The sequence below is a fragment of the Haloferax sp. ATB1 genome (assembly GCF_000730175.1).
This window is the reverse complement of record NZ_JPES01000079.1, coordinates 1-57,671: the sequence shown is the minus strand read 5'-3', so window position 1 is coordinate 57,671 and position 57,671 is coordinate 1. Positions and strand designations below refer to the sequence as shown.

Annotated in this window: 34 protein-coding genes and 10 pseudogenes (1 of these 44 running past the window's edge); 14 read left to right on the top strand and 30 right to left on the bottom strand. The window is 55.3% G+C overall.

Translation table 11 applies throughout. From position 1 onward, the window contains the following. The 4 genes and pseudogenes from proC to ATB1_RS12645 form a co-directional block, all read right to left on the bottom strand. Nucleotides 1–495, bottom strand: the 5' portion of a protein-coding gene (gene proC, locus ATB1_RS12655) for a pyrroline-5-carboxylate reductase (RefSeq protein ID WP_082256402.1). 276 nt of this gene lie to the left of the window's left edge; 495 of the gene's 771 nt are visible here — the first part of the coding sequence; it begins with the start codon at nucleotides 493–495; its stop codon lies beyond the left edge, outside the window. Between the two features lie 100 nt (nucleotides 496–595). Beyond that, a pseudogene (locus ATB1_RS24600) lies at nucleotides 596–1,170 on the bottom strand (transcription initiation factor IIB family protein). Nucleotides 1,171–1,535: 365 nt separating this feature from the next. Then, nucleotides 1,536–2,270, bottom strand: a complete 735-nt coding sequence (gene dapA / locus ATB1_RS12650) for a 4-hydroxy-tetrahydrodipicolinate synthase (protein WP_206742056.1) — start codon at nucleotides 2,268–2,270, stop codon at nucleotides 1,536–1,538. Nucleotides 2,271–2,444: 174 nt separating this feature from the next. Continuing rightward, entirely contained in the window at nucleotides 2,445–3,959 is a 1,515-nt protein-coding gene (locus ATB1_RS12645) for an aldehyde dehydrogenase (protein WP_042664293.1), read from the bottom strand. Nucleotides 3,960–5,078: 1,119 nt separating this feature from the next. On the opposite strand from ATB1_RS12645, the gene ATB1_RS12640 reads away from it, so the two are divergent. The 3 genes and pseudogenes from ATB1_RS12640 to ilvA all read left to right on the top strand — a co-directional run bounded on the left by ATB1_RS12640 (nucleotide 5,079) and on the right by ilvA (nucleotide 9,945). Then, nucleotides 5,079–6,542 (top strand): sodium/proline symporter, encoded by a 1,464-nt coding sequence (locus ATB1_RS12640; RefSeq protein ID WP_042664291.1) that lies wholly within the window; start codon nucleotides 5,079–5,081, stop codon nucleotides 6,540–6,542. Nucleotides 6,543–7,148: 606 nt separating this feature from the next. Next, the gene (locus ATB1_RS12635; RefSeq protein WP_042664289.1) at nucleotides 7,149–8,357 is read left to right on the top strand and encodes an FAD-dependent oxidoreductase; all 1,209 of its coding nucleotides are present in this window, start codon (nucleotides 7,149–7,151) and stop codon (nucleotides 8,355–8,357) included. Between the two features lie 371 nt (nucleotides 8,358–8,728). Then, nucleotides 8,729–9,945, top strand: a pseudogene (ilvA, locus tag ATB1_RS12630) (threonine ammonia-lyase). 33 nt (nucleotides 9,946–9,978) lie between these two features. On the opposite strand, the gene ATB1_RS12625 reads toward ilvA, so the two are convergent. Beyond that, nucleotides 9,979–10,359, bottom strand: coding sequence for a Rid family detoxifying hydrolase (locus tag ATB1_RS12625; protein ID WP_042664287.1), 381 nt, complete (start codon nucleotides 10,357–10,359; stop codon nucleotides 9,979–9,981). A 119-nt stretch (nucleotides 10,360–10,478) separates the two neighbouring features. Here ATB1_RS12625 and glyA point away from each other — a divergent pair, with 119 nt between their 5' ends. The 3 genes and pseudogenes from glyA (at nucleotide 10,479) to ATB1_RS20780 (ending at nucleotide 15,897) form a co-directional block, all read left to right on the top strand. Further along, nucleotides 10,479–11,726, top strand: coding sequence for a serine hydroxymethyltransferase (gene glyA, locus ATB1_RS12620; RefSeq protein WP_042664142.1), 1,248 nt, complete (start codon nucleotides 10,479–10,481; stop codon nucleotides 11,724–11,726). Nucleotides 11,727–11,945: 219 nt separating this feature from the next. Next, nucleotides 11,946–14,521, top strand: a pseudogene (locus ATB1_RS12615) (FAD-dependent oxidoreductase). 614 nt (nucleotides 14,522–15,135) lie between these two features. After that, entirely contained in the window at nucleotides 15,136–15,897 is a 762-nt protein-coding gene (locus tag ATB1_RS20780) for an IclR family transcriptional regulator (RefSeq protein WP_082256399.1), read from the top strand. Between the two features lie 379 nt (nucleotides 15,898–16,276). Here the strand turns inward: ATB1_RS20780 and ATB1_RS12610 are convergent, their stop codons facing one another. Both ATB1_RS12610 and ATB1_RS12605 read right to left on the bottom strand, forming a co-directional pair. Then, nucleotides 16,277–16,717: a heme-binding protein gene (locus ATB1_RS12610; protein WP_042664140.1), complete on the bottom strand. Its 441-nt coding sequence runs from the start codon at nucleotides 16,715–16,717 to the stop codon at nucleotides 16,277–16,279. A 36-nt stretch (nucleotides 16,718–16,753) separates the two neighbouring features. After that, entirely contained in the window at nucleotides 16,754–17,578 is an 825-nt protein-coding gene (locus ATB1_RS12605) for an IS5 family transposase (RefSeq protein WP_042664138.1), read from the bottom strand. A 219-nt stretch (nucleotides 17,579–17,797) separates the two neighbouring features. Here ATB1_RS12605 and ATB1_RS12600 point away from each other — a divergent pair. Continuing rightward, nucleotides 17,798–18,684 (top strand): annotated as a pseudogene (locus ATB1_RS12600) (IS1595 family transposase). A gap of 1,396 nt (nucleotides 18,685–20,080) precedes the next feature. Here ATB1_RS12600 and ATB1_RS12595 read toward each other — a convergent pair. The 7 genes and pseudogenes from ATB1_RS12595 to ATB1_RS12565 all read right to left on the bottom strand — a co-directional run bounded on the left by ATB1_RS12595 (nucleotide 20,081) and on the right by ATB1_RS12565 (nucleotide 30,978). Continuing rightward, nucleotides 20,081–23,140, bottom strand: a complete 3,060-nt coding sequence (locus ATB1_RS12595; protein ID WP_042664136.1) for an FAD-binding and (Fe-S)-binding domain-containing protein — start codon at nucleotides 23,138–23,140, stop codon at nucleotides 20,081–20,083. Nucleotides 23,141–23,292: 152 nt separating this feature from the next. Then, a pseudogene (locus ATB1_RS12590) lies at nucleotides 23,293–24,655 on the bottom strand (NAD-dependent succinate-semialdehyde dehydrogenase). A gap of 150 nt (nucleotides 24,656–24,805) precedes the next feature. After that, the gene (locus ATB1_RS12585) at nucleotides 24,806–25,975 is read right to left on the bottom strand and encodes an enolase C-terminal domain-like protein (protein WP_042664134.1); all 1,170 of its coding nucleotides are present in this window, start codon (nucleotides 25,973–25,975) and stop codon (nucleotides 24,806–24,808) included. Nucleotides 25,976–26,067: 92 nt separating this feature from the next. Further along, nucleotides 26,068–27,279, bottom strand: coding sequence for an ABC transporter ATP-binding protein (locus ATB1_RS12580; protein ID WP_082256398.1), 1,212 nt, complete (start codon nucleotides 27,277–27,279; stop codon nucleotides 26,068–26,070). Nucleotides 27,280–27,377: 98 nt separating this feature from the next. Then, nucleotides 27,378–28,253, bottom strand: a complete 876-nt coding sequence (locus tag ATB1_RS12575) for a carbohydrate ABC transporter permease (protein WP_052367966.1) — start codon at nucleotides 28,251–28,253, stop codon at nucleotides 27,378–27,380. Between the two features lie 184 nt (nucleotides 28,254–28,437). Then, nucleotides 28,438–29,376: a carbohydrate ABC transporter permease gene (locus ATB1_RS12570; protein WP_052367962.1), complete on the bottom strand. Its 939-nt coding sequence runs from the start codon at nucleotides 29,374–29,376 to the stop codon at nucleotides 28,438–28,440. Nucleotides 29,377–29,400: 24 nt separating this feature from the next. Further along, nucleotides 29,401–30,978, bottom strand: a complete 1,578-nt coding sequence (locus ATB1_RS12565; protein ID WP_157837742.1) for an ABC transporter substrate-binding protein — start codon at nucleotides 30,976–30,978, stop codon at nucleotides 29,401–29,403. Nucleotides 30,979–31,201: 223 nt separating this feature from the next. Here ATB1_RS12565 and ATB1_RS12560 point away from each other — a divergent pair, with 223 nt between their 5' ends. Then, a complete protein-coding gene (locus tag ATB1_RS12560; protein WP_042664129.1) occupies nucleotides 31,202–32,104 on the top strand; it encodes a dihydrodipicolinate synthase family protein in 903 nt (300 codons plus the stop codon). 23 nt (nucleotides 32,105–32,127) lie between these two features. Here the strand turns inward: ATB1_RS12560 and ATB1_RS12555 are convergent, their stop codons facing one another. The 3 genes from ATB1_RS12555 to ATB1_RS12540 form a co-directional block, all read right to left on the bottom strand. Then, nucleotides 32,128–32,892, bottom strand: a complete 765-nt coding sequence (locus ATB1_RS12555) for an IclR family transcriptional regulator (protein WP_042664127.1) — start codon at nucleotides 32,890–32,892, stop codon at nucleotides 32,128–32,130. Between the two features lie 1,717 nt (nucleotides 32,893–34,609). Further along, nucleotides 34,610–35,806 (bottom strand): inorganic phosphate transporter, encoded by a 1,197-nt coding sequence (locus tag ATB1_RS12545; RefSeq protein ID WP_042664125.1) that lies wholly within the window; start codon nucleotides 35,804–35,806, stop codon nucleotides 34,610–34,612. 121 nt (nucleotides 35,807–35,927) lie between these two features. Continuing rightward, nucleotides 35,928–36,293 (bottom strand): hypothetical protein, encoded by a 366-nt coding sequence (locus ATB1_RS12540; RefSeq protein WP_042664124.1) that lies wholly within the window; start codon nucleotides 36,291–36,293, stop codon nucleotides 35,928–35,930. 173 nt (nucleotides 36,294–36,466) lie between these two features. Here ATB1_RS12540 and ATB1_RS12535 point away from each other — a divergent pair, with 173 nt between their 5' ends. Beyond that, complete coding sequence (locus tag ATB1_RS12535; protein ID WP_042664122.1) at nucleotides 36,467–38,683, top strand: glycoside hydrolase family 3 N-terminal domain-containing protein; 2,217 nt, start codon at nucleotides 36,467–36,469, stop codon at nucleotides 38,681–38,683. Nucleotides 38,684–39,093: 410 nt separating this feature from the next. Then, a pseudogene (locus tag ATB1_RS12530) lies at nucleotides 39,094–41,197 on the top strand (glycoside hydrolase family 3 C-terminal domain-containing protein). A gap of 78 nt (nucleotides 41,198–41,275) precedes the next feature. Here the strand turns inward: ATB1_RS12530 and ATB1_RS12525 are convergent. Continuing rightward, nucleotides 41,276–42,928 carry a sulfatase-like hydrolase/transferase gene (locus ATB1_RS12525; protein WP_082256396.1) on the bottom strand — a complete coding sequence of 551 codons (1,653 nt, stop codon included), beginning with the start codon at nucleotides 42,926–42,928 and terminating at the stop codon, nucleotides 41,276–41,278. Nucleotides 42,929–43,179: 251 nt separating this feature from the next. Between ATB1_RS12525 and ATB1_RS12520 the strand changes: the two genes are divergently transcribed. Continuing rightward, the gene (locus ATB1_RS12520; RefSeq protein WP_082256395.1) at nucleotides 43,180–44,547 is read left to right on the top strand and encodes an APC family permease; all 1,368 of its coding nucleotides are present in this window, start codon (nucleotides 43,180–43,182) and stop codon (nucleotides 44,545–44,547) included. Nucleotides 44,548–44,879: 332 nt separating this feature from the next. Here the strand turns inward: ATB1_RS12520 and ATB1_RS12515 are convergent, their stop codons facing one another. Continuing rightward, nucleotides 44,880–46,337 carry a sulfatase gene (locus ATB1_RS12515; RefSeq protein WP_198526098.1) on the bottom strand — a complete coding sequence of 486 codons (1,458 nt, stop codon included), beginning with the start codon at nucleotides 46,335–46,337 and terminating at the stop codon, nucleotides 44,880–44,882. 132 nt (nucleotides 46,338–46,469) lie between these two features. After that, entirely contained in the window at nucleotides 46,470–47,375 is a 906-nt protein-coding gene (locus ATB1_RS12510; RefSeq protein WP_241768212.1) for a formylglycine-generating enzyme family protein, read from the bottom strand. Nucleotides 47,376–47,669: 294 nt separating this feature from the next. Between ATB1_RS12510 and ATB1_RS20775 the strand changes: the two are divergent. Further along, nucleotides 47,670–48,351, top strand: a pseudogene (locus tag ATB1_RS20775) (IS6 family transposase). A 74-nt stretch (nucleotides 48,352–48,425) separates the two neighbouring features. Here ATB1_RS20775 and ATB1_RS20770 read toward each other — a convergent pair. Next, on the bottom strand, nucleotides 48,426–49,352 hold the full coding sequence (locus tag ATB1_RS20770) for a transcription initiation factor IIB family protein (RefSeq protein ID WP_082256410.1): 927 nt from the start codon (nucleotides 49,350–49,352) through the stop codon (nucleotides 48,426–48,428). Between the two features lie 381 nt (nucleotides 49,353–49,733). Between ATB1_RS20770 and ATB1_RS12500 the strand changes: the two genes are divergently transcribed. After that, entirely contained in the window at nucleotides 49,734–49,919 is a 186-nt protein-coding gene (locus tag ATB1_RS12500; RefSeq protein WP_042664113.1) for a hypothetical protein, read from the top strand. 29 nt (nucleotides 49,920–49,948) lie between these two features. On the opposite strand, the pseudogene ATB1_RS20765 reads toward ATB1_RS12500, so the two are convergent. The 7 genes and pseudogenes from ATB1_RS20765 to ATB1_RS12470 form a co-directional block, all read right to left on the bottom strand. Further along, nucleotides 49,949–50,357, bottom strand: a pseudogene (locus ATB1_RS20765) (SWIM zinc finger family protein). A gap of 65 nt (nucleotides 50,358–50,422) precedes the next feature. Continuing rightward, a pseudogene (locus ATB1_RS12495) lies at nucleotides 50,423–51,353 on the bottom strand (ImmA/IrrE family metallo-endopeptidase). A gap of 73 nt (nucleotides 51,354–51,426) precedes the next feature. Beyond that, complete coding sequence (locus tag ATB1_RS12490; protein WP_042664111.1) at nucleotides 51,427–51,765, bottom strand: hypothetical protein; 339 nt, start codon at nucleotides 51,763–51,765, stop codon at nucleotides 51,427–51,429. A gap of 98 nt (nucleotides 51,766–51,863) precedes the next feature. Further along, the gene (locus ATB1_RS12485; RefSeq protein ID WP_042664109.1) at nucleotides 51,864–52,259 is read right to left on the bottom strand and encodes a hypothetical protein; all 396 of its coding nucleotides are present in this window, start codon (nucleotides 52,257–52,259) and stop codon (nucleotides 51,864–51,866) included. A gap of 143 nt (nucleotides 52,260–52,402) precedes the next feature. Then, a complete protein-coding gene (locus tag ATB1_RS12480) occupies nucleotides 52,403–52,675 on the bottom strand; it encodes a hypothetical protein (protein ID WP_042664106.1) in 273 nt (90 codons plus the stop codon). An 18-nt stretch (nucleotides 52,676–52,693) separates the two neighbouring features. After that, nucleotides 52,694–53,184, bottom strand: a pseudogene (locus ATB1_RS20760) (hypothetical protein). Nucleotides 53,185–53,815: 631 nt separating this feature from the next. Continuing rightward, nucleotides 53,816–54,295: a hypothetical protein gene (locus tag ATB1_RS12470; RefSeq protein ID WP_128081419.1), complete on the bottom strand. Its 480-nt coding sequence runs from the start codon at nucleotides 54,293–54,295 to the stop codon at nucleotides 53,816–53,818. A 1,271-nt stretch (nucleotides 54,296–55,566) separates the two neighbouring features. On the opposite strand from ATB1_RS12470, the gene ATB1_RS12465 reads away from it, so the two are divergent. Beyond that, nucleotides 55,567–55,851 (top strand): PadR family transcriptional regulator, encoded by a 285-nt coding sequence (locus ATB1_RS12465; protein ID WP_042662788.1) that lies wholly within the window; start codon nucleotides 55,567–55,569, stop codon nucleotides 55,849–55,851. 35 nt (nucleotides 55,852–55,886) lie between these two features. Here the strand turns inward: ATB1_RS12465 and ATB1_RS20755 are convergent, their stop codons facing one another. Together ATB1_RS20755 and ATB1_RS12460 are read right to left on the bottom strand one after the other, a co-directional pair. Then, entirely contained in the window at nucleotides 55,887–56,387 is a 501-nt protein-coding gene (locus ATB1_RS20755) for a hypothetical protein (protein WP_082256300.1), read from the bottom strand. 236 nt (nucleotides 56,388–56,623) lie between these two features. Next, nucleotides 56,624–57,523, bottom strand: coding sequence for an SOSS complex subunit B family protein (locus tag ATB1_RS12460; protein WP_042662356.1), 900 nt, complete (start codon nucleotides 57,521–57,523; stop codon nucleotides 56,624–56,626). Between the last annotated feature and the right edge of the window lie 148 nt (nucleotides 57,524–57,671).

Genomic DNA, 57,671 nt, shown 5'->3' with positions numbered 1-57,671 from the left:
GAAAACGAACGCTGGGCCGCTTCCATTGACGGCAGTTGCAATATCCATTCGCGACTCATCAATCTCGATGTACTTGCCGACGTCATTGAGAAGAGCTCTCACATCGTCAGTAACTGTCTCTTCAGTTACGGCTGCCGCCATGTTACAGTTCTCTGCAGCCAAGTTCGGCATCACTCGAACGACCGTTGAATCCGTGTGTTTTCTGATAGCGTCTGTTGACACACCTGCTGCGATAGTTACCAGCGTTTGGTCTGACGACAAGTCAAGATCTCTAAGGAGGCCATCAATAATATCGGGCATGACTGCGACGATAACAACCTCTGAGTCTGACGCAACGTCGAGATTTGACGTCGTTTCCGTACTGTACGCCGAAACAGCTTCACGTGCGTCCGGATCTAGGTCACATACTGTTAGTGTGTATCGCCCTGTTGCAGACAGGCCTCGAAGTAAGGTGCCTCCCATGTTTCCGCATCCGACAACACTTACACGAGTCATCCTATAGTATGTGGGAGCAAGCAACTATAGATCGGTGTCTGTTGACGCAATTACAGCCCCTTGTTCTTCGCTCAGACTCGTATCCTCTCTCGTGAATGAATTAGCAATCAAACTCGCGTAACCGAGTTCTTCGGATCGGACCTACACCATGCGCTTTCAGCATCTCAACGTGCTCTCGATATCTGTTCCAAATTAATCTTTTTGTGACCTGTGTCACCTGTGCGATTTCATCCTGTGTTCGTTTCTCGTTACAGAGAACCCCTGCCACATACAGCGCCCCAGCACGATTCCAGTTGGCGATTTCCCCGAGTGATGGCCTTCCTCGCCAGCAATTTCGATGATTTCACACGCTTGTTCTCGTACATCTTCACCCGCGTTTAGTTCCGAAACGAACCGAGGAATGTACTGCATTGGATCGATGGGAATCATCTTGAGATTGAGTTCTCTAGAGAGGTGAAGATAGGCACGAGCAATCCGCTCATAGGGAACACGTGAAACATCAGCTATTTCATTAAGACTCCGTGGAATCTTATCTCGACGACAGGCGATATAGAGACAGCTTGGTGCGATCGCTTCCGTTGCCCAGCCCCGAACTAAATCCGCGGAATGCGCTTGTCGATAGACTACACAGGCAGCTTCGCGTAGCACAGTTGGAACACCCAAGGCAGAAGCCATGCGTCGATTCTATGGCTGTAGAACGTGGTGCAAACACCGTTCGAGTTCATGATGTACAGAAAACGCAGCAACCCTCCGAACGGTCGAAACAGCACGACGCCGTCAGTAATCTACAAACCCCGACGGTTCTGGGGTGTCGTTCAGACTCGCTGGTTCCAGCAAACTGCAAACGATTGAAGAAAACTAGCCACCACAGTCAAAACTACGGAGCCAACAAGTCTATTTTGATTGATATGCTTGTAGAGCTTCTTGAATTACTGTCTTTTGCTCATCATTTAGTGGATATTGGGGTTTGCGGACATGAGGTTCGAGGAATCCAAGCAAACTCATCATGTATTTCACAGTTATCGATGGGTGTTCGGTCATTAATTCCCGTTCGAGGCTACTATCTTATGATGCTTTTCGAATGCTTCAGAATAATTCTCTTCTTTCGCGTTTTCTAGGATTGATTTGACATCTTCAGGGAAAATGTTCGATCCCAGCCCGATAATTCCAGTGCACCCAACGCTGACAGCGGGGAGTAACAGCGAGTCCCATCCAGTCATAACATCAAACTCAGTATCGATAGTCCGATTGCAGAGCTCATTGACCAACTGCATATCTCCTGCAGATTCTTTTATTCCGACAATATTCGGGTGTTCCGAGAGTTCGACAATGACCTCGGGTGACAGACTGAATCCCATCCCATCCGGATGATTATACAGGAGTAACGGGAGGTCTGTTGCATTCGCGACCTCTCGATGATGTTTAATCAGGCCTTGGTCGCTGGGTGAGCTGTAGTACGGTCCGATGACAAGCGCCCCATCAGCACCGACATCTTCAGCGTGTTGAGTAAGTTCGATAGTTTCCTTAGTAGATGGGGAGCCAGCACCTGCAATGACTGGTGTAGATGCCTCTTCAGAGACAAATTCGATAATGCGTTTGTGCTCTTCCAGGCCAATAGTCGGACGTTCACCGGTAGAACCGCAAGGAACGATTCCATCCACCCCTGCTTTTTCGAGGCGAGCAATATTCTCAGCAAATGCTTCGTAGTCCACGTTGTCATTCTCGTCGAATGGCGTCACTATCGCTGGGTATACCCCATGGGTCAGATTCTCCATAGTCGTTACAAAAATGATCTCCATATCATAAATAAGTACGTGTTATCCTATTATTTGCATCACCCCTTCGATAGGCGACGACAGATATGAGCCACGTGCTGACGATTGGTTCACAAAAAGAAGCCTGTAGACTGTACTATCAGCATTCGATCTCGACGTCAACGATGATTTGATCTATATCTGAGGCTCATCAAAGTTGATGCCGACCGTTTTTGTTCGGGAATAGTGTTCAAGCGCCTCCTCACCGAGGTCGTTCCCAAACCCGGAGTCTTTGAAGCCACCAAAAGGCGTTTCAGGAAGTATTGGACCGTAACCGTTGATCCAGACACTACCTGCATCAAGGTCTTTAATTGCGTTCTGCGCGATAGAACTATTCTCGGTACCGACGCCAGCCGCAAGGCCGTACCGACTATCATTAGCAATTTCAATTGCTTCGTCATAGATACTGAATGTGTTTATCGTCTGAACGGGACCGAAGATTTCTTCCTGAGCGATTCGCATGTCATTATCTACATCTGTGAACACAGTTGGTTTCCAAAACCAGCCATCGAGGTCGGTCTCGTAGGGTTCACCACCAGTGAGCAGCGTTGCACCTTCCTTCTGACCGATTTCACAATATTTTTTCATCGACTCGAATTGTTCTTTGTTTGTCAGTGGACCCATCGTAGTGTCAGAGTCAAGAGGGTCACCAACTACGTACGACTCTGCCTCTTCGACGAAGCGTTCAGTGAATTCCTCAACAATATCCTCGTGGACAATCGCCCGAGAGGCCGCTTCGCATACCTCACCGGTGCTGTAGAAGATGCCGGTACTGAGTGAAGAGATGACTGTGTCGAGATCGGCATCAGGAAATACAATAAATGGAGACTTTCCACCAAGCTCTAGCGACACGGGAGCAATATGATCTGCCGCAGCTTTCATCGCAATCTTGCCTATTTTTACACTCCCTGTGAACGCGACTTTTCGAACTTTATCGTGTTCGGAAAGCGCTGCACCGGCTTCACTTCCCTTTCCAGGGAGGACATTAAGAACACCATCGGGAAGAATGTCTTTCGAGAGCTGTGCTGCGCGGATTGAGGTGAGTGGGGCGTATCGTGATGGCTTTAGGACAGATACGTTGCCGGCAGCGAGTGATGGCCCAATCTTCCAGCCGAATGCCCACATAGGGAAGTTCCATGGAGTGATTTGTCCAACAACGCCATATGGCTCTTTTCGAGTGTAGATATTCGCATCAGTGCTCGCCTGAATTTGGCGCCCTCCGTGGGTCCGAATGATCGATGCGTAATATTCTAACGTATCAATGCCACCCTGTACTTCCCAGCGCGCATCACTGAGTGGCTTACCGGTATCGAGTGCTTCTAGAAGAGTTAACTCATCCTCATGCTCACGTAGAACATCGACCCATTCTAAGATACGTTTTGCTCGCTCAGTTTGCGTCGTCTCCTTCCACTGAGACTCAAACACCGACCATCCTGCGTTAACTGCAGCATCAACTTCAGCGGACCCACATTGAGTGACCTTGGTAATTGGCTTGTTCACAGCTGGGTCGAGGGTTCTGAATGTGTTTCTACTGTTCGCCTCTACCGACTTTCCATCGATCCAAGCCTCAAAATCGAGTTCTTCAACGATGTCATTAATTGCGTCTTCGTGCGATCCTAGCTCTTCGAGTGACGTATTTGTAGCCGCCATGTTACAGGAGAACATGCATACCAACTTTATACTTTCGGAGCATGGAGTTTGTTACCATCCAACAAATAATATCATCTAATGAATCAGCTGAAAGGTGGGTGGTTGCTGTCGGTGGTTACTTCATAGAGCATCTTGACATCAAGACTTCCCTGTGGCGCATTTCACAGTAGTGTTACCGATGAACCGAGTCGATCAGAGCCTCTGTTTACCTAAAAGCAGTTGCAGAAATTGACAAATCAAACGCAACAAAGAGATATGAATACTTTGAATATAGAAATTATAGAACGATGTTAGGAGAATGTCAGAGGTTGCTGCCAGATCAGTGTTAGATACGTCTTTACAAAACTAATAGTGTAACACTACTTCCGGCGGGCATTACAAGAGTAATTCTGTAAGTCCCGTGTGAAGGGACGTTATCATTCATAAAAGACGATTTACTTCACAACCCGCACCTGTGCAAAATTAACACACCTCACATCAATCTACAAGAAGACACGAATCCAAACCACTTATAAAAACTTCTGAAATGGAAAACACCGCGATATTATCGGTTACTCTCTTGTCTTCGCACATGCGTCTGCATGATACGAAATTTCGGATCTTGCTCCCAACTTCATACAGCTATAAATCCTGAATCGTTGAGGTTGCGGTCGAGATGCTATAACGATGCACCATAGGGACGCCGGTAGATGCCACGTCAAAACTGTGAATCATTGCAACTACACGTGAAAGACACTGGCACGCCAAACTTTACGCGCTAACAGATCAGTGAGGCTCTAGTTAGAGGTGTGGAATCAATTCAGGTAGAACAGATAGTAGAGTAATCATTAGATATATATACCAAAACATCATGCGTAGATATGCCGTGACACATGATAGCCACTCGGTTGACCTCGAGAACGAATTTCCATGGAGAGTATTGGGAGTAAACATACTGGCGTGGTTGTTACCAGTGGGGGTATACGGCGTGTTCATGCAACTCCCAATCAGCTCCTCAGGAGTAGTTCCTATGCTACTCCTACTGGCACTAACTTGTATGGTGCCGGTTGCAGCACTCGCCCTGTACTTAATCGATAAACGCCGCGAAAACGGTTACATCGCTGTGTGGGGGTACAGATAATGGTCTCGATCTCGCTTCTCGTAGTTTCAGTGTACATAGTTGGACTCCTCGGCATCGGGGTATACTTCTATGTCACTAGTGAAACGGAACGAATCTCCGACTTCATGCTAGGTGGTCGGAATGTAGGAGTGGCACAGATTGCAATTTCAGATGCGTCCTCACTCCAAAGTGGGTTCGTTCTGTTGGCGTGGGTTGGAGTCGGGTATACGACTGGGCTGTCTGGATTATGGTACGCAGTTCCAATTACGTTTGTGCACCTCTTCGTGTACCGATTTATCGGGTCTAAATTCCGACGGCAGTCGGAAGAATTGGATAGCCAAACGGTTCTAGACCACCTGTCACTGTACTTCCAGCATGACCGATTAAGCAGCTGGATTCGAACTATGGGTGTCCTCGCAATTGCAATATTCATGACCGTATACATCGGTGCCCAAATTATTGCAGTTGGAGAGACAGTGAATACATTATACGGAGTCAACTACAATATTGGTATCGTGATCGGTGGAGCACTGGTGTTAGCGTACGTCTTGTTAGGAGGATTTGATGCGTCAGTTTGGACTGACTTCGTTCAAGGTTTGCTTGCCATCGTGGCAGTCGTGGTTTTACCAATTATCATGATTATGCATATCGGTGGCTTCTCTGCGTTTATCACTAAGGCCCAAGCGATCGACCCGACGTTAGTTTCCGCTAATCCTGGTCTTGGTCTGTCCGAGTTCCTCCTATTTGCACTCACGTGGTATGGATTTGCACTCGGGCTTCTCGGTCAGCCCCACGGATTGATGCGTTTGCAAGCAATCAATTCTGAGCGGAATATTAGCGCTGCATCAGTGACTGCAGTAACGTGGATGACCATTTCATTCATTGGACCTCTCTTCATCGGAGTTGCTGGTCGGATTATCTTTGGAGATGTGAGTAACCCAGAAACGGTCGGATTAGTAGCTATGCAAGGCATGTTCCCCGATGTGATTGGAGGGATCCTTGTTGCTGGGATTCTGGGAGTGATTCTGTCAACGACAGATTCAATGATGCTCGTTGTTTCAGCTGACTTCACAAGCTACTACAGGAACGTTCTCAACCCAGGAGTCAGTGAGAAGACGCTAATTTACCTAGGCCGAGTTGTAGTCACTGTCGTTGCCGCTGTCGGTGTAACCCTTGCATATGTGAATTCATCGACCATCTTCGCGGTCATTCAGTTCGCATACATGGGCCTCGCTGCAGCCTTCGGAATCCCACTTGTGGCTACTCTCTGGTGGGATAAAACCACAAGTGAGGCTGTATTCGCGACGATTCTCATCGGAATCATGAGTACGGTGGCAAACAAACTACTCTTCCCTGATTACTTCCCGATTTTCTCGCTGATGACAACTGTGGCCACCATGATCGTCGTTGGCTACCTATCTCATGAAAACGGTGTGCTAAGTATTAGTTCCACTTCAAATAGAGAAGTGAACGCAAATGACTAACCAACGCCTGTACCCAACAAATCACGCTTGAAGCGGCAATATCGGCGCTGACCCAAGGCACGAATGGGTGCACTAGTTAGCTACCTTGTGAACTATCCATCTTATTCCACGACTGATGTCGCTTCGGGACATCCTGCTCGTAAAACACGCACTGCGTGAGAATTGATGTAGTTCCTACAGAGGACGCAACCTCCATGTCATCAATGAGAGCAAGGTTCTAGCTCGTATGCGAGATGTATCTGAGGCTGTGGGCTCGACCAGCCTTCGCCTACTTGTGTCGTGCCGTGAGAGTGAAAGGCTGTTGGACGCTGCGTTCTACTCCGGTCGGTAGTGAAGCCACAGGGCTGGCGTTCGTACTTGTCTGTCTAACTTCACACACCGTGTACTCCAAGGTCTTATATATCGACTCATGACATTCCGTCGGAGATCGGCACGATGTTCTCTTACTTCCCGCCGTTGCTTTTTGTAGATGTTCGGCCTGTGCTATTTTCCCGGAAGCTTGCGTCGCTCGCTGGGAAAAGAAATCAGTGTCTGCGTTAAATTATAACCCCAAGAATTCACGCTAAAAATCAAAACAAATATATGCACTTGTTCATAACATTGTGTATGGCTCGCTATGACATAGCCATCGTTGGTGGAGGCATCTACGGCTGTTCGGTTGCCAAACATTTGTCAGAAAAATCTGACAAATCGATTTGTGTAATCGAAAAAGAGTACCATGTTGGCTCTCATCAAAGTGGCCGGAACTCTGGAGTTCTCACGCCAGGCATTGTCCTTGACTTTGAAGAAAACCCACGTATGGGTCATTTCGCAGAAAAAGGGTTGAGAGATATCCAAGAGTACTGCCGTCAAAATAATATCCATTACAAGGATTACGGCTTACTGGTTGTTGCGAAGAACGACGAAGAGGAGAGACGCCTCGAAGAGATAAGGGATAGAAAGACGCAGCACGGCATCGAAAAACAACTCCTCACAGGAAGTGAGCTCGCCGAAAAAGAACCCCACATCGATGGACAAGCGGCGCTCTTTGCCCCAGAGTCCGGGGCTGTTGACTCTACGCCGATCGTCCATAGTTTAGCCAGTGAAGCGATGGGGAATGGCGTTGATTTCTTCCTGGGCTATAACGTGAACGAGATCGATAATGAATCGGATTTGATAAAGATTGAGACCGACAAGGGAGTTATTGAGTCCAGCTATCTAGTGAATACGACTGGAGCTCATGCTGCTAAACTCGCTCGAGAGATGGGTGTGATTGGAAACCAGTATCAGGCACTCCCGTTACGAGGTCAGTATTATGAACTCAAACCGGACAAACGTGATCTGATTAAGACAGACGTGTACCCCACTCCAAGACCTGATCGTATCGAAGACGTTGGAATTCACTTCACTCGACGCCCAGATAACAAAGTAATCATCGGTCCCACTGGGATGATTGCCCTCGGTCCGGAAGCATATGGGAAAACCGAAGTCAATTTCGAGAAGATTGTGGAAACGATGTCTTCGAGCAACTTCTGGAAATTCATGGGCTCTAAGGAGGCAATGAGGTCCGCATGGGACAACGTGAATATGGTATACAGTAAGTCTAAATTCGTCTCTGAATGCCAGCGCCTTCTCCCAGAAGTCACTGAAGATGATCTGGTTGAGAGTTATGTCGGCATCATCAACTACCTGATTGATGACAATGGAAAACAAATCAAAGACCCCGTGTTTGAGTACGGTGAACGCTCCGCGCATATACTCATGGTATTGCCCGGAATCACCTCTTCAATTTCGATTGGAGATTACATGGCTGATGAGATCCTACAAAGATGTTGAATGGGTTATGCTACCGCCATGATGGGAGATAGTGGATCAACCCGTCAACTAAGCTCCAGAGGTACTCGTAACAAAGTACAAACGGACGGCCACTGACCTAATCAACAGATAGAACGGCAGAGGTGAAAAGAAATGAGGTGCTTAGAAGGGTGTCGTTGGCGACATCTGTGAAATGGTGGGCTTTAGAAAGCATTCCAGTATGGTAGTAATTGAATTGGCAGTCGATCTACTTATCGGGGAGCGTCATTCCCTGTCTCTTGAACACAAATATCGAATCGAAGTGGAGAAGGCATTACCCACAGATATATGAGGAGCGACAGAGATTATCAACCAAGCAAGGTTGGTCACCAGCCTAGCTAACAGTTAGAGCTATGAGTGTATCACTATCGGAGATTCGGAAGGCAGAATCGAACCTCGACGACGAGTCAGTGGTCCGTCAAACACCCACCGAAACAAGCCGTTCCCTGGAAGCTGAGACAGACGCAGTGGTCCGGTTGAAGATGGAACATCTACAACGAACAGGGTCGTTCAAAACTAGAGGAGCGTACAATAAGCTCAAGAACGCGGTTGAACAGGGCTGTTCAGCAACACAGGTAGTGGCTGCTAGTGCGGGCAATCATGCACAGGGTGTTGCGCTCGCTGCGACAAAGACAGGGTTCGATGCAACGATTGTAATGCCAAAGAATGCACCCCAGACAAAGATTGATGCAACCGCTGGCTACGGAGCCAGTGTGGAACTCCATGGTCATACATTCCAGAAAGCGATGAGTCACGCCAAGTCAGTCACCGGGAATGACTCGCTGTTTGTACACGCGTATGATGACCCTGAAATTGTGGCAGGACAAGGTACAATAGGACTAGAAATCTTTGAGCAGGTGCCTGATGTCGATACAGTCGTGATTCCCATCGGAGGTGGTGGCTCATCGCCGGAGTTGCGACTGCAATTGGCGAACTCTCACCAGAGACACGCATCGTCGGTGTCCAAGTGACTGGTGCAGCCACAGTGCCTCAAAGCCTTCAAAAAGGTGGTCCCCAGACGATCGAGGACGTACAGACAATCGCAGATGGGATTGCAACAGGAGGGATTTCGGAATTGACGTACAATCAGATTGATAAGTACGTTGACGAGGTCATTACTGTTAATGATACCCAGGTTGCCGAGAGTATCCTATTCATGTTAGAGCGCACAAAGCAGATGGTAGAAGGTGCCGGGGCCACGTCTATCGCCGCGATACGCAGTAACGACCTTGATGTGGCAGGTGAGACAGTAGTACCGATACTCAGTGGAGGAAATCTTAGTATGACCGATCTACAGACAGTACTGACACACGGCCTCACATACCGAAATCAACTGGTTCAACTTCGAGTGCATATCATCGACGAACCAGGCAAAATGGAGAATATTTCGAATGTGATTGCTAACCACGGCGCAAACATTCGAGATGTGCGCCACGTCCGATCGGTGGAGGACTTGTGTGTCGGAGAAGCTTATCTCGACTTTAAAATAGAGACGAGCGGTCCGAACCAGACGGACCGCATTATGGAGTCGGTTCGCGACGCGGGCTATGAGATACAGAAAAATAGCTAACGTTACTGGATACTCCTACTGTCTGGTGGTTGTTTACTTCTTCTCAGCAATTGCTTCAATCTCGATTCCGACGCCTTTTGGAAGCCTCTCGGCTTCGAATGCGCTTCGGGCGGGCGGACTCTCACCGAAGTAAGATGAGTACATTTCATTCATCGCGTCAAAGTCGTCGATATCATCGAGTAACACTGTTGTCTTGAGGACGTCACTCATTGACAGCCCTTCGGCAGCAAGCACCGCCTGAATGTTCTCCATGACAAGCTCTGTTTGGACCTCAATTGGGGCGTCAGACTTTAACACACCGTCCGTAGTTAGCGGGATCTGCCCCGCTGTGAAGACCAAGTTGTTGTCGGTCGTTGCCTGACTGTACGCACCTACTGCTGCTGGTGCTTCATTGGTCGATATCGTTCGAACCATCATTTAGAGGACTGATTGCTATCTTCAAAAAGGTTGGTATGGTCACGTGCCACTTGGTGGTATGTGGACGGCCATCAGACATGCGAACTATTATCAGACTGCACCCAATTGAGATTTGTATGCTGGACAGCAACCTTGCTGAAACAGACGCAGTTGTAGCGAACGCAATTGCTGCTGAGGAAAATCGACAAGAAAACAACCTAGAGATGATCGCATCAGAGAACCATGTCTCAGAGGAAGTTCTCGAAGCACAAGGAAGTGTTCTCACCAACAAATATGCAGAGGGGTATCCAAATTCGCGGTACTACGGTGGCTGTGAGCACATGGATACAATTGAGCAGGCTGCCATTGATCGGGCAAAGCAACTGTACGATGCCGAACATGCTAATGTCCAACCACACAGTGGGACACAAGCAAACATGGGGGTCTATTTCGCCGTATTAAACCCTGGCGACAAAATTCTCTCGCTAAATCTGAATCATGGCGGCCACCTCTCGCACGGACACCACGTCAATTTCTCTGGGCAGTTCTATGAGGTTGAGCAGTACGGCGTCGACCCAGAGACCGGGTACATCGACTACAATGAACTTGAGTCGGTTGCTCACGAGTTCGATCCAGACCTGATTGTTAGTGGTTCGTCAGCGTATCCTCGTGAGTTCGATTTCGAGAGAATCAGTCGTGTTGCTGCCTCCGTCGATGCGTATCACCTAGCTGATATCGCACACATTACTGGTCTGGTGGCTGCTGATATCCATACCAACCCGGTCGGTGTCGCCGACTTTGTCACCGGGTCCACCCACAAAACCATCCGAGCAGGAAGAGGAGGGATGATTTTGACGAGTGAAGAATACGCCGAAACAATTGATAAAGCAATCTTCCCTGGTGGTCAGGGAGGACCGCTTATGCACAATATCGCCGGCAAGGCCGTTGGCTTCAAAGAGGCATTGCAACCGGATTTCACGGAATATGCTAAACAGACGGTCGCCAACGCCAAATGTCTCGCAGAGACGCTTCAGAATCGGGGTCTCTCAGTGGTGAGCGGAGGAACAGATAAACACCTATTGCTAGTGGACCTTAGAGACTCACACCCCGACGTAACTGGAAAAGACGCTGAAGAGCGCTTAGAGTCGGTTGGAATCACCCTCAACAAAAACACGGTTCCGGGCGAAAGTCGGTCACCATTCGTCACGAGTGGCATCCGCATTGGGACACCGGCAGTCACAACTCGTGGTTTCACAGAATCTGAAATCAAAGACGTGGCGAACTATATCGCCGACCTCCTCGACAACCCTGACGACGAGGAGTTAGCATCCAATATTAGCCGTGAAATCGATTATCTGACCCAAGAGTATCCAATCTACGAGTAAACGACTCTACTCGCTCACTTCGTTTTGGTTGCGCTTCAAAGAGAAATTAATGCGTGCTTTCAGTGGACCACGATTGCTTCCCGTTCACGTTACAATATGGAGGTAGCTTTCCAAGCATATCGTACATCCATGGTGAAAAGTTCAGTGTGTTATTAGTAGTATATATTACGATTACCGGCAGCTATATTTGGTGCTGTACGTAAAATGGTTACGTCGCTTATGAGCACAAATGCCAACCTACCGGCAGAGGCAGACACTGTCATTGTCGGTGCTGGAATCGTCGGTTGTAACCTTGCATATCAACTGACTGAACTCGGCCGAGATGACGTTGTAGTGGTCGACCAGGGACCGATGCCGACCACTGGTGGGTCTTCGACCCACGCGCCAGGGATCATGTTTCAGACTGACGAGCCGAAAATCCTCAGCAAGTTCGCACGGTATAGCCGAGGATTGTACTCGGACTTAGAAGGGCAGGATGGTGAACAAGCATACAATGAAGTTGGTGGCATCGAAGTCGCACGAACCGACGAACGGATGGATTATCTGCAACGGCGCGTCGAGTGGGCCAAATCTTGGGGGGTTCCAAACCCTGAGATACTTACGCCGGAAGAAGTAGAAGAGAAACTCCCGCTGGTTGATGGCGACCAAATCAAAGGTGGATATTACTCACCGACCGACGGCCAAGTTTCCGGTGTCGTTGCCTGTGACGCCTTAGCCCGTGAGGCGATGGAGAATGGCGCCCAGTTTGTTCCACACACGCGAACCGAAGACGTTGAAATGGACCACAATGGAGTCCAATCGGTCATTACTGAAAGCGGAACAATCGACTGTAACGAAGTCGTTATCGCGACGAATATTTGGGTGCGGCAGTTAGGCGAGAAGCTCGGCGTTCACCTTCCTATCACACCAGTTGAACACCAGTACACAGTTACCGAGTCGCTCGATGAGCTAGCTGACAACGCGACTGATATCACCAACCATCCGCTGTTCGAGAATTACCGGAATGTCTCCGGTGAGAAAGCAAAGCGCCTGCTTGTCGGTCCTGACCGACCGATTCTTCGCGATCAAGACAACGCACTATACTTCCGAACCCATGGGGACGCATACGGGATCGGATCGTACAACCACGAACCAATCGTCCCTAATCCGAAGGATCTTGGCGGCAACAACCCAGATGGTGAACAAGGGTCTGTTCACGAGTTCACAGACTATCACATGGATAACGCGACTCATCCGGACCGACCGGACAAAGCTCCGCGACAGGCCAGTGATGAGCTCTTGCCGGCCACCAAAGGAGCAGAACTCGAACACAAATACAACGGGATGTTCTCCGAGACGCCGAATGGTCTCCCCGTGATGGGGCCTATTCAGGAGTACGACGGTCTCTGGACGGCAGCGGGCATCTGGGTTACTCATGCCGGTGGTGCTGGGAAAGCCCTCGCCGAGTGGATGGAGAATGGTGTTCCAAGGCTGGAGAACGAGCGGATTGACCTTGCACACGCAGACGTTAACCGATTCGATGACCACGAAGGAAGCTGGGACTTCGCCCGCGATATCGGGGGTGAAGAGTACCGTATCGTCTACAACATCGTCCATCCAAAGTGGGTATGGACGGAGCACCAGCGCGATATCCGGCGGACGCCGATGTACCACAGTCACAAGGAACTCGGTGCCGAACTGTGGGCTGAGGCTGGCTGGGAGGAACCACAGTGGTTCGAGTCTAATGCAGACCTCCTAGCTGAGTACGGCGACAAGATACCGGAACGTGAAGGCTGGGAAGCCAAATATTGGTCACCTATAGAGGGTGCAGAGATACTAAACGTCCGTAACAACGTCGGTCTTCATGACATGACCTCGTTCAACAAGATGGAGGTCATCGGTAGTGATGCTGGTGAGTTTATCCAGTATCTCTGTACGAACAACATGGATCTTGACGTGGGCGATGTTCGTTACACCCTGATGTGCAACGAGGGAGGAGGTGTCCGAGCGGACATCACTGTCACAAGAACTGGTGAAGATCGATACCTCGTGTTGACAACGGGTCGTGAGGTCGGGAACAATCATCTCGCATGGGTTCGTGAGCAGGCACCGAGTGATGTGGTTGTTAACGACGTCACCTCGAGCCTCGCTGCGATGGTCTGTACCGGTCCGAATGCCCGGAAGGTTCTCTCGAAGGTGACCGACGTTGATCTCTCAGACGATGCGTTCCCCTTCTTTACGAGCCAGCAGTTCTTCGTGAAGAACGTGCCTGTCACGGCGCTTCGGGTGTCCTACGCAGGAGAACTCGGATGGGAATTCTACACACCGTCCGAGTACGGCGAGCAACTCTGGGAACACATTATGGAAGCTGGAGAAGAATACGACATACGGCCCTACGGAAACGGAGCACTCAACGCTCTGCGAATCGAGAAAGGATTCAGGCTCTGGGGCCAAGATCTCCATACTGAGCACAATCCCTACGAGGCTGGGCTCGGGTGGGCTGTCGATCTCGACACCGACTTCATCGGAAAGGAAGCCGTCGCTGCAGCAGCCAAAGGAGATAACATAGAACACAAGGTCGCCTGCTTAACACTGGACGACGAGGACGCGACCGTTCTCGCACACCGGCCGGTGCTCAATGGCGACGAGACTATCGGCTACGTCCACAGCGCCGAGTACGGGTACACCGTCAGTGCCTGTGTCGTCTACACGTATCTCCCACCGGAGTATGCTGAACCCGGAACCGAGCTCGAAATTCTATACGAGGGGCGACCCGCTATGCCGCCACCGTCCGCGACGAACCGCTCCTCGACTGACGCGAGCCCACACACGCTCCTCCACCGAGTTATCCCCGCAGTTCGTTCTTTTGTTGGTAAATAACACGGCCAGCGACACGACTAAACCGACTTCGCCCTTGATTCGGGATCACTCACATCTATCGTCCGGTTGCGGGAGTTCGTAGAGCGCAGCGGCGGAAGTAGTTCACAACTCATTGAGAGAGGTGACTGAAGATAGCGATGTCACTGATGGGTGGTCCGTGATGTCCGGATCGATGAAACTGAAGTGGTTATAGAACGTACTCGGACGACAAGTACACCGACGAGACAAAACGCCAGTACAACGAGTGTGTCGAGGTGCTCAGAGAGAGTGACGAGGAGTTCGACGACTGGCAGAAAGAGGAAATTGAGAACTGAGAAAGGTTATACCCGGAGAGTTTTGGTCCCATCAAAGTTATTTGAACGACGGCCACTCGCCGTTGAGTCATCGACACCGCGTCACGCTCTCTAACATCTCTGTGATTATGTTCACAATTAAAGTAAATACACCCCAACACGGCCTACCTCTATCGCTGTATTTTTCAATCTCAAAATAATGTACTAAACCAGCATCTCTATATTGTAGGACCTACGTTTTCTAATGTGGAAAACCCATGAAATCAGAACGGAGAAAAACCACCACGATATCATTAAAGGTTGTTGATGCTATTGATGGTCTCAATGGAGCTAAACTCACTGAGCTTTCTGAGTACATGGAGATTCATGAGAGTACTCTTTATACACACCTCAAGACACTTGAGGAAAGCGGATACATTACGAGAGTTGATAACGAATATCATCTAGGTATTAAATTATTTCATCTTGGAAAACAAGCCCGGCAAAAAGAAGAGTATCTACTCATACGGCAGAAAGCATTAGAAATTGCTGAGGAGACTGAACAGCAGTCCAGTTTTTCAGTTGAAGATAATGGCCGTATCCTCGTCCTCTTTGATCAGGCCGTAGGTTCATCAGTAGAAGGCTTTCAGATTGGTGATTACTACCACATGCACAATTCTGCGTGTGGGAAAGCCATCCTTGCAGAATATTCTAAGAATCGTGTAGAAGAGATATTGGATGAATGGGGCCTGCCAAAAACACAAGACAATACGATTACCGACCGGGAAGAGTTGTTCGGTGAACTAGAACGTACTCGAGAGCGAGGGTACGCAATAAATAATCAAGAATCATTAGAAGGCTTACGTGGAATCGCTGTTACAGTTGAGAACCCACGGGGAGAGATTTTGGGAGCATTAGATATATTTGGTCCTCCCTACCTCCTACCAAGTGATAAAGAGCTTGCTGGAACATTAATCTCTGCTGTTGAGGATCTCGAGGAAGAGATCAGAACAGCAGTGATGAATAACGAAGGGGCATAAAAAGAGTACACGAACACTGAGAAAGGAGAATATGAGCTTTCACAGGTATTGAAGCTTCAGAATAAAGAATATTCTAACGTATTTTAGCTCCACCCGCTTCGTGCATATTGTGACCAATTCTACAACAATTCGTTGATGCTGTAAATCACAAACACAGTTGTGTAATGGCTATTCAGGGCTGCTAATGAGAACAGAAGTTCGACACTCCTCTGGACACGGACTGACCAGCACCATATCCTCTGACGGAAAGCAAATATCCGCCGATGATTGTGTTAGAAAATATTCGTATTATTTCTATTCTGCAATTTTCCATTTTGGAAAAGGCACGGTCAGCGTGTTTTTCTGAGTCAGAAATCGTCGTTGTTACTCAGAGTGATTGTTATTCTTCGGTTAGAGCTACGTCAGCAGTTACGAGGTCGTCCCACTTTTCGACACCAGCCTCAGCAACGTCACAGTCCTGGGAAACAGCACCGCCGGAGACTCCAATAGCCCCAACTACTTCGTCATCTTTCATCAACGGGTAACCACCACCAAATACAACCATTCGTCCATCGCCACGCGTGTCGAGCCCGTAGAGTGAATTACCGGGTTCAGACGCTTCGGCAAGCTCATGGGTGGGCATGTCGAGTGCGGCAGATGTGTATGCCTTATTACGTGAGATGTTCACCGAGGCTAACCAAGCACCGTCCATTCGATGTTGTGCGATGAGATTGCCTTCACTGTTAGCGACCGTGATAACCATGGGGTTGTCAATTTTGTCGGCGCGCTGTTCAGCTGCTTCGATCAGTTGCGTTGCTATCTCTAATGGAATGGCTTCCACCGGCTCTGGTGAATCGCCATACAGCGGTCGATTTGGCTATGTTGCGGCACGGTTGATGTTATGAACGACACATTTCACGACGAGTTCACGAAATTCACGGTACCACGTTCGCGCACGCACGGCGTCGCCGTGCGTGCGCTTGATCGACGAGAAGACGGTCTCACACATCGATCTCTGGCGGTATCGAGGCCCATCGACCCGCGCGTTATGCGCGTGGTCGATGGGCCGGAAGATACGATGTTTAATCAGCGGTCTCACGCCTTCCTCGCGTAGTTTTTCGCGTAACTGCATCCAGTCGTAACCTTTGTCGGCGGCGAGGCTGTGCAGGTCGCCTGCGTTGCGGCAGGCGACCTGCCAGCCGAGTTGTGTGTCGTGGGTTTTCTCGGTCGTACAATGAACGTCGAGAACAGCTTGGGTTTGTGTATCGACGAGAGCTGTGGCTTTGAGTGTCTGAACGCGGTAATTCGTGCGGCGGCAGTAGTGCTTACTAGCGTTTTCGCGGTCGAAAAAGGTGGCATCAATGGCGGCGTGACCCGAGAGGTCGTGCAGCTCCGACGAGAGTCGGAGCAGCACTCGCCAGACCTTCATCTGAAACCTACCAAACGCCTTAACTAGCGTCGAGTGATCAGGGAGATCGCCCTCTTCGAGGCCGATCTCGGCGAGAATATGCGGTATTTCGCTCAGCAGATCGAGTGCGTTGCGGTACGACTCATCGAGGTAAATCCGCAGACTGTGCAGCGATACGAGAGCGTAGTCGGCGAAGCCGCCACCCCCTTCGGGGGCGGCGACTTCGCCTCGGTCACCAACAACATTTTTAGCCAACGTGACCGCCTTCTTCGTGAAGCGGGAGATTTTCGACATAGAGCATCGACGGTTTCCCGCTTCATCTTCCAAATTCTAACGGTCGAAACCGACGCCGTCTAGTGATTCACCAAAGCCCTTCCACCATATTAAGAGGGTATCTGAGCGGTCACTTAAATTTCCCTCATCCGCTCTTCTGTAGGAGATTGTTGATAGAGTTCAGCTGTCGCTCTGGAATCGAAGAGGGCAAGGACACCGCGCTAGCGGTGTCCAACACGAATGATTCCGCTCGATGTGTTTGGCTCGGAATCGCTCGCAGCGAACCTGCTCCAACAAGTTCGCTGGCGTGACGGCGTTTCCTGCCCTCGCTGCCGTTCTGACCGGACAGTCAGAAACGGCAGCTATGGGGCGTTTCAACGCTATCTCTGTAAGAATTGCGACCGCACGTTCAACGACAAGACGGGCACGATTTTCGCGCACTCGAAGGTTGCGCTCCGCAAGTGGTTGTTCTCGATCTACGCGTTCTTGCGGTTCAACACGAGTCTCCGCCAACTTCAGCGAGAGATCGGTGTCACCTACAAGACGATGCACCGTCGCGTCGAGCGCTTCACCAGAGCGCTCGACGCGCCTCGTCTCGACCTCGTTGGACCGGTCGAAATCGACGAAGTGTACGTCTCTGCGGGGTTGAAAGGCCGCGAGCGCGACCAACCGTCGCGCTCGCGTGGCCTGTCCACGCGCGGACGAGGTTTCTACGAGGGAGACAAACCACCCGTCCTTCACCATCGTTGACCGTGGAACGGAACAGCGGTACGTCGTCCCGGCGAAATCCGCTGACGAATCGACCGTGCGACTCCTCCTCGTGGTCGGCGAGGAGGAGTCGCTAACCGTCTACACCGACGGATTTCGGGTATACGACCCACTTGAGGACGACGACAAATTCCACCGCGAATACGTCGTCCACGGTGACGGCGAATACGCTGATGGAGACGTTCACGTCAACACCTGCGAGAGCCACGCGTCGCTGGCGCGACGCGTGGCTCTCGCCGCATCAAGGCGTCTCGAAGGACAAGTTGACACAGTATCTCCGCGCCTTTCAGCTACGCAGCGAACTCTTCAGAAAACCCGGTCGAGAAGCACTCAAACACGCTTTCAAAGCGACTCTCTGAAATCAACAATCTGCTACACATGAGCGAGTTGTATTTCTGATGACGAAATAGACTATCGTCGGAACGCACCGACGAGCCCAGCTACACCGAGATATCAAGTAGTTATCCGGTGTTCACCTTGTTGTGCTGACGATAGCACACCACATTGTTCGCTATTAGTGAATCTCGTTCCCCGACTGCCAAACTGGCGTGAGATCCAGTCGCGTAATACGGACTGCATCTCTCTCGACTCATGATCTCAACTACTGTTCTGCGATGGGACGCTAATTGATCCGATTATTCCGAAGACCGGATCCGAACAAGAGTAACAGCTCTCTCGTCGTCGTAGTTTCCCCGCCATGCTAACGACGACCACGCTTCGGAAAACATCACTAGCATAGTGTTGTAATGAGGTGGGGCGAGCTGCGTTGAGTGATCGGTGGTTCTTCCTTTTGATTTCCACGAGGGCACACACGAAATCGGAGGCCAAGTAGACAAGAGCACTTTTGAGATGAGCCGCAGCGCCGATGCAAACGTAGGTTCTTTTACTAATGTCGTTGACAGCGTTCGCGAACGATTGCAGAGTAAGTTGATTGTGCGCGTCTAAAATAACGAGGGGGAACCGGTTCGTGTCGAGAGCGACCACAGAATATTCCGAAGTTGGTCGCCTCATTCTAACGTAACACGACCCACACCTGCCTCCAGCTTTTGAATTGGGGTTGAATCTTCTACAACGATATCTTACTAATTTCCGTGGCGCTTCTCAGGGTGGACCGTTCGAATTAATTCATATAATATATCCAAGACAATTCGAATATAACCTGCAAGACGACATAATCTACTTCAAAGATAAATGGAGTATAGAATAAATATCAAGTCTGTATTTTAAAAATTAACTATTTAGAAACTTATCTACCATACCCCTGGCCTATATAGCTATTTAATGATAATTATTGAGGCTACTGCTCATCGTCGATTCAATTTATATTATTAATAGAATATCTTGATTATTGAGTAGTCAACACATCTTCCTGCACTCTCTTAGAAGACTCACCCACGCTGAACCGACGCGCTGAGAGCGCACGGCACAAAATCTCGTGACAACATACCAAACAGTTCTGTTCAACGTACCAATACACATCCATGCCGAGTAGAAGATCGATATCACGGAATTCGAGAACGTCGACGCTGACAAGTTCGAAGGGCGGCACAACACCGAGCGAATCGTACTGTAAAAAAACATGACGGCCGGGTATGGACGGCAGAGATTGGTATTAACCAGATCGAGCTAGATGCGGACCCCATGAGTACGGTCCTCTCCCGACTGAAATACAATTGAGCGTGTACTCAGTTGGGTGGACTAGTTCGGAATTAGCGTACTAGTAGGGTCCGCTACCAGCCGTGTGATGTTTCCTTCCTACTGTAACGCGTAGGCGAGTGCTTCGACTGGCGTTGGCGGGTTCTCACGATCGTCACGAATAAACGATTCTTGCTCATCGACCATATCTAAGTCTGACAGTTGTGACCGACAGGACGCCCCCGGGGCGACCACAGCCGTAGCGTCGCTGGCTGTGAGTTGATCGTTGAGTAGCTCTCCAATCGCAGCACTCATCGCGAAGTGTTCTGCCTCGTAGCCGAAACTGCCCGCCATCCCGCAACAGCCCGAATCGATTGGATCGACGTTATATCCTGCCCGTCGAAGCACACCGACAGCGTGGTGATCTTTTTTTGTGGCCTTCTGATGGCAGTGGCCGTGATACGCGAGTGTTCTGTCCGGCGCAGTAAACTGAACCTCGTCGTCAAGCCCGAAGGTATCGAGATATTCACAAACGCCGTACGTGTTCGCTTGAACTGCATTGACAGCGGGGCCAGACAGCAAGTCTCCGTAGTCTGATTGGAGCATGACCGCATCGGAAGGTTCGATAACAACGATGTCCCGACCATCCTGCACACGGGATTCGAGTTCGTCTACAACCGTTTCAGCGGTTCCACGTGCCATCTCCACGAATCCTTTCGAGTACGCGGGCCGGCCACTATCGGTGAAGGGTGCGAGTTCGACGTGGACACCTGCTGCCTCCAGCACTTCCACAGCCGCCTTCCCAACGTCGGGGTTACTGAAATTCGTCTCCGTATCTGGAACGAGGACGACCTGACGCGTTGCGTCAGTTGGCGACTGTTCAGTAGTCCGTGTGTCGAACCAGTCGCGGAACGTTTCACGTTTGAAGGTTGGGAGTGATCGTTCACGTGCAATCCCGAGTGTGTTCTCCATAACCAACCTCGCCCCAGGAAGTTTCGGCAGTACGTTCGACACCGGAGCCAATGCGCTTCCAACTTTCGCGAGAGTATCGAAGTTCGCAAACAACTTTTCGCGTATTGATGCCCCGTGTTTGTTGTGATACGCATGCGTCACCTCGGTTTTCAGCTTTGCGAGATCGACCTCGCTTGGGCAATCGTTCGAGCACCCCTTGCACCCGATACAGAGGTCCAATACCTCAGTAACAAATTTCTCGTCAGTTGGGTCCGCTGGTAGATCACCACTCATCGCTTGTCTGAGGAGATTCGCTCTTCCCCGTGTTGACGTGATCTCTTCGTCTGCCGCACGGAAGGTCGGACACATCACACCGCCTTCCGACTGCTGCGTTCGACACCCACCACAGCCGTGACAGAGTTCGACCATCCCCTGCATTCCATTGTCGTTATCCCACTCCAAGACAGGGTCAACCCCGCTCTCGAACTCGTATGCTGGATCAAATCGCAAGTTCTCGGTCAGCGACACATCTCCACACACCTGTCCAGGATTCAGAAGCCACTTGGGGTCAAATGCGGTCTTGAGGGAACGGAACGCGTCCCATAGCTCATCACCGTACAGTTTCCGGTTCCACTGTGTCCGCGCGCGGCCGTCACCGTGTTCGCCCGAGACGGACCCACCAAGCTCAACGACGAGATCAGTCACGGTGTCAGCGATGGATTCCATCGCGTCGACGTCGGTTGGAGACTTGGTGTTAACGAGTGGCCGAACGTGAAGGACACCGGGGCCAGCATGTGCATAGAACGAAGCCGTCATGTCCTGTTCGTCAAGTGCGGACTGAAACCCAGAGACGAATGCTGGCAATCGCTTAGGCGGGACCGCGCAGTCCTCGAGGAAACTGATATGCTTTGCATCTGTTGTACGTCCGAGTAGAATCGGAAGGCCAGATTTTCGAAGTTTCCAAAGCTCAGCTCGATCCTCGGTGTCGAACGCTTCGAGTGCATTGAACGCGTGACGAACCGTCTCGTCGGAGTCTGATGCTGCGTCTCGGACCCGATCCGCTCGCAACTTCTGAACCCTATCACACGCGCGCGCGGAATTTTCGACATAGAACTCAACAAGGAGTGCCGCTCGCGTTCGATCCGGGAGCTTCGCGGCAACATCGGCGAATTCCGACGTCTGGGTCGCCAGATCGATGAGAACATCGTCGATGAGTTCGACTGCGGCAGGGTCGTGTTCGAGAACGTACTGAACGTCGCGAACGGCATCATCGAGGTTCTCATACGTTAACAGCGCAACGGCCTTCTCTGTCGGGACTGGTTCAAGCGAAACAGTCACCTCCGTAATGATTCCGAGGGTACCTTCACTCCCCGCAAGTAGGTGAGCAAGGTTGACGACACCCGGTTCACCATATTTACCCGCAGCCTCAGCAACGATCCGGTCGAGATTATATCCCGAGACATTTCGTTTGAGATCGGGGTAGCGCGACCTCACTTCATCGTCATAGTCATCAAGTATGGAGAGTACACCAGCAGCAATTCGGGCTTGGAGATGCTCACTCTCTGGGTCTGCCTGTTTACGCAGCTCATCAACGGAGACCTCACCAAACGTCGTTACCGTCCCATCTGCGAGGACGACTTCACATTCGACGACGTAGTGGTCTGTCTTCTCGTAGACCAGCGAGTGCGCTCCAGTAGAATTGTTCCCAATCGCACCGCCAATCGTACTCCGATCGCCAGCTGCTGGGTCTGGACCAAAGGTCAAATCATGCGCTGCTGCTCGTTGATTGAGTGCTGCTAGGACTGCACCCGCCTGTGCGCGCGCTTCACGTGTATCCGGGGAAATCTCGGATACAGCGTCCATATGGCGTGTGAAATCGAGGACAACCGCCTCGTTGACAGCCTGCCCTGCGAGGGACGTCCCCCCACCACGGGGGAGGACTGGAATATCCGATTCGGCGCAGTAAGCGACCACTTCGGCTACGTCGTCGGTTGACTTGGGAAAGACGACCCCTATTGGAGTCACTTCATACGCGCTCGCGTCTGTGGCGTACAGTTGCCGAGTATAGGTGTCGAATCTGACTTCACCTGCAATTCGCTGTCGGAGTTCCGCAACAGTCCCTGGCTGGTTGACTTCACCACCAACGTACTCGTGCGTTGCTCTGTCATCACTCGCCTGTACACGGTGTGCTCCGCTCTCTCTACGGGTGTCCCTGTTATTGCTACGCATACGCAATAGGATTCGTATAACAGTCATATATATCCGGCGTTCATCCGCGAACGATCGCAGACAGACTGAGCCACTCAGATCGTAGAGACAGAGACTTCTTCGATACTTCACAGGCGATTCACCTGGGAGAAGACCGCGTCTGGGTTCGTGGGCTACTCTACCCAGATCGTCTTCTTGTTGGTGAACTCTCGTATCCCGTGTCTTGATAGTTCAGTCCCGTACCCAGAGTCTTTGATTCCGCTGAATGGCAGACGAGGATCCGATTGAACGACGCGATTAACGTAGACGTTGCCAGCGCTCAGTTGACGCGCAATCGCTTCGCCACGTGAGCGGTCAGCAGTCCAGACGCTTCCACCAAGTCCGAACTGCGTATCGTTCGCTCTGTTGATGACCTCCGCCTCGTCGGCAAACGAGAACACCGACGCGACTGGGCCAAACAGTTCCTCAGTCGCAGCCGGGCTGTCCTCTGGGATATCAGTCAGGACAGTCGGTGGATAGAAATACCCGTCTCGGCTAGGGGGATCACCGCCTGTTTCGATGACTGCACCCGCTGCAACCGACGCTTCAACTTGGTCGTGAAGCTCATGGAGGAGGTCGTCACGTGCTTGTGGCCCGACATCTGTACCAGGCTCCATCGGGTCGCCCACACGGAGTTTCTCAACCGCGCTCGTGAATCGGTCAAGGAACTCCTCATACTGACTCTCGTGGATGAAGAATCGCTTCGCTGCGATGCAGGACTGCCCAGAGTTTTTGTTTCGGGCAGTAACCGCGGCCTCAACCGTCGCTTCGAGGGGTGCATCCTCCAACACGACAAAGGGGTCGCTTCCACCAAGCTCGAGGACCGTCTTTTTCAGGTGTTTTCCGCTCACAGCTGCGACAGCACGCCCCACCTTCGTACTCCCAGTAAGCGTGACGCCGCGGATTCGGTTGTCAGCGATAACATTACTGACGCGCTCAGTCTCAACGCGGAGTGTGGTGAAGGCGTGTTCTGGATACCCAACGTCTCTAAAGATTTCTTCGATAGCCGCAGCGGAGCCGAAGACGTTCGGTGCGTGTTTGAGGATACCGACGTTCCCCGCAGTCAATGCTGGGACTGCAAACCGGAACACCTGCCAAAACGGATAGTTCCATGGCATCACCGCGGAGAACAGGGCCAAGCGGTTCGTAGGACACGTATGTCTTTGCCCCTGGCGATGCACCGATCTGTTCGTCTTGGAGATGTTCGCTCGACCGTGTGGCGTAGTACTCACAGAGCTGCGCGCACTTTTCGATCTCGGCAATTGCCTGGGTGAGCGGTTTCCCCATCTCCTGTACCATCAGTTTCGCGAATTTCTCCTTGTGTTCTTGGAGGTGCGTACCGAGAGCCGAAGCTAACTTCTCACGTTCACGAATGGGCCGGCAAGACCACTCTTGAAAACGGTCTTCTGCCTCAGCGAGGATCTGTTCTGTCTCTGCTGGAGTGTGGTAGTCATACGTCTCGATCGGGTTACCGGTGGTCGGATTTGTCGTCGTCACCATGGATTCAGTATGAATTCAGATGTCAGTCGGAACGGGGTATGTCGTGGGAAAAGCCCGGTGTGAGCGACTCGCAGGGGCGATCACGCTACAATCACCGAACACGGCTGTTGTCGCTCGTAGTGGCTTACGTTCTCGAATCGTTCAGCGTCACTCGTACGTGTGGATAGAGCCGGTCTGGTTTTCGTAGATGTAGTCCCAATCGTACTCGACGCCCAGTCCTGGTTTCGTGGGAATCTCGATTCGGCCGTTTTTGTCGATGCTGTCGAGTTGATCGTCGTATCCGCCGGCGTATATCGGTGGCGTCGTGTTGTCGGTCTCCGGGTGGACAAGTGCCATCTCGTAGTAGTTCGTGTTCCGCGTCGCACCGATACATTGGCGATGGGCCGGGCCAGGCGCATGGTATTCGACGTCGAGCCCGAAGCCCTCTGCGACGTGCGTAATCTTCATCGCGCCAGTAATCCCAGCATCGTATTCTGGATCGACACGGACGAAGTCAGTCGCTTCTTCGGCGATGAAGTCAGTATGCTCTTCGACACTTCGTACCATCTCGGTCTGTAGAACTGGCGTGTCGAGTTGCTGCCGAAGTTTCCGGTGGCCATGCTGGGAGACGCCCCCGTCTCGATAGGGGTCTTCGTACCAGAAAAAGTCCTGTTCGTCGCATGCTCGCCCGACCTTGAGTGCCTCGCCGATGGTCTCGAGATTGCACGAGAGGTCTAGCATGAGGTCCATCTCATCACCTACGCGGTCACCGACAGCGTGGACCGTGTCGATAACTCCCTGTGTATCTCGCCACTTGCCGCCCCACATATGCATCTTGAATCCGGGGTAGCCCATCTCGAGACATTCTTCGGCGAAGTCAGCATACGCTTCCGGCGAATCGAGCCCACCATTCCGGTCACCACCTAGCGTGGAGGCGTAGACTGGGATGCTGTCGCGATATCGACCAAGCATCTCGCTTATTGGTTGGTCTTTGTACTTCCCGGCGAAGTCCCACAGCGCGATATCGAGCGGCCCGATTCCCATCTGGTCGTATTTCCGAAGCGCCCGCTTCATCTCGCTCCAGTGCTTTTCTCGGTACAGCGGGTTTTTCCCAACGAGATAATCCGCAACTGTGTTCACCTGCGCCATTGCGGGGGAGTTCCCTCCAACGTACTCTCCGGTGATTCCTTCGTCGGTATGGATTCGGAGCCCGTAGAGGTGGCGAGTTGTTGTCTCACCAGGATAGTAGGCCAGGTCGAACCCTTCGGGGGACGGTGCACGGTCTTCGAGTGGATATCCAAACTCGATTGACTCTATCTTCGTGATGGTTGGAGCCATGTGACAGACTATTGTGTATATGGGTTAAGAATCTACCGGACGACGATGCAAAGCGCACGAAACACATGGCCGGAAGCCGACGAAGACGTTCCTCAGATTGTTATCGTTTCGCCGGTGTTCTCGTCGAATAGATGTATTTTCTCGGTATCCACGCCGAGCTCGATTCGGTTCCCTTCAGCGGCGGTGCTCTCCGGTGAGACACGGGCCGTGATCTCGTGAGCGGACTCGTTTGCCGTCCCGTCTGGGACGAGCGTGAGATACTTATCAGAGCCCATGGACTCAACAATCTTCACGCGCATGCTGATCGTATTCTCGTCGGGAACGTCTGCGTTCGACTCCGCATCCAAGTCGTAGAGGTGCTCTGGACGAACGCCAAGCGTCGCAGCGGAGACAGAGTGGTTCCAGTCTTCGATGTCGGACGCGATTGACGATGGTAGTTCGAAGTCGAAGAACTCCGATACTGCGTGATACCCGTGTTGGGTCGCTTCGATATCGACGGTAACGAAGTTCATCGGTGGTTCGCCGATGAAACTAGCGACGAATTGGTTGGCTGGCTCGTCATAGAGCACCTGTGGTGGAGCGACCTGTTGGAGTTCGCCGTCGTTCATCACTACCACGCGGTCACCCAGCGTCATCGCCTCCGCTTGGTCGTGAGTGACATACACCGTCGTCTTCCCAACTCGCTGGTGCAACTCGTTCAGTTCGGTCCGCATCTGCACGCGAAGCTTCGCGTCAAGGTTCGATAACGGCTCGTCCATGAGGAAGACAGCGGGTTCGCGAACGATGGCTCGCCCGAGCGCGACCCGCTGTTGCTGACCACCCGACAGCTCACCCGGCTTTCGCTCCAGCAGCTCCGAGATATCGAGGATGCTCGCCGCGTGTTCGACACGTTCTGTGATTTCGCTTTCAGAAAAGTTCCGGACCTCAAGCGGGAACGATAGGTTTTCGCGGATCGTCTTGTGCGGATAGAGGGCGTAGTTCTGGAAAACCATCGAAATGTTCCGCTCTCTTGGGTTTTTATCCGTTACGTCGTTACTGTCAATGATGATCTGCCCCTCCGTCGGCGTCTCGAGCCCAGCGATCGATCGGAGGGTCGTCGTCTTCCCACAGCCGGACGGCCCGACTAAGACGAGGAACTCTCCCTCTTGGATATCGAGTGAGAGATCGTCGACGGCGACAACTGTGCCGCCGGAGTCGTCGGTAAACTCCTTCGTCATCTCGTTGATTTGGACGTTGGTATCTGCGTCCACCCGGTCCGTGGAGTACTGTGAACTGCCAGCTTGTGCGCTAATGTCTTGCTGCATGGTACTATGTGGCAACCCAGGTGATAAATGATTTTCGATGGATCGCCGGTTACGTGGGAAAAAGCGGTGACTGACTTGCGGACGTGAGGGGCCGCTTCCTATCCTTTCAACGCACCGGACGTGAGGCCAGAGACGATGTAGCGCTGGAAGAAGACGACGACGGCAACAGTTGGCAGGATTGCGAGGATGGACGCAGCAGAGAGCGACGCCCACGAAACCGACACGTCGCCGACGAACTTGTAGACGGAGACGGAGACAGGCATCGACTGCAGCGTGTTACTGGTAATGAGCGCGAACAGGAACTCTCTCCATGAGTATAGGAACGTCAGGATACCGCAGGCCGCAACGCCGGGAAGTGCGAGCGGGAGTGCGATTTCCTTGAACGCTTGGAACTGCGTACAGCCATCAACGAGTGCCGACTCGTCCAACTCCTCTGGGACGGACATGAAGAAGTTGCGGAGGATGTAGACCATCAGCGGTAACCAGAGATACACGTTTGCGATGATGATTCCCGCGCGCGTGTTGATCAGCCCAACCCACCCGAGAATCTCGAAGAATGGGATTACCAGCCCAATCGGGGGGAACAGTCGCGAGAACAAGACGAGAATGAAGATCTCGCTATCGAAGGGGAAGCGATATCGACTAAACGCGTAGCCTGCAGGTGTCGCAAGCAGTAATACCAGCACCGTCGTCGTCGTCGAGATGATCACCGAGTTGAGTAGTGCTCTCCAGTAGCCTTCCTCAAAAAGCGCGCTGTAGTACGGCTGCAGCGTTGGGTTCTCCGGCAGATACGTGAGTGAGTACACCGCTGACTCCGTCTTCAGAGACGTGAGGAACGTCCATAGAAGTGGAACCAAGACGGAGAGCACCCCAACAGCGATGGTCAGGTGGACGATGTATGGACTCTCGATCGCGTTCGCAACCCGTTGCCTAGTGGCGTAACTAAACAAACCGCTCTGTTTGGACTCGGCCATTACGATAGCCTGTTCACCATCGGTTCATAAAATGGTTTGGTTTCACGTACCACTCCGGAGCCAATTTTGGGTATCTCTCCCCGATCACCAATTGACAGGCAGTACTGCTATGGCTACCAAGATGCAGCTGGCGGTTGAGGAGCACCGGATCGGACGAAAAGTAAAGACAGAGAGCGTCGATCGTCTATTCTTCGATTCGTTGAAGGACGATCTTGACGTAGAAGATTGCAACAAGGATCGTCAAGAGCACGAGGAACGTGGAGATCGCAGCTCCGTACCCCGTGTTGAATCGCACCATCGCCTCCTGATAGATGTAGATACTGAGTGTCGTCGTTCGTGCACCAGGTCCGCCTTGCGTCATCGGGTAGATCACAGCAAAGGCACGGAACGCGAACATCCAATTCAGTAAGCCGACAATCGCGATGTAGGGACGAAGGTACGGGATGGTGATATGGCGAAATGCCTGAAACGTCGTTGCGCCATCGACCCTCGTCGCGTCGTACATATACTCGGGGATGGACTGCAATCCCGCGAGGAACAGTATCATCGCGAACGGCATCCGTGCCCATGCATCCGTAATTGTCACCAACGGAAGCGCAAGCTGATTCTGTGCGAGCCATGCTCGGGCAAGTGATCCGAACCCGAGGTCAGTCAAGACCTGGTTAAGGAGTCCGAGATTTCCCCCTTGGAGCATGAATCGGAAGATGACGACGATAACTCCCAGCGGCACAGCCCACGCGAACAAGATCACCGTTGAGTACGTGTTTCGAAGCCACTTCCGTCGAACGTGGTTGATCGCTAGTGCTAACGCGAGACCACTAAGCACGGAGAGAACGAGTGATCCGAACGAGTACAGGAGCGTCGTGACGAAATAGTTCCAAAACTGCGATGACGAGAACAGTTGGACGTAGTTCTCGAGACCGACGAACCGGAGGCCCATCGGTTGTCTCACGAAGAACGACTGCCCAATCAGTTGCAGTACTGGGTACACGAAGACGGCAGCGATTGTGAGGAGTGCGGGTCCGAGGAAGACCGCGACGATATGCTCGTTGACGAAATTGGAGATCGCGTTCCTAACCCGATAGACACCCCCGTGATCCTCTGACTTGTGTACAGTTGACATTGTGTTTCCTTTCTACGAAATCTCTTACTGCCCTAAAGTCGTGTCGATCGTCTCTTGCGCAGCGTTGAGAGCGTTCTCTGCAGATTTCCCACCAGAGATGGCCATCTGCAGTTGTTCGCTCACCGTCTGCGCGATCGACTGCATCTGTGGGAACACCTCTACCTTCACGACCTCCATCGCCTGTTTTCGTACTTCCGGATACCGCATCGAGTCGGTCTCAGTCGCTTGTTCAAAGACCGTCGGGTTGTACGTCTGGTTCCCCTCAACGACCGCTTCCATCCACATGTTCTCGAAGCTCAGGCGACAGTCTTGGTAGAGTGCCATCGCCAGTTTGTGTCCGACATCGCTTTGGGCGTTGATCGACATCCCGTTTGGTGATGCCATCCCGGCCTTCGTGGGATTCGGCATCTCGCTGCCACCCTCGGGTGGCGTTGTCGGTGCGTAATTACCTCCCTGCCCGAACTTTTCGACGGCCGACGGAATCAGGTCTCCGGATACGGGTACCATCGCGAGCTGTCCGGACATAAACCGGTCAGCAAGGTCTCCCTGTGAGAACGATGAGACGCCGCTTGGGACCCAGCCGTTTTCTTTCCACTCGACCATCTTGCTCAGCGCGGCGATGCCTGCCTCGTCGTTGACGCTGACGTACCCACTCTCGTCTACGAAGCTCCCTCCCGCTTCGTAGTACATCATCGTCCAGTCGCGGAACGTGTAGTTCCTGGAGCCACCTCGGTACGCCCACGCGAATTTGTCAGAGCCCTCGAAGGCTTCCATCACGGTTTCGAGGTCATCCCACGAGTAAGACCCGTCAACGATAGCCGAGACGGTTTCCTCGTCGACGCCCTGTTCACGCATCATGTCGGGCCGAGTGTGAACGAGGCTCCCCTGGAGAATTCCAGGTGTGAGATACGCTTCTCCGTCGAAGCTGAACGACTTCCGCATCGAGGGGATGTACATATCCCACATCTCTTCAGCCGGGTACACCGGCGTCTCTTCCAAGTAGCCGTTTTGGACGAACGACGGGAAGGACCCGACAGACCGGACCATTAGGCCGTGTGGATTCGATTGGCCGGACGAGAAGACGGCATTCTTCTTTGGCACCGCTTGGTCGACCGGAAGCGGAAGTACCTCGATGTTAATTCCGGTTCGTTCTTCGAATAGTGCGTAGGCGAACGCCGTTGCAGGATCGTACTCTAGCGCACCGTGGTTGAGAATTTGAATCGTCTCGACGTCGCCTGCGGGGGTATCTTCCCACCCCTCTGGTGGTTGCCACGGCGCGTCTTTTACCGCAGCAGTTTCCTTCCAACTCTCGGGTTCACCCATCGAGTCGGAGCCTGGAATGTCTTGACGGCTCTCCAGCGGCCACTCATCAAGCGTCGTCGAACGGCGCTGTTCCCAATTATTCTCGAAGTCGATGTTCTCCGCCTGGGCAGCGAATCCGGAATCTGACTGTGACTGCGCAGTATCGTCGCCACCACTCTGGGTCGATGCGTTACCGCCACTATTGGAACCGCCGAGACAACCCCCGAGCGCGGCGACTGATCCGACACCGAGACTTTGCAGCAGCTTCCGCCGTGATGTAAGTGAATCTCTGTCAGACATCGATTGTTCATTAATCACCATGGTATAAAAAAGTGGTTGATATTGAAGAAATTGCAACAAACAGACGCCGAGTTTAATTTTGAATACGCACGCGAGAACAAGCCGAACAGCACCCGTTGGTGGACATCTCACCGCCTTCGGTGACTGGTCGACCCCCGGCAGAATAGACAACCATGGGTTACTCGAGACAAAGAATTAAATACCACGTGATTGAAGCGAATGTATGCGGATTGAAGGAGCAATTACTCCGATGGTGACTCCCATCGGTGAAAATGCAGCAGTAAGCACCGACTCACTCGCATCATTCACGGAATTTCTCGTAGAAAACGGGGTGGACTATCTCTTCCCCTGTGGCTCTATCGGAGAATTCCCGAGCTTCACACAAGAAGAGCAGATAACGATCATGGAAACGGTTATTCGTCACGCTGGGGAGACGCCGGTACTCGTAGGGTGTGGGGGTACAAGCCTCAAAGAGGTCCGAACGCTCATCACTGAAGCAGAAGCGCTCGGAGCAGACGCTGCGGTTGTCGTCACTCCATACTACTTCAAACCGAAGCCAGAAGGGGTGTGCTCCTACTATGAGAAGCTACTCTCAGACACCGACTTACCCATCATCATCTACGAGATACCTGCCTTCGCAAAAACGGAACTACCCATCGAGACAGTCGTCGAACTTTCCCAACACGACCAGATAATCGGCATCAAAGACTCGACTGGAGATATCGTACACCACCAGAAACTACTCGAAGAGACCCCGGAGGACTTCTCTGTGCTGCAGGGGCAAACGAAGCATCTGATGGCATCGCTCGACCTGGGTGCCGATGGGTTCGTCGCGAGTCCGCTGAACGTGTTTCCCGAACCAGTCTCGGAGATATACACCGCATACTCCGACGGTGATAGAGAACGCGCACGCAGATTGTGGGATCTGTTCTGTCGCCCTATCGTCTCCGCAATTGAAGGGCAATCGACTGCTGCCGCGCTAAAGTACCTCCTACAGAAGCAAGGCTATACGAACGGAACACCGGTGCTCCCGCTTCAGTCACCGAACGAACTCGAACAAGACGAGCTAGACAGGGTCCACGATGAACTAACCAGCGCGGCCAACCAACTGACAACTGAGCTATAACCCGTGGTGATGCTGGGCGCGATCTATGAATAGGTGATATTCAATTCGATCACGTTGGCGGTTTCGAGTACGTCATTCGGAAGCGTCTCTTCGTAACGCTCACCGCGCATCCGGTACGACGGTCCCGATACGCTAATCGCGCCTAACACACGGTCATCGGTACTCAGAATCGGACTCGCAATACACCGAAGGCCTTCAATTCTCTCCTCGTCGTCGAACGCATACCCGCGCTCTCTCACCTCATCTAACCGGTCAAGTAACTCCTCTCGCGTACTAACGGTTTTTTCAGTCGACTTCTCTAGCCCGTGGTGTTCGATGACTTGGTCGATGAACTCAGTCGATTTGTGGGCAAGAATGCATTTCCCGAGTGCCGTTGCGTGAAGCGGCGCTCGCGTACCAACATATGCTTGGACTTGTACTGCCTGCTCCCCTCGCTCCCGTTGTAGATACACGCCCTCCCCTTGGTCCTCGACGAGAAGACTGGTGAGTTCTCCGGTCTCCCGAGCTAGGCGGCGAACTTCGGGCTTCGCGATTTCGTATATTTTCTGTTGTTTCCGGGCGAATGAGCCGAGTTCCAAGAACTGAATCGAGAGCTGATACTCCCCGTTTTGCTTTATCAAGTAGCCTTCGCCAGTTAGTGTGCTCAGGTAGTTGTGTGCCGTACTTCGAGGGAGGTCGAGAGCTGTAGCAAGTTCGGACACGCTTGCGGATTCCAGCTGTTTAAGCTGATCAATGATCCGAAACATAGTCTGTACCGACTTGATTGGGTTTTGTGGTGTATGTTCCATAAGCTGGATACCAATCCCAGTATGAAAAAAGTTCGTTCCAAATTGTGGAATGGATTGTTATTATCCAGATTAAGCAAAGATGGGCTGTGAATGGCTTAAACTAAGTTTAATGGTTATATTAAGGCACAATCAGTCATAGTTATTGGTAATTTCAACACATATGTTGTCTATCGCGGCGTCAGGGATGTCGCCAGTTGCACATCCCTATTTTGCGCCACATTACAGACTTAATGTTGTAATGTATTATCGATGCGGTATCGGGCTGCGGTTCTGATTGTCTTTGGCCTGGTACTGGCTATCTGATCTCCCTGAGGGAACGTTGCTGACAAACCTATTGGAACGAATCGGCCTATTCTATAGATTACAAAACTAGCTCTGTAATCCCTCTCGGGGAGTATTTCGGGCCCTGATCTGCACGTCGCACAAGCGTGTTGATCTGTATAGCGAGCCATGCTATGTCTGCCCACCTCATCGAGAGTAACGAGATGACCATCTATACTCCTAATTTTCAGTCTGTCCCTATTTGTACTATTAGCCCAACTGGATCTGTATACTTGCTACAAACTTGTTGGAAAATATGCAGTTTGTACAGCTGAAGTCAGGTGGGTCATCGCTCGTATCCAATACGTGCCCACGTGGTTCACATCTAGAGTCGCGTGTGTCCAGATTGTGGAACGAGCCATGTGAATTGGGTGTGTTGACGAAGTGAGCCCAGTTATATTCCACGTCCTCATTGCACGTCTGTTCGTACTCTCTGTTCAGTACGGTGCTAGTGTGGTGTTGTTCGGTGTTGGGTACCTACTTCCGGTGTGTGTCTACTGATGTGCGTCGATCGTGTTTTCGAACTGCGTCAATCGCTTTTTGCGTTGAATAGCCACGCTATGGTTGGATTTCGTGGACTCTGATATAAGCCGCCGTAATCTCGGTTGCAATCTCTTATTCAAACTGTTACATCTTGTATAGTATTTAAAAGTTTATACAATAGCAACTATAGCTCCGGATATTATTAACAAATTGATGTAGAAAATAACTCTAATAGATTCTGATATACTACTAATAGTAGATAGCAAATAAAGATTTTCAAACTCATCTATTCTCTCAGTAGGCTGGCCAAATATATTACTCAAAAGTTATATGTATTTATATATGTGGTTAAGCCATTCGTGCAGTCCGTTCAACGACGAACACTACACGATCTGTCGTGTGGGCGCTCCCTCGGTGAGGTGAACTGGTTCAACCCCGTCTGGCACCACGACGACGGCCGACTCACCGAGTGGTGAGTGGGGTGGTGTTCGTCGAGAACAACTCGCCGTGCGGCCGGTCGTTTGGCAGTTCTCTCTTGCACCCAGATTTGTTTACAATTCACAATACTAACTGCCTGGTCGACTGAGAAAAATTCCACATTGTGATGGTTCTTGCAGGGAGTGAGACCAATTGTTTAATACTGTTTCATTTAGAATACTATCTAGAAGCGGACGTATTAGGCCAATTTGCCGAATGATTCCTCGGATACCATGAATACTGGCTCGTTGGGGGATCCTAATAAAGAAATCATCACGAAACGATATCGAAGAGAGTTATCTACTCCCTTGGTAAGACAGCCTTTGATCCCGATAGTCTTGCCTTTTAATACACTACCACCGATACGCCTTCGCGCGTTGCCCCCATTCCCTGATTGGCGTTTGCCAAGGGACATCTCCGCCCCAACGAGCGGGGCTCACAACAGCGTCGAGAGGCCCGTGAAAATCCCGTAGTTCAGTCCGAATGCGAGCGCGAGCGAGCCGACCCACGCGAGGACCGTTTTTCCGATTTTGCCCGTGCTGACGTCACCCTGTCCAGCGACGCCCGACCCGATAATCGCCGAGACGATAATCTCGTTGAACGAGACGGGAATCCCGAAAAAGACCGCCGTCTGCGCGATAATGAAACTCGGGATGAGCGCCGCGATGGAGCGCCGCGGGCCGAGCGACGAATAGTCCTGCGAGAGCGCCTTAATCATCCTCGGCGCACCGGTCCACGACCCGATGAGCAAGCCGAACCCGCCGAACAGCAAGACACCGGTGATCGGAACTGCGGCCGTCGATTGGTCGCCGAGTAGTGGCAACAGCGGACCGATAGCCAACCCTACCTGACTCCCGCCGGCGGAGAACGCGACGAGTCCCCCGAGCACGAGGAGGAAGTGCCGCTGTGCGGCCACGTAGCCGGTCTGCACGTCTCGGTAGAGCAGCCACGCGGCGACCGCCGCCGCGAAGAGGGTCACGAGCACCGCCGCCGTCAGGGAGGACACCTCGAAGACCCGAGCGACGGCACCGACGAGCGAGTCCTGGCCGCTCCCCGGAGCTAGCACCGTAAACTCAACGTTAGCGAGGATTGCCCCGACGAGTCCGGCTAACCCCGGAATCAGAAACCGCTCGGGCGTTCGGTCGTGTCGCAACAGCCACGCCGTCGCGAATGCGATACCGCCGCCGACGAACGGAACCGCCACCCACAGCGTGACGATTTCGACGTACTTGTCGATTGCCGGCTGGCCCCCCATCCCGAGGCCGACGCCGACGACCGCGCCGGTGACGGTGAAGGCGGTGGCGATAGGGTAGCCCGCGAAGATACCGATGCCGACGAGGAGCGCCGCGGTCAACAGCGCGACGATAGCGGCGACCGCGGACAGTCCGGCTCCGTCCGGAAACACCACGAGGTCGTTTCCGATTGCGCCGGTGACGTTCGCCCCCTGTAATATCGCGCCGGCGAGGCCGAGCAGGCCGACGAAAAAACCCGCGCGCATCACGGAAATTGCGTTGGCTCCGACCGCGGGTGCGAACGGCGTCGACCCCGAGGATCCGGCCCCGATTGCCCATGCCATGAACAAACTTGCGACTACGGCTATAACGACTGTTGCGAGCCCGCCGAACGCGACCATATAGCAGTCGAGTCTGCCGGCCTCATATTGAACTTACTGTTCGGCCTGGAAATCGCCAGACACGGTCGTGAGCGTGGGGGCGGACTGCCCCACACGAGGGTCACTCACGTCCACGCTAGACTTACTCATATTGGTCCATCACGTAGGAGAGAAGCGGCGCGATATCTCGCGGTTCGGCATCTTCGAGCAGTTCGAGTCCGAGTGCGACGACGAGTGGGTAGTAGTGCCGGAGTTTCTTGAGATCGGCGTCGTTCGACCGCTTCGACTCCAGGCTGTGCTCTCGGAACACCAGCTCCAACTCCTCCCGAAGTGACTCGGGCAGGTAGATGGTTATCCCGACCCACTCGGACTTCACGTCGAGGTCGTCGTTCGGGAGCGTCGTCTGCTGATTGGACCTGTTGGTCCATTGCTTTGCGAGGCCGGTCGGCGCCTCTTGATGTTCCAGCGGGCTCTGCTCCTGGGACTCGGCTGGTTCGTCGTCGGTCATGCGTGAGGTGTCCCTGCGGCGGTGGCGTCCGTCTCGAGTGTCGCTTCGACTGGCATGTTGTATTACCCGTATTACTCTCGATGGTCCGTCGATAAAACAGTTTGGCTGATACCGGGAGGTACTTTGATATGGGTTTCACAGCATCGTTCAGTATGACCAGCCAGCCACCATACATGGACTCAGACCAGTCGACTGAGACACGGGTCGCTGACCTGCTCGAGCGCATGACGCTCCAGGAGAAAGCCGGGCAGATGGTGGGGCTGCACGTCGGCTCGTTTTCGGTGCTCCAACGCGAGGCCCCCCGAACGACGACGGTCGACGACGCGAAAGACGCGATCAGAGACTACTTTGTCGGATCGGCCACGCCGTTCGGCACTGGCTTCTCGCCGTACAACACCGCCGTCGTCGCGGGCCGGGTCGCGAACCAACTCCAGCGCGTTGCGGTGAACGAGACACGACTTGGCATCCCACTTCTCGTCCCGGTCGACGCGATTCACGGCCACGCCCACATCGAGGGGGCCACCGTGTTCCCACACAACCTCGCCATGGCGGCGACGTGGAACCCCGACCTCGTCGAGCGCGCTGCGCGAATCACGGCAATCGAGATGGCAGCGACCGGCGCGAACCAAAACTACGCCCCGACCGCGGACGTCGCTCGGGAACCTCGATGGGGGCGGACCTACGAGACGTACGGTGAGTCCTCGCCGCTCGTCGAGGAATTCGTCGCGGCGGAGACACGCGGCCTCCAGGGGGCGTCGCTTGACGACCCCACGTCGGTCGCGGCGACGGTGAAACACTACCCGGCGAGCAGTGAGCCGACTCGCGGCGAGGACACGGCACCCGTCGATATCTCGATGGGGACGCTTCGACGCGTCTTTCTCCCGCCGTTCGAGCGGGCCATCGACGAGGGTGTCGCGGCAGTCATGCCAATGTACAACGCGATCGGAAACGAGCCCGCGCACGCCTCGAACTTCTACCTGACCGACCTCCTCAGGGACCGCCTTGGGTTCGAGGGTGTGACCTGTTCCGACTGGCTTGGGGTCTGGATGCTCGTCGAGCGACACCAGACAGCCGCCTCGTTCGCGGAGGCGGTCGAACAGGTGACGACTGCCGGCCTCGACGTCGCGTCCGTCGGGGGCACCCAGCACGCCGAAACGCTCTGTGAGTTAGTCGAGTCCGGGACGCTTTCCGAGTCGCTGCTCGACCGAAGCGTCCGGCGAATCCTCGCGCTAAAGTTCGAACTCGGCCTGTTCGAAGATCCGTACGTCTCACCGCGATCCGCGATTATCGACGTCGGCTCCGACGAGCACCGACGCGTGTCGCGTGAGGCCGCCCGAGAGTCCGTTACGCTCCTGCAGAACGACGACGAGACGCTTCCGCTGGCCGATGTCGACGACCTCTTCGTGACGGGACCGAACGCCGACTCGCTCGATAATCTCCTCGGCGGCTGGACGGTGTTCGGCTTCGACGAGAACGAAGGCTCAACCGTTCGAGACGGCCTCGAACACGTCGTCGACGACGGAACGACGGTGACGTACGAACCGGGAGTCTCGTCGGGCGAACTGACGGACCGAGACGCTGTCGCGAGTCGCGCCGAACACGCCGATGCGACGGTCGCCGTCCTCGGGGAACCGTGGTATCTCCACGAGTTCGGCCCCGAGTCGTTACGCGGCGAGAACGGCGGCTTCCCGCAACGGAACTCGCTGGAACTGCCACCGGCACAGCGGGACCTACTAGACGCCGTGGCTACGACCGACACCCCGACGGTCCTCGTGCTCGTCACCGGACGACCGCTGATTCTGACTGACGTGCTCGACCAAGTAGACGCGGTCGTCCTCGCGTTCTTCCCCGGCCTCGAAGGAGGTCGCGCAATTGCCGACGTACTGGTCGGGAACACGAACCCCTCGGGCCGCCTGCCGATTACGTTCCCTCGAGCGATGGGCGACTTCCCCGTGCGACACGACTGGCTTCCGCATCCGAGCCCGTTGGGGATGGACGAACACCTGCCGTCGTACGACCCGCTGTTCGAATTCGGCTTCGGCCTGAGCTATACGGAGTTCGCGTACGACGCACTCGAGGTGTCCGATGAGACCATCGTGGATGGCGACGCAGTGACCGTATCGGTGGCAGTGACGAACAGCGGCGACCGCACGGGAACCGAGACGGTCCAGCTGTTCGGCGAACACCGCTACAGTTCCGTGGTCACGCCGGTCCGGGAATTGAAGGGATTCTCGAAGGTCACGCTCTCGGCGGGCGAGACGCAGACGGTAACCATGACACTCACGGCCGACGACCTCCGAGTCGTCAAGCCCGACGGCACTCGGGCGCTCGAATCCGGCACGTACAAACTGTTCGTCGGCGACCTGAATCGTGAGCTGACGATAGAGTAATTCTGGTATTACTGTCTACTCATGGACGTCCTGCACGGACTTTCGGACCCGAACTAACCACTGACACGTACTGCACGTCGCGGGGACGCGAAACAGTATTACACGCATAAGCTTGTAATCTCAGAGCGTGACACGCACTCACCTCGCCGCATCTCGAGTTGACGTGGTACCACCGTGTGCGATGACTCCAGTTTAGAAATGCTAGTAATACTCTCATTACAATGGTGTGGACGACCCCTCCAAACGAACGAGAGGCACCGGTGTTTCGAGGTGAGAATCAGCACTTCCGCCACGAGCGCCCGGGTTTGAGGTCTGGGCTCAACCCACGACTCCAGTCCTTCGAACCGTCGAGTAATACTAGTCATATCACCAATCGTTTTATGCGCGTTTGCCGGGACCTCACCACAGGAATGGCAATCGCCAAAGCTGACGTTGAGTCGCTAGTTGAGGAACTCACGCTCGAAGAGAAAATCCAGTTGGTCCAACGGTGCGGTTGACCCCGAGGGGACGGCGACGGGCTACCTCCCCGGCGTCGAACGACTCGGGATTCCGGAACTCCGATTGGCCGACGGGCCGCTCGGCGTCCGCGTCAACGGCGCGCCCGCCACGCTGTTTCCCGCGTCGATTGCCCTCGCATCGACGTTCGACCCGGAACTCGCGCGGGAACAGGGTACCGCCATGGGACGCGAGGCGAAGGCCCGCGACCAAGACGCACTGCTCGGCCCCGGTCTCAATCTGATTCGCGTGCCGCACTGCGGACGGAACTTCGAATACTACTCCGAAGACCCCGTCCTCACGGCCGCGTTCGCCGGTGCGACCGTCGAGGGAATCCAGTCGGCTGACGTCATCGCAACGCCGAAACACTACGTCGCCAACAACCAGGAACTGTACCGGGCGTCGGTGAACGTGAACGTCAGCGACCGCGCGCTCAGGGAGTGTTACCTCCCCGGCTTCAAAGCAGCCATCGACGCCGGTGCCGGGTCGATCATGACCGCCTACAACAGCGTCAACGGCTCGTTCATGAGCGAGAACCGGCCGCTCGTCACCGACGTGCTGAAAGGCGAGTGGGGCTTCGACGGCTACGTCGTCTCCGACTGGTTCGGAGCCGTTAGCACCGTGAGCTCGGCAAATGGGGGGCTGGACCTCGAAATGCCGGGCGTTTCCCGCGACGAACTCTGGGAGATGTTCGACATCGAGCCACCCGAAGACGACGACGACACCGTCTTCGGCGAAACCAAGGACGTTTCGGACGGGATGCCGGACATGACCAACACCGGCAACTTCGCCGAACCGCTCCGCGAGGCGGTCGAACGAGGGGATGTCCCGCGAGCGCGGCTCGACGACATGGTGACGCGGATTCTCCGGCAGATGGAGCGCATCGGTGCGTTCGACGAGGACCGATCGGAGGTGTCGGCCGAGGACGATGGCCACCGAGAACTCGCCGAGACCATCGCCGCTCGCGGAGTGGTCCTGCTCGAAAACGACGGTGTGCTCCCGCTCGCGGACGACGCGGACATCGCCGTTATCGGCCCCGGCGTCGAGGAGATTTCTACGGGCGGCGGGTCCTCGGAGATGGACGCGCTCCATGAAGTCCCGACGGCGACGGGAATCGACGCACGCGCGAACGGGACCGTCACCGTCAAACGCGGCATCCCGCCCATCGAGAAGGTCTCGTTCTTCGGCGGTGACGACGAGGACGACGACCAGCAACCGGAACCCACACTCGACGACGCGGTTTCGGCCGCGGCAGACGCCGATGTCGCCGTCGTCGTCGTTGAGGACGCCGCCGCGGAGGCGATCGACCGCGACGACCTCACGCTCCCCGGCGGGCAGAACGAACTCGTCGAAGACGTGGCGGCGGTCAACGACCGGACGGTCGTCGTCGTCCAGTCGAGCGGCCCCGTCGAACTCCCGTGGTGCGACGACGTGGGCGCGATTCTCGAATCGTGGTACCCCGGGCAGGCCGATGGCGATGCGCTCGCAGCTGTCCTGTTCGGCGACGCCGACCCGTCCGGACGGCTCCCGGTCACCTTCGCGAACGAGGACGATTACCCGGTGACCGACGACGCGACGTTCCCGGGAATCGACGGCGAGGTGCAGTACGACGAAGACCTACTCGTCGGCTACCGATACTTCGACGCGACCGACGCCGACCCCGTCTATCCGTTCGGATACGGGCTGTCCTACGCGGACTTCGAATATCGTGGCGCGGAACTCGTCGACGACCGTCGCGTCGAGGTCACCATCGAAAACGTCTCCGACCGGACGGGCCGCGACGTGGTGCAGGCGTACGTCCGACCGTCGAACGCGAGCGACGACCGGCCCGTCCGCGAACTCGGCGGCTTCACCGCCGTGGAACTTCCGGCCGGTGAGACGGTGACCGTCGACGTCGACCTCGACGACCTCGCGTTCTCGAAGTACGACGAGACCGTGGGGTGGACCGCGCTCGAAGGACCATTCACCATCGAAGTCGGTCGATCGGCGCGGGATATCGAGTTCGAAGTGACGATGTAAGGAGTCGGGCGGAGCAGCGTCTGCCGTTCGTCTCCGACCCGGTGTTGGGTATACCGTTCGAGGGATGCCGTCGCGGCTTCAGTTGACGGTGAAACTCGCCGCTCGAACGTCGCTTTCTTCGTAGCCGTATCGAATCGCCTTCGTCCGTATCGTCGTCTCCCCTTCGTCGAGTTCGATGGGGGTCGTGTAGAGCTTCCAGCGGGCGTCAGCAGTCTCTCCGGTGGCGTACACGATAGACGCACCCTGCGTATCGCAATGGAGCGTGACCGTCGTCGGAGCCGTGAACTCCCCACCCGTCGGTGTCGCCTCGATCATCCTGTTTTCTGGTGCGTTCGGGACGAACGTCGGAGTCGCGGTCACCGGTTGCTCCCCGCCGGGCCACATCTGGTCGACCAGCTGCGTCTCGTCGAGCTGGCCCCGGTCGCCGAGTGCGTCCAGTCGGTCGTCCATCGCCGCGCGCAGTTCTGCCAGCGTCTCCGAATGGGCGGAGTCATCCGCGAGGTTGTTGGTCTCGTGGGGGTCAGCCACCAGGTCGTAGAGTTCCTCGACCGGGCGACCGCCCGAAAGCAACTCCGCGGCCGGCCCGTCGAGTTCGCCTTCCGCGTGGAGTCGAAGGAGGTCTTGCATCGCCTCACCGCGTGCCCGAAACGGAACCCAGACCAGCGGCGGGTTCGTCTGGTCGTAGTTCCGGATGTACTTGTAGCGGTCCGTCCGAATCGCGCGCACCATGTCGTAGCTCTCGTCGATGCGATCCCGCGCCGCGAGCAGATACTCTCGCGGGTCGTTCGCGTCCGGGCCGAGGAACGGCTGTCCCTGCATCCACGTCGGGATATCGACGCCGGCGAGCGACAGGACGGTCGGCCCGAGGTCGAGCAGGCTCACGAGGCGCTGACTCCGCTCGCCGCCTTCGATTTTACCCGGCCACCTGACGACTAACGGGACGTTGATGCCCGAATCGTACAGCGACCGTTTCGCGCGCGGGAGGCCCTCGCCGTGGTCGCTCCAGATGAAGACGATGGTGTCGTCGGCCAGCCCGTCTTCTCGTAACTCACCGAGGAGTCGCCCGACCTCCTCGTCGGACCGCGCGATGTTGTCGTACTGCCGCGCGATGGCCTTCCTGACGCCGTCGGTGTCCGGCAGATACGGCGGGACGTCCACGGTTGCGGGGTCAGTTTCCGGGTCTCCATTAACGCCGACAAAGCCATCCTCCCACATGCCGCTCTCGTGGGTCCGAATCGGGTTGAACACCGCGAAGAACGGCTGGTCGTCGTCCGGTCGGTTTCGCCAGTGGGCGTCCTCGTGGTTTTCGTCCCAGATGGAGACGGGAGCGTCGAAGTCGTGTTGACTCTCGCCGAGGTTGTCGAACTGATAGTCGGTCTTCGAGTTGTTCGTGCAGTAGTAGCCCGCCGCTCGGAGAAACTCCGGGAACGCCGTCACATAGTGCGGTGGGACCGAGGAGTACGGCGTGGGAAGTTCCGGCGTGTCCTCGTTCATGTGCTTCGTCCGCATGTGGTGGGTGCCGATTGCCGTCTGGTGGCAGCCAGTGATGACTGACGCCCGCGACGGGGCGCAGACGCCCGCCGTCGCACACGCGTCCGTGTAGACGCGCCCGTCGGCGGCGATGCTGTCGATGTTCGGGGTGGTTGCGACGTCGTCTCCGTAGCACCCGAAGCGCGGACTCGTATCTTCGAGCGAGATCCAGAGGATGTTCGGAGGTTGGGCTGAAGCCATATCCGGTCCGTGTTCATGGGGCGTACTAATTCTTTCTCACGCGGCGCTGAAACACAGCGTTGTGAGTCCCTGTGGGCCGAAGAGCCCTCAGACTGTTCCGACGCGCCGCTGAAACCGGTGTGTTGAACGACCACGCATCTGCATCGGCCTGTCGACGAAGCGACTCACACTGAGCGATGTCACCACCCCCGACAGAAGATTGAATCTAACCCAAATTATTTATTGTATTCCCTCATTGTTCGTCATTGCCAATGAATAATAAGCTGAGTTGGATTGGTGGCTTAGCCGTAATGCTCGGACTCAACATCGGTGGCGCACTCTGGTCGAAACCAGTTGCCGCCGCGTCGATCGGTGGGCCCGGAACAGCGATTGTGACGATTTTGGGGATGGGAGTCGTCGCATTGGCCGCCCCCGGGTATCTCGCGCTCACGAAGACGTGGTCACTCTCACCGGGACACTACTACTACAACTCTCGAATGCTGCTTCCCGAAAACAAGAAACTGAGCCACTTCATCGGCTGGTGCATTCTGTGGCCGTCCATTTTGATGTCGGGCTTCGTCATCCTGCAGATACTGGTGATCGCAGGTGCGTCGTACCTGAACGCCTTTTTCCCGAGCGTCTCGACGCAGATATTCACCATCCTCCTGTTGGTCTCGACCGTCTGTATCGTTTGGTTCGGCATCCAGGCGGTCGGGCGAATCGAAATCGTGCTGTCCGCCTTCCTGCTTGTCTCCATCGGGGTGATTCTCTCCTTAGGATTCGTGAACATCGACCCGAGCAGGCTGACGCCGGTGTTCCCGGCGAGTCTCACGTCGACGCTCTCGACGATGGGCGTGATGCTGACGACGTTCATCACCGGTCTGTACATCATCGACTTCGGCGACGACATCGAGAACCCCGAGAAGGCGTTCGGTCGAATCCTGTTCATCAACACCGGCGCCGTCGCGCTGATCGGGACTGGCGTCATCCTCGTGAGCGTCGGCATGGTTCCGTACCAGGAACTAGCTAACCAGACGCTTCGTGTCGTCACGTCCCAGTACCTCACCCCGGAGTTGCTGGTCGTTTCGACGATCGCGGCGATGGTCGCCGGCGTCACGTCGAACATCGCAATTCTCTCGATGGTCACGCGCTACGTGAAAGCGGTTGCTAACGACGGCATCCTCCCTACGTGGCTCGCCGCGGAGAACAAACACGGCGAGCCGAAATACGTGCTCGTGATTCTCGGCGCCGCGTCCGTGGTGGGTGTCCTGGTCAACATTCCGCTGAACGACATGATTCAAGCCTCCGCCATCGGGAATCTCTCGCTCCTGACGATCACCTGCCTGACGGCGTCGCGACTCCCGTCCACGCGGCCGGAGCTGTTCGAAACGGGACCGATGGCCAACTCGCAATATCTCACGCCGCGCAGCGTCCGCTGGTTCTCCCGGGCGGCAGCGGTCGTGCTCGGGACGTTAGTCATGTCGATGGCGTCCGAAAGTCCGACCGGCGTGCAGTGGTACCTCACGTTCCTCGTCATCGGGGTCGGCATCTACGGTATCCAGACGCTTCGGGGCACCATCAGCATCGAGACGGACTCGGAGGAACTTGGAAGCCCCGCGTCCGTCGCGAGTGATGATTAAGCTCCGCCTCGACGCCACGACGCAGTACTGCTAAGCGCTACTCAGTCGCGCCGTCCAGTCCTCTTTTTGCCACATCGCCGACGCCGCCGAGTCGCGCGTTTCGCGCGTTCGGATACGTAGGTAACGCTCGACGCCCTGAACGGACTCGACACCGGTCACCTCGTGCACGGACTCAAACGCGGCGACTCACGGCGAACTCACGAGCACGACCGACGCGCTGACAAAAGAAGCGTTTGTGCGGTGTCTGCCGCAGGGCCGAGAGGCCCGTGACCGTTCGAGACTCCCCCGAACACAGACCCGCAGCGTTCGGCGCGGGTGGTGGTCGATTTAAGCTACGCGTCGGGCGTGTTCAGGCTGTCGTGGCCGAACGCGGCGTCGAGCGCGTACTGGTCGTCGTATTCGATGAGCGCGTCGCGGAGGCGACCGTGCATCTCCCGGGCGACGCCCCGATACTCGGGGTCATCGACGAGGTTGTGCTGCTCGTAGGGGTCTTCCTGCAAGTCGTACAGCTGCCACGGCTCACCCCACTCGGTGAACGACCCGGGACTCATGTTGTCGTACCCCTTGACGGTGTACTTGTACCGCTCCGTCCGGAACGCACGCCAGGTCTCGTCGTGGTACGGCATCATCGGCCGGATCTCGCGGACGAACTCCAGTAACACACCGTCGCGGTCGAGCGTCTCGTCCGCGTCTCGCATCAGCGGCGTGAGGTCGGCACCCGGGAGGTCTTGGTCGCTCTCGATACCCGCGAGGCCGAGGAACGTCGGGACCATGTCTTCGGTACAGGTCGGCGTGTCGATCGTTCTGCCCGTGTCGATGCCACCATCGGGGTACGAGATAATCAGTGGCACGCCGACCGACTCTTCGTACGGGTGTTGTTTGGCCATCGAGCCCTGTGACCCGAGGAGTTCGCCGTGGTCAGACGTGAACACGATTGCCGTCTCGTCGCGGATGCCGCGGCGATCGAGTTCGTCCAACAGCCTGCCGACGTTGTCGTCGAGGTTCTCGATCATCGCGTAGTACTTCCGCATCTCGTCGAAGAACGTCTCTCCGTGATACGGGTACTGCTCGTAGAGTTCCGGCGTGCTCGTCTCTCTGTCGCCCCACGACTCGTAGGGCTCTCCGAAGATGGTGAGCGGCGGTTCGGCGTCCGGATACGGGACGTTCGGTCGAAGCTCCAACGGTTTGTCGTCCCACTCGTCGAGGTACTCCTCCGGGGCGATAAACGGGGGATGCGGCGGCTCGACCGAGACGGTGAGACAAAACGGGTCGTCTCCGGTGCCGTGTTCGTCGAGGAACTCCGTCCCGAGGTCGAACAGCCCGTCGGTTTGATAGCCGTCGATGGGGTGCGGTTCGGGGTCGTCGTCCACGTAGTACGACGTGTCGAACGGGTCGTTCTTGAGTTCGAATCCGCGCCAGTAGTCGAAGCCACCCTGGTGAGTTTCGGGTACTGGGCGGCTCCGCCCCACGTCCGCGAGGTGCCACTTCCCGACGTAGCCCGTCTGGTAGCCGTTCTCGGAGAACTCGTGGCCGTAGGTCCGTTCGGCGGGCGACATCCGCCAGTGATGGTGTGCGTTCCGCGTGTGTGGGTGCTGGCCAGTCACGAGCGACAGCCGTGCGGGGACGCAGATCGGCGCGGTCGAGTTCGCGTTCGTGAACCGAACTCCGTCGTCGGCGAGGCGGTCGAGATTCGGCGTCGAGACGTTCGGGTCACCGGCACAGCTCATCGCCTGCCGCCGCATCTGATCACAGAGGATAAACAGTACGTTCGGACGGGACTGGTCCGTCATAGATGACCGTGAGTCTTGGCTGAACATACATAAACACCCACGACGTGTTCGCCGGAACGCCAGCAGACGCGCGGCCACTCCCTCGACAGCGGCACGGAATCGTATCGACGACGACACGCTGGTCGGTCGGGCTTAGTCGAGGGCAGCCACACACCGGAAGCCCATGTTCCCCGTGGAACTGTCCGGCGTGTTCTTCGACCGTGCGGCGACTCGATACCGATTACACCACGAGCGGTGGCAGAGATACGACCCCCCGCGCATCACCCGGTTGTCGCCGTCGTCGGGACCGGCCGGGTCGTGGTGGTCGTAGTCGTCGGTCGTGTGGTAGTCCGGACTGAACCAGTCCGCACACCACTCCCAGACGTTCCCCGAGACGTTGTACAGCCCGTAGCCATTCGGCGAATACTCGTTGACGGGGGCCGTTTGGAGATAGCCGTCGTCCTCGGTGTTGTTCTCGGGGAACTCTCCCTGCCAGATATTACAGCGGTGGTCGCCGTCTGGCCGGAGGTCGTCGCCCCACGGGAACCGCTGTTGCTCGAGGCCGCCGCGTGCGGCGCACTCCCACTCTGCTTCCGTGGGCAGTCGTTTTCCCGCCCACTCCGCGTACGCGACCGCGTCGTTCCACGAGACCTGCGTCACCGGGTGTGTGAGCCGCGATTCCAACACGCTCGAACTGGGCCCCTCGGGGCGTAACCAGTTCGCACCCTGAACCGCAACCCACCACGGCGCGTCCGGAACGTTCTGCATCACCGCGTCGTCGTCTTCCGGTGCGACGAAGTCCTCGAAGACGAACGACCACCCGAATCGTTCCGCCTCCGTCGTGTAGCCCGTGTCCTGGACGAACTGCAAGAACTCCGCGTTCGTGACCGCGTACTTGTCGATGGCAAATGGGGAGACCGTTACCTCGCGAGCGGGACCTTCACCGTCTTCGGGAAAGCCGACGTCCGAGTCGGTTCCCATCACGAACGTCCCGCCGTCAAGTTGCACCATCTGCTGCATCCCACGGGGAGTGTCGGTCGAGGGTGAGACGTCTGACACCGAGCTGTGGGTCGATGTGTCCCCTTCAATATCGGCTCTGGAGCCGGAGCAACACGGCGAACCTCGGTCAGTCATAGTCGACGATACACGCGCGGTCAGTAAAATAGTACGCGACACGACGAAACGGGCGATGCGGGCTGACACATCGCGTGGCGCGGCTGGCCGTTCAACTCGCGTCTCTGTTTCCAAGGGAACGACCCGTCTTCCGGTTAAGAGTCTCACTAGATTGTTACACAACGGTACTGTCTGGTTAAGCCAGTTTGAGAAACGAGCAGGTCGTTGAGTGAATTGGCCATGACACCCGCAGACCTGCTCAGCGAGTGCTTTGCGACGGATTTAGAAGAAACTGGGGAAGCGTGAGCGGACGGAGACATCCGCCAGGATGTTGGCCATCCAGCTCCATACGACCGGTTGTTCGCTTAGAGAGACAAAAGAAATGCTTCGAATACTTGGCGTTGAACAGTCTCCTCAAACTGTTTGGCAGTGGGTACATCGGCTGGCTGACAGCGGTCACAACCCGCCAGAGGCGAAGCCGAAGCGGGTTGCAGTCAAAGAGACTGCTGTCAAAGTCAACGGCGAGTGATTTTGTTTGTATAATACAATATAAATTAAGACAAATCTGATTCTCGAGGTCGAGATGTTTGGGCGACATGATATCGATCCGGCTGCTGCGGTTCTCCATCGACCTTCCGGGAAACACGGTCTCTCAGATGCTGTGTTTCTGGTTGATAGCTACAGCTACCAGACTGCAGACTCTCGGTTAGGATTTACCGGTCGGCTTGACTACGTTGATCAAAGCCTCATCGAAACATGGTTTCACACCCTCAAAATTCGAGTCGACCACTTTCATAATTCGTGGGTGGGCAGTCACGGAATCGTCCGTTATTGTTTCATATTATTTGTGCAATACTACAACGTTCAAAGACCGCATCAAGCGCTCGATAGACGAACGCCAGTCGAGAAAGTCACTAAATAGACAGTGCCGAAGTTATTTATTTCAGTCACCTAGTAGATAGCTAACAACCCATAATTATTGATTGTGGTAGGATATTACGCAATTACTCCACACAACGTCTGGTGATGCGTCCGAATCGTTTTGACTGAAGAATCACACACAGTTGCCACACGAGCTTGCGTGAGTTGCCAGTCCCGCTCGGAAGCAGCCGTATACACACACGCCGCGGCGACTGCATGCGGATTCGCGCCACGATGAGCCCACTCGTCGCTTGACGCCTCGGCTAACGACCGTGCTCGTCGCCGAATCTGGTCAGTCACATCAAGTGCATCTGCCACCCGCGGAACGAACTCAACCGGTGTAACTGGCTCCGCAGGCAGCCCCAATTCTGTATTGAGTGCGTTGTACGCTGACCGAACGCGCGATTCAGCCACCCGTGCGAGCGGGATGAGTTCGGCGAGCGTTCGCGAAACACCTGCACATCGACAGGCCGCATGGACACTCGCAGCCGCGACCGCTTCGATCGACCGGCCGGGCAGCAGGTCCGCCTGTTGAGCGGACCGAAAGCACCGACAGGCTTGGTCACGCAGGCTGTCGGGGAGGTCGAGCGCGCCGGCGAGTCGCCGGACTTCGTCCAACCCGTGAGCCAACCGTCGCTCACGACTCGACTGGTACCGACTCCGACTGTGCTGGGTGCGGAGTCGGGAGAGTTGCTGTCGTCGCTCGCCCGGAAGCGGCCTCCCATTCGCGTCGACGTGTCGGCCGATCTCGGTGGCGAGACCGTGATCGTGTCGCGTCGGCGTTCGCGGCGCGCCCACTCGTCTTCGCTCCTCGCGCTCGAACGACCGCCATTCCGGGCCGTGGTCGATACCATGCCCGTCAATGATGAGCCCACACGACTGGCACCGTCGCTCACCAGAATCTGTAATGACCTGACCGCTACATTCCGGACAGGAGGCGTTGCCACAGGATTTCCCGCACGATTCGTCGAACTGTCGCTCGTAGACATCTCGTATCGCCATCTCGAACACCACGCGACGCATCACGCTGCGCCCCGCACCCGTCAGGGGCTCAAAAAACATCGTCGCCGTCTCGAACAGGTTGGCTTCGGTTGGTGGTCATTAAATGACTGAACCACAATACCAAACATGCTCGCAGGCGGATTACCGTTGCAGGCTCGTCGTGTCACACAAGACGCGCCCTGTTCTGCAACGGGTGCGGAATCGCGTACCACGCCATCTGCATCCACCCCTTGATAACTCCCTCGTGGGCCTCGTGCCCACCGAGTTTCGTACACTCGATACTCGAGTTATCGATATCTGTGAGTCACGAGTCACGGACTGCAGTCGTAGGAATCTCTCACCAAGCGAACAGTCAACTGAGACAATAAATTACTATCTGGTATGAGTAGCTCACCATGGGCTGCGAACTTTGCGACTGAAAAAAGCAAATGTGCAGCTGACGTCCAACACCTCCTCGACAAGTATCTCCAGCCGGTCGTCTACGAAGTCATGAGTGAACTACTCCGTCGAGAGATGTGCGAGCAGTTTGCTGGTGCGTACGCTGCGACCCAGCAGTCCGACGACTGACGGGTGAAGTACGAAACACCCACTAACGACTATTCAGATAGGTCACACCGCCCAGCATCGACACAGTTCCAACAGGGAAGAGCTTCAGACAGCTGTTCACACTCGCAGGGCAGGCCTGTTGTGCCGTCATCGCCGCTCCAATGTTGACCCACCATCTGCGACGACACGCATCTGCACGGCGAGGTCGAGTACTCGTGGTCGAATCACGACTGCAATCCGATGTTTACACGGACTGTCACTACTTGCGTCAGCGGGACACGAACACGAATCAGGCACGCCATCCCGAATTCGAACCCGGTACTCGTGCGCAGCCGGGTCGGCATAGCTCTCGTTTCGCACGCGGATATCGCCGTCAAGTAGTTCGAACGCGAACGCCTCGTACTGCGCCCGCTTGAGGACGCGTGCAGGTGGATCGAATTCTGTGGGGACAGGAGTCATGATAGCTAACGCGCACTGCGCGCACCCCTCGGGGGCATCAAAAACCACGCCGGACGGCAGACGGATTAGACCGCGTCGAGTGTCGACAGAATCTCTCCGGCCGTCCCACTAATCCGACCCAGTCGCTCTTGCAGCACGTCTGTCTCGTCGCCCTGCCACGCCGCGAGGTAGAACGCCGACCCACTCGTATCCAAGCCGAGATAGCGACCGACGACGTACGCGACGGCCTCCGCTTCGACCTCGCGTTTCGCCCGCTCGGTCGCGTCGGTGATGTCAAAGTGCAAAATCGCGTGGGCGTACTCGTGGATGATCGTCGACGCGAGGTCCGCGCGGTTCGACCGGTCCTTCACTTCCACGAGTGGGGTGAGGTCTTGGACACTCCGCGACTGGCAGACACCCTTCGCTTCGCCATGCCGCCACTCGTCGGGATCGACGATGCGGACGGTTACACCGAGGTCCGACGCAATGTTGGTGAGATCCTCGACGAGCGTGTCAGGCTCACCGGTCGCCGCCGTGTCCAGCTCGGGGAGTGGCTCGCCCTCGGTCTGCGAAATGTCGAAGACTGGAGCGGGCTTGAACCCCACGAGCCCCTCTGACCACTCTTCGGGAGGCGTCTCGTCGTACTCACACTCGCTGTTTTCGTGGTAGCTCGGTGCGTTCCCACACTCGGGACACTGGGTCGTGATGATCGGCGCCCAAATCCAGATTGCTGACTCGCCTTCCTCGACATACCGGTCAAACTCTTCTTGCCACGTCCGGTAGCCCCGCGACCTTCGTCGCCTCAGGGCATTGGAGGGTGATGAGGAGGGTGTTGCGGTGGGAGTAGTCGTGGAACCGGCTCTGGACGTCCAGCCACGCTTGGAACTGCTCGCTCGCCCGAGCGTCGTCGACGTCGGCAGCGAGGTCCGCAAGCCACTGTTCGATCGTACGATGCATCTCGTCGTGTCGGGTGTCGGTCTCGTCGAACGACACCGACGGGGAACTCGTTGTTGCCATTGGTTTCAGTTCTGACGCGTCACTTCAGGACGCGCCGCACCCCTCTGGGGCGCACAAAAACAGGCGGGACGACCTACTGGTCGGTGTCCTCGCGCTCGAGGCTACGAAGGTACTGTCGACACTCGCCGAACAGGCCGCTCGCAGTCGCCTCGCCGGTCGTGAGGTGTCGAACCCACTCAATCGCCCAGCAGTACACGGGATCGGACTCACCTGCGCCGTGGATGTACCACCAGCGAGCCGCTTTGAGAACGACTAGTGGGTTCGTCGGCGGTTGCTCGCCTAGGAGGTCCCACGTTATCGACTCGATTTCATCGGGAACGTCGACTCGGGAGAGGTCAGTACTATGTGCGAGTTCGAGATCAACTGGAATCTCGTCGATCGAGACGTCTGACTCTGTCTGTTGGTGACTCATGGAAATCACGTCACACGGACTGTGTCTTCAGCCCGCACCCATCACGGGCGCAAAAAATCTCGATGTTGCGCGGGTACCGAGGAGTCTCTCGATCGACGCTATGCGAGGTGCGACACCGCCTCGGGTTCGGATTCGTCAGCGAACTCGTTGCGCTCGACTGGCGTCCAGTCTTCGGTCGTGGTTGGTGCCCACCAATCGACGTGGTAGTCACCCGGTGCACCGAGAATCTTAACTTGTGCTTCGTCGTCGGGAAGCGGCCGGCGAAGTTTCTCCTCAACGTGGAGATTCCACGTCGTCGTCGCGTCGAATGTGATGATGACCGCCTCATCGTAGCCACGTGACTCGGGCGACTCACGGCACGTCACGCTGGTATTGCACTCTGTGCAGAACACCCCCTCGAAGGGAATGTGCGTGAACGCTTCCGTGCCACACACCGGACACCACAGAAACTCGAACAGCGCCTCGTCGTGGCGGAACACGCGCTCGAGACTCATCGAATACTCACCTCCCTGGCGAGCATCGCGGGCGACTGGTGGTGAACGCGGGACAACTCAACTGCGAATGTTGGAATCGGCATCTGTTACTGCGCCTCCGCCCCTTCGGGCGGCGCAAAAACAACACCAAGCGCACCACCAGACTACTCGGTAGTCCGCTCAACGTCTACTGCTAACCCCGCGAGAACGTCATCGTGTGAGGTCGTTCGAGCGCGCTCAACAAACGCACGTGCAGCAGCGCCAGTTGCAAACACCGACGCATCGTAGCCGACGGTGCCACCGAACACAGTCCACTCGTCGGTCATCACACCGCCAGACAACGGCGTGTACTCAACTCGATACTTGGCAGTTGCGTCGTCAACGACGAGTCGAACAGCGAGACCACGATCAGGAAGCGTCTCTCTCAGGAGTTCCATCGGGCACAGCCTCCAAAGTCAGTAATGGACATCAGCGGGAACGATCCACAGATGGTCGTTCGACCCGACGAGTTGCTCGAGTCGCTCTCGATGCCGAACCCCATCACCGAACTCATCGTAGAGGTACACCGGCGGCCCGCGGTACGCCCCGAGATTGTGGTACGCATGCCTGACGAGGTCCTCATCGCGCATGATCGCCGCGACGTCAAGGTCGTCAACGCCCTCTCGAACACGCTCGAGATTCCGCTCGAACTCGCGTGTCGTCGCCTGCCAGCCGCGCTCAAGCAGTTCTTGGCCGTCCTCCGAGGCAATGGGAACTGCAACCGGGAGATCACCCAGCGAGCGCTGCCGGCGACCGTTGTTGAATCGTCATCGAACGTCACATAGTAGTCGAACACCGCCTCGGCTTGGGGGGCGACTCCCACAAGTTGGTCGAACACATTGGCGGCCCGTGAGAGGGCTTCGTCTGTTGTCGATGCAGTCACGAGCGCGTAGATTACTTGGTGCATTCGTCGTTACCTCGTCAACTCAGGAGTCGAAGTCTATCCGACCCGCTGCGCCGGCGCCTATCGCCGGCGCACACAAACACAACCCACCACGACGCACCGGTGTTCACGTGTACTGTTGCTCTTGAGCCCCTAGAGGACATATCACACTGATTCTGCTGAATCCTCAGTCGTTGATAAACCGGTGAAACCATACTGAACTCAGGGCGCAAGTCGATCCCCAGCATAACATCCCGCCTGAGAGAGTCGAATCGCTCAAAACTGACCAGTAGTTAATTACCGGTTGTTTCGGGGATCGGGGATAGGTCTCTGTTGAAACACCGAAGGCGATGCTCTACAGTTCTACGTAACCATCATTCGCAGTAGCCTCTACTCGACAAGAATGTCAGGTTCTGATTACAGCAAGAGCAGTCCCAGTCCGATTGCGATCGACAGGATGCCTAGCGCCCAGCACGTGAGTGTGAGTCCAAGCAGTTTCAACACAGAGGTTGCCTCCTGTCTTGATCGACTGACGGGGGCGTATTAGGCACTCCGCCGACTGTACTCCTCGCAGTACAGTCTGTAGTACTCAGGGGAATCAACGCTGCACCAAGTCAGACAAGCGAGTACAACAGCCAGATATGTTTCAAATCAATCAGGCTTTTTCGCGACAGATAGTGACATAGTCTTCGACGATTGATTTGAATTCCTCGAGGTTCCTCTCCGTGACTAGTGTTTGGAAGCTCACCTCTTGGTCACCCCGGGGGACACCCCGGAGAGACTGGAATGCGTGTTTGAAGTCGACGTAGTCCTGTTCGTCCCAACCAACCGGTGGTTCAGATTCGTGATTGTAGGGCATCTTAGCGGGCCAGATTTTCACCAACCCACTCACATTCGCCGAGAACACGCTTGGGTTGTTCTGGTAATCGCCCCGATGAGCGTCGACAAACATTCGAAAGTTTGCATTCTTTGCCTCTCCTATCTCGATATCGTCTCCGAGATCTTGGGCGAAGTCATACAAATCTATGAATGCCTGCGATACTTCCTCAGAAATCTGTCCCTGCTTCCGTTTGAGGTCAAGATCCTGGTAGAGTTCAGATTCCGATTCGACGTATTCTGGCCCAGTTCGTGACATAGTATATTCTATCACGACATACTGTTGGCCTATAGACCTATTGACACCAGTTAGTTCCACTACCGAGTCTCTCGACTTCCGCGATAACCTCACGATTAGAGGAGAGCACCTACGTACAGCACCGAACCCAAGACAACGAGAATCGACGTCGCGGTAACCGAACCAGTCCTACTCATCGGTTAGTTCAGCGTGGTAGAGATGGAATAAACGGGTTCTGAGATGAATGCACCGTCTATCTGAGTCACACGATTTCTGTTAGGTTCTAAGAATCTCAACAGAACTCTGGTCCACTCCTCGTACCAACATCAGATGTCTGGATCAGGTCCATACTGCGGTGTTCGACATACGGAACACCGCCAGATTGCTCCACCAGTCCACGCTGCAGGTGGACTATCTTCGCGTGAATCGAACCGATGCGGTGTCTGTTCACTACACGACTGACAGCGGAGCAGTTGCCGTGTTAATGAGGTAGACATCGGCTGTGACGGCGACGTGTCGACAGACGTTCGTCGAAGCGCAAACGCTGGGACAACCCACGTCTTCGGGTCCGAGAGCAACTGCTCACGCCGGGAGCCCTCAGTAATCTGCGTCCCAGCAGCATCGTACCATCGGGAGGCAGAACCCTCCGCTGAAGGAGAATCGGACCACAGCGGGACTGTCCTCGCTTTCTCCACGAACCCATCCGCACGTGACCCAGTTGCTGGGACGACGTCCGGGAGGTGACCCCATCGCGTCTGGAGTGGTTCTGCGAGCGACTGTTCAAGTGCCGCGATGGGCGTGCACTCGTCAATGGTCGACGAGTGAGAACGCTGCAGTAAGCGTGCTGCGGCAGTCCCTTTTGCGACCGCCCCACGCGAGGACTGTGAGGTGACGAGCAAACAGATGATGCCGTGAAGTGATTGCTCGCGTGACTCTGAAGCGCTGTCTGGGCCCGAGACATCCTGTTCGAGGCAGAACCGACACTGGCTCTGAGTCCGAGGAATGGCCCGCTCACAGGTCTGACAGATGTCCGTGTCTATATCGTCACCAACGGGGTAGTCACGTTCTGGAATTGCGTCGCCGTGCTCGGTGTGGTTGGGTTCCAACTGCACGTCCGGAATCTGCGTCGCTTCGCCATACGGTCGAAATTCCGCGGTCGGATCACGGTAGGGCGGCATACCGCGTCGTGGCTGTACCTTCCGATATAAACGTTCGTCCAGCGAGGGCGCTCTGAAACCCGGCCGATGGCCAACAAACGTATATGTATTCTGAAACTAGCCATAGGCAGCAAAATGTACGATTTGACCGGGTTCCAACGCGACCTGCTGTATGTCACCGCCGGCTTGGACGAGCCACACGGGCTAGCAATCAAAGACCAACTCGAGGACTACTACGAAACCGAGATCCACCACGGCCGGCTGTATCCCAACCTCGATACGCTCGTCGAGAAGGGACTGCTCGACAAAGGCGAAAAAGACCGCCGAACGAACGTCTACGCAATCACCGCTCGCGGTCGCCGAGAAATCGAAGCCCGCGACGACTGGGAACAGCAGTATACGAGTACACTCACTGAGTAAGAACTAATAAGGCGACCACAAGCGGCGAAGATACGCTATGTACCTTGTTGCGAGTTATTCCTTGCATCAAATTCTGTTACCGCTCGCTTGATTACTACTGGGCGACGGCTGACGCGACCTGAAGCAACCCGCATTAATCCTTGAGGATAGTACTCATCCCCATACCCAAAGATTCGATTGACAGCAGCTCGCGGAACAGCAACCTCATCGAACTCAGTAATCGTGTAGATGAGATTCGAAGGTGCGTTCCGCCAGAACGTTGTGCTTGCCCAATTGGAAGAATCCTCAAATGTTAGCCCAACGAACCCAGTGCCTACGTATTGACCATCCTGATAAAACAATACAAGATCGCCTGACTCCATTTTCTCGAAGTAGTTTCGGTTACTCTCACCATCACGGGCACCCCAGAATCGGACAGACTCAAGGTTGGAAAGTGCAGCAGGGTGATCCGGATATCCATCTAATTCAACGCGGTTGAGAACTGTTCTGCGGAAATTTCCGGGGTCACACGGGACGAGAAAGACATTTCCAGCCATGACTAGTCACTACAAATACATGTTTTATAGTACTTCTGGACCTCACGTTATTAGACCGTGATTCCTACGGTCCATATCAGGAAGGTTGCCGCCATGGACATGCATCTCGATGTTGAGTATGGACCAAGGTCGTGGCTGCGCGCGCAGCTCCGAAGGAGCGAGCACGGAGCGGAGGGTGGGGCGGTGGGGTCTGGGTCGGCCCGGCCACCAACAAAAAAGAAGGCTGCGTCGCGACGTTAGGCGTCCCACCAGGCGTCGCGCTCGGGGAAGTGCACGGTCGTCCACCCCGTCAGCGCAATCGAGACACGCCCGTCGTACCAGTTTCGCGCCGCTCCGTGAATCCGCACGCGTTCGCCCTCGCGAATCCACGGCACGTCCGACGCCTTCCAACTCGTCAGCTTCACCTGCCCGCTTTCGTCTTCGAGTATCCCCGCTTGCTGAATCGCTGGCGACTCTGACTCCCACACCGTCGTCAGCGTCCCTTCAATGCAGACCTCGCGTCGCGACACGCCCTCAAGCTTCCCGATTGGCACCATCGTCCCCGGTGCGCCTTCGAGTTCCTCGAACACGCTTACCGCTGCCGACATCATATCCTTGCCACCCAACACCGCCTCGCTCAGTCGCCGACTGATCGCCGCTCGCGACCACCCATCCAATTTCTCCGCCAACCGTGTTGCCTGAGAGTTCACTGCGCCCAACTGCTCTTGGGTCAGCTCCGTCCGGGGATCCGCCCGGTCGGGGTCCATCACCGGATTCACGCTCGCCGCACGCTTCTGGAACTGCCGCCGTCGCTCAGCGCTTCGTTCGGCCGCAATCACCCGCGACCGCGCCTCACGACCCTCTTGCGAGCCCAGTTCCGCACGGGCACTAATCTGTTCGAGTTCGGCTTCCCGCGCTCGAATGCGTTCTTCTTGGGCCAACGTCACGCCGTCAATCCGCTCGTCGCTCGTGTCTGCAATCCCGTCAGGGTGGTTCGCATCCACCTTTGCTTGGATCTCCTGTTGTACCGTCGCTTGGAACGTCGGCGTCTCGTCGACGACCTCAAACCCGTCTTCGTCGACTGCCGTCTCGTCCGCGTGTTCGAACGCCTGTTCAGCCACCGAAACTACCTTGCGATTGGAGTTGTTACTAGACATTGGAACTGACACGTTCCTGAAGGCGCTGACGCGCCGACGCCCGCGAACCCACTCGCGGGATTCTCACGAACCAACCTGCTTGAGCCACGGCTTCGATGTCGACCGATGACGCCGTCACCGAGGTGCCCGCGCCGCGCCTTCACGCCGG

Excerpts from the sequence above, each read along its gene's own strand:
- dapA (WP_206742056.1), bottom strand. The coding sequence starts at position 2,270 with ATGGAGAATCTGACCCATGGGGTATACCCAGCGATAGTGACGCCATTC.
- ATB1_RS12645 (WP_042664293.1), bottom strand. The coding sequence starts at position 3,959 with ATGGCGGCTACAAATACGTCACTCGAAGAGCTAGGATCGCACGAAGAC.
- ATB1_RS12640 (WP_042664291.1), top strand. The coding sequence starts at position 5,079 with ATGGTCTCGATCTCGCTTCTCGTAGTTTCAGTGTACATAGTTGGACTC.
- ATB1_RS12635 (WP_042664289.1), top strand. The coding sequence starts at position 7,149 with ATGGCTCGCTATGACATAGCCATCGTTGGTGGAGGCATCTACGGCTGT.
- ATB1_RS12625 (WP_042664287.1), bottom strand. The coding sequence starts at position 10,359 with ATGGTTCGAACGATATCGACCAATGAAGCACCAGCAGCAGTAGGTGCG.
- glyA (WP_042664142.1), top strand. The coding sequence starts at position 10,479 with ATGCTGGACAGCAACCTTGCTGAAACAGACGCAGTTGTAGCGAACGCA.
- ATB1_RS20780 (WP_082256399.1), top strand. The coding sequence starts at position 15,136 with ATGAAATCAGAACGGAGAAAAACCACCACGATATCATTAAAGGTTGTT.
- ATB1_RS12605 (WP_042664138.1), bottom strand. The coding sequence starts at position 17,578 with ATGTCGAAAATCTCCCGCTTCACGAAGAAGGCGGTCACGTTGGCTAAA.
- ATB1_RS12595 (WP_042664136.1), bottom strand. The coding sequence starts at position 23,140 with ATGCGTAGCAATAACAGGGACACCCGTAGAGAGAGCGGAGCACACCGT.
- ATB1_RS12585 (WP_042664134.1), bottom strand. The coding sequence starts at position 25,975 with ATGGCTCCAACCATCACGAAGATAGAGTCAATCGAGTTTGGATATCCA.
- ATB1_RS12580 (WP_082256398.1), bottom strand. The coding sequence starts at position 27,279 with ATGCAGCAAGACATTAGCGCACAAGCTGGCAGTTCACAGTACTCCACG.
- ATB1_RS12575 (WP_052367966.1), bottom strand. The coding sequence starts at position 28,253 with ATGGCCGAGTCCAAACAGAGCGGTTTGTTTAGTTACGCCACTAGGCAA.
- ATB1_RS12570 (WP_052367962.1), bottom strand. The coding sequence starts at position 29,376 with ATGTCAACTGTACACAAGTCAGAGGATCACGGGGGTGTCTATCGGGTT.
- ATB1_RS12565 (WP_157837742.1), bottom strand. The coding sequence starts at position 30,978 with ATGTCTGACAGAGATTCACTTACATCACGGCGGAAGCTGCTGCAAAGT.
- ATB1_RS12560 (WP_042664129.1), top strand. The coding sequence starts at position 31,202 with ATGCGGATTGAAGGAGCAATTACTCCGATGGTGACTCCCATCGGTGAA.
- ATB1_RS12555 (WP_042664127.1), bottom strand. The coding sequence starts at position 32,892 with ATGGAACATACACCACAAAACCCAATCAAGTCGGTACAGACTATGTTT.
- ATB1_RS12545 (WP_042664125.1), bottom strand. The coding sequence starts at position 35,806 with ATGGTCGCGTTCGGCGGGCTCGCAACAGTCGTTATAGCCGTAGTCGCA.
- ATB1_RS12540 (WP_042664124.1), bottom strand. The coding sequence starts at position 36,293 with ATGACCGACGACGAACCAGCCGAGTCCCAGGAGCAGAGCCCGCTGGAA.
- ATB1_RS12535 (WP_042664122.1), top strand. The coding sequence starts at position 36,467 with ATGGACTCAGACCAGTCGACTGAGACACGGGTCGCTGACCTGCTCGAG.
- ATB1_RS12525 (WP_082256396.1), bottom strand. The coding sequence starts at position 42,928 with ATGGCTTCAGCCCAACCTCCGAACATCCTCTGGATCTCGCTCGAAGAT.
- ATB1_RS12520 (WP_082256395.1), top strand. The coding sequence starts at position 43,180 with ATGAATAATAAGCTGAGTTGGATTGGTGGCTTAGCCGTAATGCTCGGA.
- ATB1_RS12515 (WP_198526098.1), bottom strand. The coding sequence starts at position 46,337 with ATGACGGACCAGTCCCGTCCGAACGTACTGTTTATCCTCTGTGATCAG.
- ATB1_RS20770 (WP_082256410.1), bottom strand. The coding sequence starts at position 49,352 with ATGGCGATACGAGATGTCTACGAGCGACAGTTCGACGAATCGTGCGGG.
- ATB1_RS12500 (WP_042664113.1), top strand. The coding sequence starts at position 49,734 with ATGAGTAGCTCACCATGGGCTGCGAACTTTGCGACTGAAAAAAGCAAA.
- ATB1_RS12490 (WP_042664111.1), bottom strand. The coding sequence starts at position 51,765 with ATGAGTCACCAACAGACAGAGTCAGACGTCTCGATCGACGAGATTCCA.
- ATB1_RS12485 (WP_042664109.1), bottom strand. The coding sequence starts at position 52,259 with ATGAGTCTCGAGCGCGTGTTCCGCCACGACGAGGCGCTGTTCGAGTTT.
- ATB1_RS12480 (WP_042664106.1), bottom strand. The coding sequence starts at position 52,675 with ATGGAACTCCTGAGAGAGACGCTTCCTGATCGTGGTCTCGCTGTTCGA.
- ATB1_RS12470 (WP_128081419.1), bottom strand. The coding sequence starts at position 54,295 with ATGTCACGAACTGGGCCAGAATACGTCGAATCGGAATCTGAACTCTAC.
- ATB1_RS12465 (WP_042662788.1), top strand. The coding sequence starts at position 55,567 with ATGTACGATTTGACCGGGTTCCAACGCGACCTGCTGTATGTCACCGCC.
- ATB1_RS20755 (WP_082256300.1), bottom strand. The coding sequence starts at position 56,387 with ATGGCTGGAAATGTCTTTCTCGTCCCGTGTGACCCCGGAAATTTCCGC.
- ATB1_RS12460 (WP_042662356.1), bottom strand. The coding sequence starts at position 57,523 with ATGTCTAGTAACAACTCCAATCGCAAGGTAGTTTCGGTGGCTGAACAG.